Consider the following 57,240-nt stretch of genomic DNA (forward strand, 5'->3'; position numbering starts at 1 on the left):
TGGGTGCCCCCCTTTTAGGTATCGTTTTCGAATTTAAAAGCACCCTTACGAGCACCCTATTATATAAAAAAATCCGCAATATCCCATAAATAGGATAAATGCGGATTTTATAAGTGGTCCCACCTGGGCTCGAACCAGGGACCCCCTGATTATGAGTCAGGTGCTCTAACCAGCTGAGCTATAGGACCGGTTAAAATCAATATGTCAAATTCAATCTTACGATTATGAGTCAGTCCCGAGTTCTCTACTACTGAGCTACGTGTCCTGAAGTATCGTAGATAACTTCGGGATAGGACCAATTTCGCTATCGCGTATGTCAAATTCCAAAATTTTGGACTGCAATATTACTACTTATTTTACTATACTGCAACTTCTTTATAGGCAGAAAGTTGGCTAAATAGCACATAAAGCTTACTTCATGAAGATAACTCTTTTTTCTGTACTATATGTTTAATTAGCAAATCTCAAAATCAATCTTTCGATTATGAGTCAGGTGCTGCCTAATTGTTGAAGCCCAAGGTACGCAGGACGGACTGCCTCTTGGTAACCGGGACCCCCTTTAAACCGTCCTGGTCAATGAAATAGAAGGTTTTTGTCTATTTGACACTGAATAGTAAACCAAAAAAAAATTAAATTTATATAAGATGTCGTGAAGATGTCGTGTGAGAATTATACTCGACGTAATAATTTTGTCATGAGATTAGGAACAAAAATCAAAACATTAAGAATCAAAGAAGGCTTAACTCAAATTGAACTTTCTGAAAAGACCGGATTAACGGAAAGAACAATTCAAAGAATTGAAAATCATGAGGTAGAACCATCTAAACATTCTTTAAAGAAAATAGGTGATGTTCTCAATCAGAATTTAAACGAACAAAAAATAAGTATCATGACAAAAAAACAAAGACTACTCAATCTTTTTCTAATCAGTATTTCTATACTAATAGTTGTTGAGTTTCTAATTGGATGGTTGACATGGCAAGAGCATTGGTGGGTTTTAATTTGTTGGTTCTTTCCATTATTGGGAGGGGTTTCAATTCCTTATTACAAAAGAAGAAAAAAATGAACTAGTCCCTAAGCTAATTGAACCTGTTTTTGGAATTTGAATTTTGGAATTTACATGAGTCAGTCCACTCGGGTCAAAAAGTATTATTTAATCTCCTGGCACAACTCCACCAAAACCCCATTACTGCTTTTTGGGTGCAGAAAAGCCACCAGCTTATTGTCGGCCCCTTTTTTGGGCTGCTCGTTCAAGACAATAAAGCCTTCGCCCTTTAAACGCGCTATTTCCTTCTTAATATCATCTACCTCAAAAGCAATATGGTGTATGCCTTCCCCTTTTCGGTCTATATACTTGGCAATAGGGCTGTCTTCCTTAGTGGCTTCCAGCAATTCTATCTTATTGGGGCCCACCTGGAAGAACGAGGTTTTTACCCCTTCTGAGGCCACTTCCTCTACCTTGTACTGCTCCGTGCCAAAAAGTTTTTCAAACAGCTGTTTAGAGCCTTCCAGATCCTTTACAGCAATGCCTATATGTTCTATTTTATTCATGGTTTCCCTATTGTTAACCTTCGTTTTTTAATACCCTCTAAAGTACGTATTTTTGCCCTATGGAAACACAACGACAGAAAAAAATTGCAGGGGTTATTCAAAAAGACCTGGCCGATATCTTACAGCGCGCAGCAACAGACGGCGGGATGCAGGGAACCCTTATTTCTGTCTCTAAAGTGTACGTTACCACAGACCTCTCTATAGCCAAGGTATACGTAAGTATCTTCCCCAATAAAAAGGCCGAAGAATTGCTCGAAGGAATGAAGTCTAACCAGCCCCTTATTAAGCACGAGCTGGCCCAGCGTACCAAACACCAGCTGCGGCGTATCCCCGAACTCTCCTTTTTTATTGATGATTCCCTGGAGTATATAGACAACATAGACAAATCCTTAAAAGGGGATGAGGACCCTATTGAGAATCCGGAGCTGCTACCCAAAAGAAAAAAATCCTAGTGATTGTTTGGAGTTTTGTTGTTGGGGTTTTTATAGATTACTTTTGATGGATTACCAGGCAAAATTTTTAAGGATAGCAGGGCTATGGTTTAAAATTTTAACAACCTGGTACGCAAAAGGAATCACAAAAAAGCAATGCATTAAATTTCAAATAATCACTTAACTTGAATTTTCCCTTTTATATAGCAAAAAGATACGTACGCTCTAAAAGCAGCCAGAATGCCGTAAACATTATCAACTTTATCACCTTCCTGGTAATTGTCATTGGCTCTGCAGCACTTTTTATTGTATTATCGGGCTTTTCCGGACTTAAAACCTTTAGCATTTCCTTCTCGTCTACCTTCGACCCCGATCTAAAAGCTACCCCCATCAGCGGGAAATTCTTTAGCCTGGGACCCGAAAAAGAAAAACAATTGTTGGCCATTTCCGGGATTACCTCCTATTCCAAGGAGCTGGAAGAGCAGGTCTACCTTACCCATAAACAAAAGAGCTGTGTGGCCTACATAAAAGGCGTGGATACCGCTTATAGGGTGGCAACAAAGGTAGACAGTGCCATCTATTGGGGAAATTGGACCTTAAAAAACCAACAGGCGGTGGTAGGCCTGGGCATTGCCAATTTACTTAGCCTTACCATCAATGATTATCAGGATCCTTTGCGTATCCTGGCACCCAAACCGGGAAAAGGATCAGGGACCCAACAGCGTTTCGGAGAAAAACCCTATAACGATATGCCGGTAGTCATAAGTGGGGTGTATGCTATTGAAGAAAACCTGGATAAGAAATATGTCTTTACAGAACTTGCCCTGGCACAGGTGATCCTTGAAAAAGACAACACCCAGCTTTCCGGACTTAATTTTGGCATAGACCCCCTGGCCGATGCAGACGAGGTTCGAAAACAGCTTACCGCTGTCCTGGGTGATAATATAGAGCTGCGGAACCGGAGGCAACTCAACACAGCACTCTATAAAATGCTGAATACCGAAAACCTGGCTACCTATCTAATCTTTACCCTGGTGCTGATCATTGCCTTGTTTAATGTAGTAGGTGCCATTATCATGATGATCCTGGATAAGCAGCAGAATTCCAAAACCCTTTATAGCCTTGGGGCTACCATACGCGAATTGCGGCGTATCTATTTTGTGCAGGGCGTCCTGGTCACCAGCCTGGGTGGCCTGATTGGGCTGTTCCTGGCCTCCCTCCTTATCTGGTCTCAGCTGGCCTTTGGCTGGTTAAAAATTACCCCTTCCCTGGCCTATCCGGTAGAATATAAACTTATGAATGTCGTGGTGGTCCTGGTTACCATTGTAGTGCTGGGCATAATTGCATCGAAAATTGCCAGTAGCCGGGTTAGCAAAAAACTCCTGGCCTGATTCCCATTATACAAACTGGTAATCCCCAAACTTTTCCAGAACCTCATCAAAGGCGGCAAAGACATCTTTTGCATCATCGCTGGTCACCATTTTCATACGGTATTCCTTAAAGTTGGGAATGCCCTTAAAATAATTGGTGTAGTGCCTTCGGGTCTCAAAAACCCCCAGCTTCTCCCCTTTCCAGTCCATAGCCATTTGCAGATGCCTTCGGGCCGCTAGTACGCGTTCTTCCATGGTAGGGGGTTCTAAGTATGTTCCTGTCTTCAGGTAGTGTTTTACTTCTTTAAAAAACCAGGGATACCCAATACTGGCGCGGCCAATCATGGCGCCGTCCAGCCCGTAATCATCACGCATTATTCGGGCCGCTTCAGGGCTGTCTACATCCCCGTTTCCAAAAACCGGGATATGCATTCTTGAATTGTTTTTTACCTCGGCAATCGGCTTCCAGTCGGCCTGCCCTTTATACATCTGCGCCCTTGTCCTTCCGTGGATAGCAATGGCCTTACAGCCTACATCCTGCAGCCGTTCTGCCACTTCCACAATTTTAATGGAATCGTGGTCCCAGCCCAGCCTGGTTTTTACGGTTACAGGTAAATGGGTATGTTCTACCATGGCCCTGGTAAGGGAGACCATTAAATCAATATCTTTTAAAATCCCTGCGCCTGCGCCTTTGCTCACTACTTTCTTTACCGGACAGCCAAAATTGATATCAATAATATCCGGTTTGGATTGTTCCACAATCTCTACCGAACGCAGCATGGAGTCCAGGTTGGCGCCAAAGATCTGTATCCCTACCGGGCGTTCCTTTTCGTAGATATCGAGCTTCATAACACTTTTAGCCGCATCGCGGATAAGGCCTTCCGAAGAGATAAACTCGGTATATACCAGGTCTGCTCCCTGCTCCTTGCAGAGTGCGCGAAAGGGTGGGTCGCTTACGTCCTCCATAGGGGCGAGCAACAAGGGAAAAGTGGGTAAAACAATGTTACCTATTGTTGGCATCTTTTAAATCTTTGCGGTGCAAAATTAAAAATAATGCGGCAACTACCCCAATTTATTCGTTTTCAAGTCGTTGTAACTCGCTTTTCCGGAGGTTGCGGTTGATGTTGTTCAGACGGTAATTGCCAAATTTATAGGTAAAGCCCAGACGTACAAATCTGGTTTCCGGTCGCTCCCTAAGGGAGTTGTCCTGGTTGGCATAACGTGAGGTTAACCTGCCCCTGGCCATCCCAAGGAGGTCTTCACCCACAAGGGAAATTACCCCGCGGTTATTCCATAGGGTTTTGCGCAAACCCACATTAAGGATGGCAATTTCAGATACTTTATACGAACCAAATAGAAAGTTGCTTAAATAGGAAAAAGAGAGGTCTCCGGTAAAAGTACCGTCTTTAGATAAGCTAAAGGTATTATTCAGATAGCCGTAATACCCGGTCACCTTATTGGTATAGGTTTCAATAGTACTTTCCTCGGCCAGTAAGGTTTCATCTTCATAAAAAACGGAGTTGTAAAAATACAGGGACCAAAAGTCATTAATAGCTGTTGAAATCGTAAAATCCAGGCCATAGGAGGTACTTTTCTGCACATTTTGTTTGCTCTCCCTCAGCACCTGGTTCTCGTTGTCCTGAAAAGTTAAGGTACTGATGTACCTGCCATTATCCCGGTAATAAACATCAAAAAAATAGGTGTCTTTTATGGAGTAATTCAAATTGAAATTATGGCTGAAATTGGGAACGAGGTTGGGGTTCCCTTCCAGGTAATTATTTTCATTCAGAAAATAGCGAAACGGGTTCAGGTCTGAATATTTGGGCCGGTTAATCTTCCTGCTGTAATCAAAGGTAAGGCTATTCTCCTCGCCCAGCTTACGGCTCAGGTAGAAGGATGGAAAAAGTTCAAAGTAGTTTTGCTTATTGATTTGCAGCAGCGTTACCGAGAGCGCTTCCACATTGGTTTGTTCTGCCCTTAGCCCCAACTTCAGGGCCCACTTTTCCCAATCGTGAGAATAACTTCCGTAAAGGGCATACACCCCTTCCCGGTATTCAAAATTGTCTGACAGGGCAATGTCAAAAGGAGGCAGGTTGTTGTTCACATCAAAATAATCAATGCCACTATCCGTGTTTATCCATGATCCCCGAATCCCGGTTTCAAAACTCCCCGATTCTAAGGGCAGGTAGTAATCAACCCTTGCCGTAAAAATATTAATGTCCTGCATGGCATCTGTGGCAAAAGTAAAATTCCTTAAAAAGGTGTCTGAAGGATCAAAATAATCTGAGGAACCCCGTTGCAGGCGTGCCAGGTCATAATAGGTATAATGCACATTGGCCTTAAGGTTCTCTCCTTCTTTCTTTAGTTTCCGTTCGTAATTAAGATCAAAACTAAGGTTTACCAGGTCCTCATCAATAGGACTCAGGGTCTGCATGGTAGAATCGAGCACCCCGGCCCCGTTAAGCATTTCGGTACTTAACTCATTTACGATTTCCTTGTTTGGGGAAAAGCTGATGTTGGAGGTGAAATTTATAAGATCGCGCTCAGAAGGTTTATAATCGAACATTAAATTAAACTGCTGATCCTGGGATCGGATAGTCTCCCCAATGTCTGTATTCCAACTGGCAAATACCTCATTCTGATCATTTATAAAGTTAACCCGGCCGTCCCCGCTTTTAAATTCTTTTCTGGGGTTGATGGTATAGTTCAGGAAAATACCCACTTTGTCGTTCTTGAAATAATGACTGGTACCAAAGCTGTATTTTGGAAATACGCCCTGGGTATATTGTCCCCTGACGTTGCCCTTATAACCCGGAGTTACGTTTTCTTTGGTGCGGATATTTAGGATAGAGCCGTCCCCTGCTTCAAAACTGGCGGGGGGATTTGGAATGACCTCCACAGATGAGATCATATCCCCGGAGAGCCCTTTTAAAAATTCCTGTACTTCCCGGGCGGATAATTGCACTTTGCGATCGTTGAGATACACCGTGGCTGCTTGTCCCCTGATTTCGAGGTTATCCTGCATTACAATCACCCCGGGGGCATTTCGCAGAATATCCCAGGAGTTGCCTTCCCCCAAAACAGTATTTTCAACATTAAAAACGATGCGATCTGCCTTTCGCTCAACAATTGGTTTTGTCCCGGTCACCACCACCTCACTTAAATTCTGTTCAATGGGTTCTAAAACCAGGGCCCCAATTTGTAAGTTTGATTTTATTTCCAGCGGGACTAAAAGTGAAAGGTATCCGAAGTATTTTGCCTGTAAATAGTATACATTGGGCTCTATGCCCTTTAAGCTGAACTTACCGTTATCATCTGCAGAAATTCCTTTTACCTGGGTACTGTCCGGCACCTGAAGCAACATGACATTGGCATACGGAAGTGACTTCCCATCAGTGTCCCTAACAGACCCTGATACTTCAAAGGTCTGGCTGGTCATGGCTAAGGGTAACATTCCCAAAACGAATAGTAAGGAAAATCTCACATTTGGTAGGTTAGCCTGTAAAGCTATAAAATTATTTTATTTTAACCTTAAAAAAAGGACTCTCATTGTTTCCAGATCCTTGTTGTATTGTCCTGTTACGGTCCATATTTACTTACAAAATCAGTCGCATACAAGGCCGCTGCAAGTATTATAGCCGTGGATCAGAAAGTGATGGGTGCTTTCAGGGTTTCGCCCTTACGCAGTACCCGTACCGTAGTGGTATCTCCCGGTTCAAAAGCCGATAGTGCCCGCATATAGCTCATCATATCTACCACCGCACTGTCGCCAAGCTGCACCACTACATCGCCTTTTTGCAAGCCTGCTTTCTGCGCCGTTTTGCCCTCACTTATTCCATCAATGCGCATCCCTTTGCCATCATACAGATAATCCGGGACCACCCCTAAAACGACTTTAAATCTGGGTACTTCATCGCTTTCATTCTTTGTTTTTCGAAACACAAGTTGCCCGTCATCATCCAATTCCTCTACCAGACTGAATAAATACGCACTTATCTCCCGCATACCGTCATAATTAAGTTTCTCTGCATCATCCGTTGGTTTGTGGTAATCTTCATGCTGCCCCGTAAAAAAATGCAATACCGGGATATCCTGCAGGTAGAACGAGGTATGGTCTGATGGCCCTACGCCAGATTCATTCAATACCAATTTAAATCCGGGATTGGATGCATTTAATACCTGGGGCCAGATAGGGGAGGTTCCTGTCCCGCTAACGGACAAGGTCTTGTCTTCCCTGAGTCGGCCAACCATATCAAGGTTTAGCATATAGGATACTTTTTCCAGGTCTATGGTGGGGTTTTTGGTGAAAAAATTTGACCCCAGCAGGCCCATTTCCTCCCCTGAAAAAGTAATAAACAAATAGTTTTTAGTAAGCTCCGCTCCCTTTATCTTATTGGCCAGGTCCAGGAGTACCGCCACCCCACTGGCATTATCATCCGCACCGTTATGAACCGCCGGTTCACCTTTGTACAAGGAGCCTTCGCCCCCATAGCCCAGGTGGTCGTAATGGGCCCCTATCACTATCGTATTCCTGGCGTTGTTATCTATAAACCCAATAACATTAGTGCCTGTTATGGTACTGTCGCCACCTTCTTCAAAACGTATCTGCTGATGCGGGTCTTTCTTTGGTTTAAACGTAAAGGTCTGGTAATAAGTACCGGCATTCCCCTTGGGTTTAAGCCCTATTCCCAGCATAAGTTCCCGAATATAGGCTGCTGCTCTCAACTCTTCTTCAGTTCCGGTTTCCCTGCCCTTAAATTCGTCACTTGCCAGGATATGGATCTCCTGTTCCATCGAAGGCATTTTAGGTTCCTCACGTTTACATCCAAGGGCAAGAATAAAAAATATACCCAGAATTATTTTTTTCATCAGTTTTGCATCTAATTTTGAACAAAATTAATCATCCTATGAAAACTTTGGTGCCCTTCTTTCTATTATTCCTGATTTTTGGTTGTAAGACCGATTCCAAAAAAGCCCTTCCTGAAAAGGAAAGTACGGTTTCTGTAATGGCCGGATCAGACACCCTGATCTATAAAGAAGAAAAACATTTTAAATCCATTCGCCAGGTGACTTTTGGCGGGGACAATGCCGAAGCCTATTGGAGCTTTGACGACAGCAAGTTAATTTTTCAATCCAACAATCCCGCCTGGGGTATGCAATGCGACCAGATGTTTCTGATGAATTTTGAAGAGGATTTCAAAGAAGGTCAACCCCCCATGATAAGCACGGGAATGGGGCGTACCACCTGCGCCTATTTCCTCCCGGACAATAAGCATATTGTTTACGCCTCCACCCATTTAGACAGCGAAGAGTGCCCGGAGGTGCCCTTGCGTAAAAACGGGAAATACGTATGGCCCGTCTACGATTCCTTCGACATCTTTGTAGCCGATCTTAATGGAAATATCGTTACCCAACTTACCAGTGAACCGGGTTATGATGCGGAAGCCACGGTTTCTCCACAGGGAGATAAAATAGTGTTTACCTCTACCCGAAGCGGGGACCTGGAATTGTATACCATGAACCTTGATGGTACTGATGTGGTCCAAATAACAGATGAATTGGGTTATGACGGCGGTGCTTTTTTCTCTCCGGATGGCACCAAAATTATTTTCAGGGCTTCAAGACCTAGAACCGAAGAAGCCATAAGAGAATATAAAGCATTATTGGCCCAGGGATTGGTACAGCCCACAGAAATGGAGCTTTTTATTTGCAATGCAGATGGCAGTGAACTGAGGCAGCTAAGCTTTCTGGGCAATGCCAACTGGAGTCCGTTCTTTCACCCTTCGGGCACAAAGATCTTATTTTCAAGTAACTATGAGGCTGAAAAAGGATTTCCGTTTAACCTGTATCTTATAGATATAGATGGGAAGAACCTGGAACGGGTTACCCATGGAAAAACCTTTGATGCCTTTCCCGTATTTTCCAATAATGGCAAATTCCTGGCGTTTTCCAGTAACCGCAACAACGGAGGAACCCGGGATACCAATTTGTTTATTGCCGAGTGGCAGGATTAAGTAGCAGAAAACTGTATCTTTGCAGCCTATTTGAAATAGCCAGAAAAAGAAAATGAAGCATATTCGGAATTTCTGTATTATCGCCCATATAGATCATGGGAAAAGTACTTTAGCAGACAGGCTATTGGATTTTACCGGTTCGGTAACGGAAAGGGAAAAGAAAGAACAGCTTCTGGATAATATGGACCTGGAGCGAGAACGGGGGATTACCATTAAGAGTCACGCTATTCAGATGGAATACGAGCACGAAGGGGAGTCATATGTGCTTAATTTAATTGACACCCCCGGGCACGTAGATTTCTCCTACGAGGTTTCACGCTCTATAGCGGCTTGCGAAGGCGCCCTTTTGGTGGTTGATGCGGCACAAAGCATACAGGCCCAGACCATTTCCAATTTATACCTGGCCCTGGAAAATGACCTGGAAATTATTCCGGTATTGAACAAAGTTGATTTACCAAGCGCCAGTCCGGAAGAAGTAACCGATGATATTGTAGACCTTTTGGGGTGCAAGCCCGAAGAGGTGATCCCTGCAAGTGCTAAAACCGGAATTGGGATTAAAGATATTCTTACGGCCATTATTGACCGTATTCCGGCCCCAACCGGAAATATTGATGAGCCCTTACAGGCTTTGGTGTTCGATTCTGTTTACAATCCTTTCCGTGGCGTTGAAACCTATTTCAGGGTCATCAACGGCTCTATAAAAAAAGGACAAAAAATAAAATTTGTAGCCACCGGGAAGACCTATTTTGCTGATGAAGTAGGCACCCTGAAACTTAGCCAGGTCCCCCAGGCAAGTATTAAGGCAGGTGATGTTGGCTATCTTATTACCGGAATAAAAGACGCACGGGAAGTAAAAGTGGGTGATACCATTACCGATGCTGTTAACCCAACCATGAATCCAATTGCCGGTTTTGAAGATGTAAAACCCATGGTCTTTGCAGGTATCTACCCGGTAGATACAGAAGATTTTGAAGAACTGCGTTCCTCCATGGAAAAATTGCAGCTCAATGATGCTTCCCTGGTGTTTACCCCTGAAAGCAGTGCAGCCCTGGGCTTCGGTTTTCGATGCGGTTTTCTGGGCATGCTTCATATGGAAATCATCCAGGAGCGTTTGGAACGGGAGTTTGATATGACCGTGATCACCACGGTGCCCAACGTTAGTTATCACGCCTTTACCACCAAAGATCCCGATACCCCGGTTATCGTAAATAACCCCAGTGATCTCCCGGACCCCTCTACCCTGGCAAGGGTGGAAGAGCCTTATATAAAAGCTACCATAATTACAAAGTCGGATTTTGTTGGAAACGTAATGTCGCTTTGTATTGATAAACGGGGCCTGATTACCAATCAAACCTACCTTACTACCGAGCGGGTGGAACTCAATTTTGATATGCCGCTGGCTGAGATCGTTTTTGATTTTTACGACCGACTTAAAACCGTATCCAAGGGGTATGCCTCCTTTGATTATTCTCCTATTGGGATGCGGGTATCTAAACTGGTTCGAGTAGATATTTTACTCAATGCCCAACCGGTAGATGCGCTCTCTGCTCTTGTACATTTTGATAATGCCCACTACATAGGCAAAAGGATGTGCGAAAAGTTAAAGGAGCTCATCCCCAGGCAACAGTTTGATATTCCGATACAGGCTGCGATTGGAGCTAAAATTATTTCCAGGGAAACCATTAAAGCGCTGCGTAAAGATGTTACCGCCAAATGTTATGGGGGTGATATTTCCAGGAAACGAAAACTTCTGGAAAAACAAAAGAAGGGTAAAAAACGGATGCGGCAAGTGGGTAATGTAGAGATCCCCCAACAAGCATTTATGGCCGTACTTAAACTAAATGATTAATTTTTCTGCTTCCCTACATTTTTTGTACAAAAAATACAATAATATGGACTGCTCTTAGTTAATAGTAGAAGTTTAAAATTCCCCTATTTATGACTACATATATTGCCGAATTTCGTGCTTTACATAAGATTATTCAGATTAAACAGCATTCCGTATTTACCTGGCAACAGGAAGGTGGTGACATAGATCCCGATTTGCTTGAGGGAAAGATAAAAAGGGAGTCCTCTGTTCACTTCTACAATTTACTGGCAGGAGATCGCATAGACGTTGCTATGGATGATATTACGGTAGAAATTACCAGGACTGCAACTTTTAACGGTTGATTAATTTTGCCAAATAAGTTCAAAAGAATACGAGCTACAGCTTTTTAGTGTGCCCTGTCTAAATCAAACATTTTGCCCAGGTATACCAGTTTAGAGCCCTCTGAAATAGCATCTGAGTCTCCATTGAAGGTAGATATGATAGATACTTTTCCATCCGGGGATTTTAAAAATACCGGGATAATCTCATCATCTTCTTTGGTAATATCTATTAGCTTTTTGTAATGGTCGGCATTTTTAAGGTCTATTTCGTGAAGCGCAGGATATCGCCTGGTGACTTCCGTCATTTTAATAAAATCGTCGTTCTGTGAGAAGAGGCCTTCCCTGGGGTTTTTCTCAGGATCGTTCATCTCATCAGCACTAACCAGCCTGAAGGAACCATTTTCGCCCAACTGATCCCTGAACTTGTCTATGGCATATTGATTTATTTCAGGACTCCCGGTAAGCGCCATTAAATAGCCCATATCATTAAGCTCTATATCATCTGTAAGGGTATCTGAATACACATCGGCTACCTTAGCCTCCAAACCAAGTTTTTTTGCCTGGTCAATATTCGCCTGGTTAGCATCTATTAAGACCACATGCCTGTTGTTCTTCTTTAGGTAACTGGCCAACAGCCTGGACGCTTTGGATGCGCCTAAAATTAAAATTCCTTCCGAATGTTTTAAAAACACCCCAACCATTTTTGCAAAATACCGGGCGGTAGTTGCATTTAAAAGCACCGTCCCAAGTACAATCATAAAGACCAGCGGGGTTATATATTCTGCTCCTGGTTCCCCTTTTTGAATTAATTTGGATCCAAAAAGTGAGGCAATTCCGGCAGCCACAATACCTCTGGGTCCTACCCAGCTTATGAAGAGTTTTTCATTAAATTTTAAACTGGATCCTTTGGTGCTTAAAAAGACCCCAATAGGCCGAATGACAAGCACAACTATAAAAAATAATACCGCCGTTTTCCAATTGTAAATCAACATCATATCACTAATGTTGATGTTCGCGGCCAAAAGGATAAAAAGAATGGAGATCAGTAATACGCTAAGCGATTCCTTAAAATAGAGCAGCTCTTTAAGGTTGGGCAGGTCCATGTTCCCCATAACCATTCCCATCACCACCACGGCCAGAAGACCAGATTCATGGGCCAGAATATCAGATTCCACGAATACTAAAAGGACCACGGAAAGCGAGACCACATTGGATAAATAATGGGGCACGTATTTTTTCCTGATAATAAAGGCCAGGGCGTGGGCAAATGTGAAGCCGAAAGTAGTTCCAAAAAGTAAAATCTTACCAAAGTCAATCAATGCTGTTTCGGTATACGCCTGCCCTTCACCCACGCTAATAAATTCAAATACAAGTACGGCTACCAATGCCCCAATTGGATCAATCAATATCCCCTCCCATTTTAATACCGCGGAAATATCTTTTTTTAAAGGTAAATTTCTTAAGATTGGGGTAATAACCGTGGGGCCGGTGACAATAATCAGGGCCGCAAACAAAAAAGATATCTGCCAGCTAAGATCAAAGACAAAATGCGTTACTATTCCTGCTCCAAAGAAAGTAACCAGGGTGCCCACCGTAATTAGCTTGGTAATTACAGGGCCAACATTTCTGATCTCGGAACGTTTTAGGGTAAGGCCGCCTTCAAATAAGATAATACTAATGGCAAGGGAAAGAAAATAATATAAGCCATCTCCCGGGAAAAGTCCTTTTTCCCCATTCCAAACAGGTTCTATCAATTTAGAACCATCTTCGGTATACAAGGTGGCTATAGGTCCAACAAGAAGGCCAATCAAAATCAGGGGTAAAATAGCCGGCAGTTTTAAACGCCATGCGAACCACTGTGCAATGATCCCTAAAATAATTATTCCGGCAAGTTCTACCATCTCTTTCCTTTGGTGTTAAAAATAATGATTAAAATGAATATCCATTACGAATAGCACAAGAAATAGAATTTTAAATAATACCTGCCTATTGGTATTGAAGCTATCATCAACAGACGGCTATTAGGAATTTAACTTAACTCATTATAATAGGTATATATGTGGTATATTCAACCAAAATAAAAGTATTGGAAACGAATCCCCATCCTTTTAAGAGAATTCTATTCGGTTTTGCTTTTTCACCCACGCTGGAAATCAATCTTTTGGAAACCACGCGTCTTGCGCATTTTTTTAATGCCAAATTAACCTTACTTCATGTAGGGGAAAAAACCGGGGAAAAATTGGGTATTTTGAATGCACTGCTGAAGAAAATTGATTTTCCGGATGATGCCATAGAAATTCAGTGGGAAGAAGGAAAGCCGGTTTCTGTAATTTTAGAGGCATGTACGAAATACAATATTGATTTATTGGTACTGGGTGCGCTTCAACATGAAAATATGTATCAATTCTATGTGGGAAGTATCGCCAGAAATTTGACCCGAAAGGTTAATTGCTCTGTTTTGTTGCTGATAAAGCCCACGGCAGAACGCAGCCCTTGTAAGCATATTGTTGTAAATGGGCTGGATGCTCCGGAAACCCCTGTAGCTATTTTGGATGCGTTCTATGTGGCTAACGCCTTAGGAGCACAACAGATTACCATTGTAGAGGAGATTAGGGAGCAAGAAATCCATGTCACTGTTGAAGATGACCGGTCTTTAAAGAAAGCTAATATTGTAATGGAGCGACTCAAACTGAGGGAAGATTCCAGGGTACGCAAAATCCTGAATAGTATGCCGGAAAATTTCCTTAAAAATATTAAGGTAAAGACACAAAGTATTTTTGGTAAAAGGGGCTATTCCATAGGTCACTATGCAGAAGTAGTGCGCGCAGATTTGCTGGTCATGAATGCTCCTAAAAAATCAGGGTTGTTAGATCGTATTTTCCCTCATGACCTGGAGTATATTTTATCCGATTTGCCCACCGATTTATTGATTATTCGTAAAAAAGATTGAGCGCTAAAACCAACCATACCACCACTTTTATCAAGTCTTTGCCCAAAAACATCTTTGCGGGTTTTGTAGTGTCGCTTATCGCGTTGCCTCTGGGTCTGGGATTGGCTTTGGCAAGTGAGGCGCCTCCTATTTCAGGGATCATCGCCGCAGTAACAGGAGGGATAATTGTTGCGCTCTTAGGCGGTTCCAAGGTTACTATAGCCGGGCCGGGTAATGGCCTGGTCATTGTGTTGCTAGGGGCAATTACGGTCCTTGGTAAAGGTGATTTGTACCAGGGCTATTTATTCACCTTAGCGGCCGTAGTGTTCTCGGGCATCCTGATGCTCCTTTTGGGCTTCTTAAAAATGGGGCGTTTGGCAGATTTTTTTCCGGCTTCGGCTATACAAGGTATGCTCGCCGCTATTGGTGTCGGTATCCTGGCGAAGCAATTTCATATAATGGTGGGCCATAACGATTCAAAAGGAACAATTATAGAGTTATTGTATACCATCCCAAATGACTTACTGGATTTGCTATATGAAGCAGACATGGATATGTTGTTTGCGTCGGCAATAGGAATTGTCAGTCTGTTGATAATGGTCTTTTATTCGAAAATCAGGAATAAGTTCTTTCAGCTCATCCCTGCGCCAATGTGGATATTGATCCTGTCTGTCGGTTTAAGTTATTGCTATGCCCTTCTTGGCAAACCTTATCCGATTGGGATAGATTTCTTAGTATCCATTCCCGATAACGTGCTATCCAGTCTTGCATTCCCTGATTTTGCAAAGATATGGGACAAACAGTTTATCCTTGCCGTATTTGCCATTACCCTGATAGCGAGTATAGAATCCCTGCTGAGTATTAAGGCTGTGGACAAACTTGATCCGCTAAACAGGAGGTCCAATGTCAATAAAGATCTCAAAGCGCTTGGATTGGCCACAACCATTAGTGGCTTATTAGGCGGTCTTAATGTGGTAACCGTAATTGCCAGAAGTTCGGTTAACGTACATAACGGGGCTACCAACAGATCTTCCAATTTCTTCCATGCCCTGTTTTTGGTTGGCTTTGTCCTGGTTTTTCAGGAGCAGCTTAGCCGTATACCCCTGGCGGCGTTGGCAGCCATCCTGGTGTATACCGGATACAAATTGGCGGATCCGGAATCTTTCAGGAAAATTGCCCGTATTGGGAATGAACAAGTTGTTATTTTTCTAACCACATTAATTACCACATTATTTACAAACCTTATTACGGGAATTGGGGTCGGAATTTTGGTTACGATCATTATTCATATGATTTTAAATAAAAGTGTTTCCCTGTTCCTTAGTCATTTGTTTAAACCTAATATTCTTGTTTTCAAGGAAGAAGATGAAGGGGTTTTTTATGTGAGTGTAAAATACTTTTGTAGTTTCCTGAATTTCCATAAACTAAAGGATAAGCTCGATGCCGTACCAGAAAGTGAAGACGTGGTGCTCGATTTTTCTATGTGCAGTTTCGTTGATCACACGGTCCTGGAAGGTCTGGAAAATTATAATGCTTCCTTTGATAAAAAAGGGGGAAGTATTGAGGTCATAGGCTTGGATAAACATGATGCCGACTCCTTTCACCCCTTTGCCATCCGAAAAATATTACCTGTGGCAGCACTAAAACCGATTGAACGGTATTTTACCAAAAGACAAAAAGATCTGGAGGTAGCAGCTAAGGATTATGGCTGGGATTATATTGCAAAAAGGAACACCAATACTTCTTTTTTGGAAAATTTTGTATTCTTTCATACCCGCGAAATCGACTATTTCTACAACCTTTTAAAAGATGCTGAAAACGACTGTAGTGTCTTTGACCTCGAATGGACAGAAGGTGCTTTTATAGCAAAAGAAGTCGTTAAAACCACCATGATGCATATTAATCTGGATATGGATATCCCTGTATTTACGCTCGATAAAGAAGGTCTGTTGCAATTAATTTATTCCCTGGCGGGATTCAAAGATATAAGCATAGAAAACCATCCGGACTTCAACAGGCGCTTTAACCTTAGTGGAGAAGACGAAAATGCTATTCGTGAACTCTTTTCGGATGAGATGGTATTGTTCCTTGAAAGCCATCCTTATTATCATATCGAATCTAATGGTTCTTCTTTGCTAATCTTAAAAAATGAACGCCTGCTGAGTGTACAGGAAACCAAAAGAATGATCTATTTTGGACAGCAGCTGCATGATTTGGTCCAGCACAAAAAGATTACCCATTGATTGTTAAAAACTATTAATATTAGGGTTATTCATTAGCGGTTTTGTTAATTTGCAGCCGACTCAGAATACATGAATGATCTTATATCCCATTGAAACCGGAAATTTTAAATTGGATGGAGGCGCAATGTTTGGGGTAGTACCTAAATCATTGTGGCATAGAACCAATCCGGCAGATAGCAATAATATGATAGATATTGCTGCCAGAAGCCTTCTTATAGAAGATGGCAACCGGCTTATTCTTATTGATACCGGGATGGGGAATAAACAATCAGAAAAATTTTTTAGCTATTACTACAGATGGGGAAATCATAGCCTGGATGCTTCCCTTAAAAAAGAGGGCTTTGTACGGGATGATATTACCGATGTGTTTATGACCCATCTTCATTTTGATCACTGTGGCGGCAGTGTTCAATGGAATAAAGATCACACAGGCTATGAGCCTGCCTTTAAAAATGCGAATTACTGGACCAATGAAGACCACTGGAACTGGGCCACTAAACCCAATCCCAGGGAGAAAGCTTCTTTTCTAAAAGAAAATCTGCTGCCAATGGAAGAAAGTGGCCGGTTAAAATTTATAAATAGGGAAGAATATCCCTTTATGGATAGTTCAGAACTGGGATTTGGAATTTTGTTTGTGGACGGGCATACCGACAAACAAATGTTACCCCATATCCATTATAAAGGCAAGACCCTCGTTTTTATGGCAGATTTATTGCCAACCGTAGGGCATATCCCGGTACCATATATCATGGGCTACGACACAAGGCCCTTGCTAACACTCAGCGAAAAAGCGGCTTTCTTAAACACCGCCGCAGACGATAATTTTTATTTGTTCATGGAGCACGATGCCCATAATGAAGTATGCACTGTTGCACATACCGAAAAGGGAATCAGACTTAATAAAAGCCACACATTTGATGAAATTTTTAATTAAGTCCTTTCTGTTCCTGTTTTTTATATCTCCTCTTTGCAGCTGTAAAGAGAAGGAATTGCGAAGTGAAGATTTTACCGAAGAATTTGCTTTCACAGCAGGTATTGAAGGGCCGGCCGTAGATGAAAATGGAGACCTTTTTGCCGTCAATTTCAACAAAGAGGGTACCATCGGTAAGGTAAACAAGGCAGGGGAAGCTGAAATTTTTATCAGTTTACCGGAAGGCAGTATAGGCAATGGCATACGTTTTGATCTTAATGGAAATATGTTTATCGCAGACTATTTAGGCCATAAAGTTTACAGAATTAAAAAAGGCAGCAGAACCCCTGAAATATGGGTGCAGGATTCAACGATGAATCAACCCAACGATCTGGCTATTGGTCCGGCAGGCGTTATATACCTCAGTGACCCTAATTGGGCTGAAAGCACCGGAAACCTCTGGATGGTTACCCCCGAAAGAGAATTGCTATTGCTCGAAGAAGGTATGGGCACAACGAATGGGATAGAAGTTAGTCCTGATAATACAACCCTTTATGTGAACGAATCTGTACAAAGGGTTATTTGGCAATATGATATCGAAGAGAACGGAAGGTTAAGCAATAAAAAGGAATTTGTAAGCTTTACCGATTTTGGGCTGGACGGAATGCGGTGTGATAAACAGGGAAACCTTTATGTGACCCGCTATGACAAAGGCACTGTAGCCATTTTTTCGCCAGAGGGGAAGCTAATTAAGGAAGTAACCCTTAAGGGTAAGAAGCCTTCAAATATTACCTTTGGCGGGGAAAAAGGACTTAATTGTTATGTAACGATGGCTGACAGGGGTTGCCTGGAAACCTTTGTCGCACTAAACCCGGGAAGCTATTATTCAAAAATACATTACTAAATATAAATTTAATATGACTCTGAAACATTTAAAATTGGCTTTTTCTGCTGCGCTTACTATCTTTTTGGTGAGCTGTGGCAATACAAAATTGGTATTAACCCCACTGGAAAAAATTGATACGGTTCCGCTCAAAGTTTCTGATCTTACAGAGACAGAGAATGAAACATGGGGACATAAAGATCTCATTTCCGATACTATTCCGGGGATTAGCCTCAACAAGGCCTATGACGAAATTATAAAGAATAAAAAAGGGAAGAAGGTCATTGTAGCAGTACTCGATTCCGGAATTGATCTTGAACATGAAGACCTGGATGATGTCATCTGGACCAATAAAAAAGAACGTGCCGGTAACGGTATAGATGATGATAATAATGGTTACATAGATGACATCCATGGGTATAACTTTTTAGGGGAATCCTATAACGAACAATTGGAATATGTACGGATTATAAAACTAAAGATGGGGGATAATGCTATCCAGGAAAAGGCAAAAGCCGAACAACAGGCTGAATATTCCAAAGAATCGCAAAACAAAATGCGATATGAGCAAATTCTCAAAACCGTAAAAGACGCAGATGCCGCTATTAAGAAATATCTGGCTAAAGATGCCTATTCTAAAAAAGATGTTCTTGCTATAAAGACAGAAGATCAGGCCTTGTTGCAATATGTTGCTGTACTAAAGCAGATGTATGGTGTTGCAGACAGTATCCCGGATGTAATAAAAGAATTAAACGCAGGTTTAACTTATTTTACCGAACGTGTAAATTACCACCTTAATGTAGATTTTGATGGCAGGAAAATAGTAGGCGACGACCCTTATGACCTTATGGATTTAGGTTATGGAAATGGAAATCCCAACAACAGGGTAAAGGATGAGAGTCACGGAACACATGTCGCAGGCATAATTGCAGCTGAACGAAACAACGGATTAGGGATTAACGGGGTGGCCAATAATGTTGAAATAATGAGTATCAGGGCTGTACCAAACGGGGATGAATACGACAAAGATATCGCCTTAGGAATCCGGTATGCAGTAGATAACGGAGCTAAGATTATCAATGCAAGTTTTGGCAAGTCTTATTCATTGAATTCCGATTGGGTTTATGACGCCATAAAATATGCCGCGGATAATGACGTGCTTATAGTACATGCGGCCGGCAATGATGGACTTGATTTGGATGATCCGAATAATACAAACTATCCTAACGATCATGCCGATACCAAAGGGAACGAAATAACCGATAACTTAATCACTATAGGTGCCTTAAGAAATAAATATGGCTCTGAAATGGTAGCTTCTTTCTCCAATTATGGAAAAATGAATGTTGATGTTTTTGCACCTGGTTACAGTATTTATTCGACTATGCCGGAAAATGAATACGAATTTCAAAATGGTACTTCCATGGCTGCCCCAATGGTTTCAGGAATTGCAGCGCTTATCCGTTCTCACTATCCAAAACTTAAGGCTTCAGATGTAAAAAATATTCTTATCGCCTCAGGGCTGAGTTCCTCTGCTTCGGTAATTCTATCAGGAGATACTGCCAAGTCTAAACCATTTAATCAGGTCTCTAAATCGGGGAAAATGGTCAATGCCTATAATGCGTTGATTATGGCGAGTAATCTATCTAAGGCGAATAACATATCTAAAAATTTATAATGTTTTATAGCGATGTATCTACCTCATAAATTTTTCAAATTCCTTTTTGTTTTCCTCGTCGGCTTGTTATGCCTGCAAGCGCAAACTAATCATTCTTACTGGCAGCAGCATGTTGATTACAAGATGGACGTGTCAATGAATGTTGAAAATTTCCAATATACGGGTACGCAAACATTGGTGTATTCAAACAATTCCCCGGATCAGCTGAACCGTGTTTACTTTCATATGTATTTCAATGCATTTCAGCCCGGGAGCGAAATGGATATCAGGTTGCAAAATATTCAAGATCCCGATGGCAGGATGTTTGTAAACGGCCAGAGCAGGATTGCAAATCTCAAACCTGATGAGATAGGCTATCTCAGGGCTTCTTCGTTAACCCAGGATGGTGAAAATGTCTCTTTCAGCCTGGAGGGAACCGTTCTGGAGGTGGAACTGGCAAAACCAATTCCCCCTGGGGCTAAAAGTACGTTCAACATGAAATTTGAAGGGCAGGTGCCCATACAAATAAGACGCTCCGGGAGGGATAATGCTGAAGGAATTGCATTGTCTATGAGCCAGTGGTATCCCAAATTAGCGGAATATGATTTTGAGGGCTGGCATGCAGATCCCTATATCGGAAGGGAATTTCATGGTGTATGGGGAGATTTTGATGTTAAGATTACCCTGGATAAAAATTACATCATCGGGGCCAGTGGTTACTTACAAAATCCACAGGAAATTGGATATGGCTATGAAGCTCCGGGTAGTAAAATCAAAAAACAAAAAGGTAAAACCCTTACCTGGCATTTTAAGGCTCCAATGGTACATGATTTTATGTGGGCCGCCGACCCGGAATATATCCATGATTCACTAAAGATGGAAAATGGAACAACCTTGCATTTCTTTTACAAGGACAAGCCGGAACTACTTGAGAACTGGAAAAATTTACAGCCAAAAACTGTTGAAGCCATGGATTTTTTCAATGCAAATATCGGCCCTTATCCCTATAAGCAGTATTCCGTAATACAGGGAGGAGATGGCGGTATGGAATATGCGATGAGCACCCTTATTACGGGGGAGCGAAAGTTCCCGAGCCTGGTAGGTGTAACGATACATGAATTGGCCCATTCCTGGTTCCAGCACGTTTTGGCCACCAATGAATTAAAGCATGCGTGGATGGACGAGGGCTTTACCCAATTCATTTCGAGTTTATGTATGAATAAAGTAATGAATCAACAGAAAGACAATCCTTTTGAAAGAACATATAGCAGTTATTACGCTCTTGTGCAATCCGGTGACGAGCAACCTCAGTCAACCCATGCAGACCGTTATGCGCTGAACAGGTCCTATGGTACTTCGGCTTATAATAAAGGATCCATCTTTCTGTCTCAACTAGGGTATATAATAGGGCAGGATAAATTAATGGAAACGCTCAGGGCGTATTTCGATGCCTTTAAATTTAAGCATCCTATACCAAATGATATCAAAAGAACAGCTGAAAAGGTATCGGGAATAGAGTTAGACTGGTACCTTACAGATTGGACAGAAACTACCAATACTATTGACTATGCCTTGAAAAGTGTTGAAGCTGATGGAGCTAAAACCAAAATACAGCTGGAACGTATAGGCCTTATGCCAATGCCGCTGGATATTTTATTGGTTTATGAAGATGGAACCAGAGAAACCTTTTATATCCCCTTGCGAATGATGAGGGGTCAGAAAGCTAACCCCTATGCCAGCATTGAAAGAACAACTTTGCCGGACTGGCCCTGGGCTTTTCCCGCCTATGACTTTGTAATTGACAAGCCCCTTAACACCATCAAAGCCGTACTAATAGATCCTTCACAGCTCATGGCAGATATAAACTTTGGAAATAATATTTGGCAGGCTTCAGAATAAATACAGGCTTAGAAAGAGATCCAATACTAAAGCCTGAATGGCTTACTTTTTATACCAAAAGGCATCTTTGTACATGCCATTTTTAGAAGCCTGCTCCCTGTTAATCAATGTTAAATGCGTTTCATCAACCATTCTGTTGCGATACCCTAAAAGGTGAAAAAATGGTTTATTAAAAAACCTGGCTACTTTTAAATTTACCATAAGTTTCTCACGGCTATGATTCGACCAGGAAATACCTGGTAGCAACACCAAAAAGGAATCAAATTTAATTCTGCGCAAAAAGGCCGAAAAAGACAATATCCATGATGGTATTTTACGTATCAGAAAAAATCCTTCTTCGCCCTGAACCTGATAAAGGGGCATGAACACTATGGTATCTTTGAGGGCTTTGATTTCCTTTCCGTTATGGGTGGCCATGGCCGTGCCTTTTTGTAAATCATCAAAACTTCGAAATCCGGGATGCATTTGAAAATTATCAGCATTGGTAATACGGTGCCTGTGGATTACTTCATAGAAAATTCTGTTGCCATTTGCCGATGACCGAAGCTGATCCAGATGCTTTTTGTAATCGGGTACCATGTCTTTATCAAGAACACCACTATATATCATGGCCAACCAGATAAAAGAAATTGTATTGGTCACAGCTTCCTGGGTAAAATGTTGCCCCGATTCAAATCCAAGGGAAACATAGCCCTTTCCATTGATATAACTCAATAGAGGTCCTTCCAGATATTCCTCTATCCCCAAAATAACAGGAACCGGAAACAGGCTCGCAAATTCACGGTTTATCAAGGCATCATTAATGGTTATAAAGGGCAAGGTAGGGCTTGAAGTAGTATGAAAATCTATAAAATAATATGGTGGCGGGTGTTTTGCAAAGATGTCTGAAATTAATTGATGAAGAGCCGACAATTCGTTTTCTTCTACAGATCGTTCTGATTCGCTTTTATTTTTAATTTTGTCAATGCCGGGAAGTGTCCAGATTCGGTTGAGGTCGTGCTCCAAAAATCGTTTCTTTTTTAGGAGGGCCGGTATGTTCCCCTTAATTCCAACAATTGTCCCGGTTAATTCAGGTGTATCGGCCTTTAAATCAGAAAAAACCTTCTCAAGTGCCTCAACACCAGATGGTTCATTCCCGTGTATACCACCAAATAAAATCAATGTAGGGCCCGGTTCCTTTCCGGAAATATGCCCTATTATTCTTGTGGTTTCAGTGTCTTTAATTAGTTGGGTATGCTGCTCAGTCATCAATTAGAGGTCATTGCTGGTTATAATTCCAATTAATTTCTTTCCTTCTACAACCGGTAAACAATTTATTTTGTTTTTTTTCATAATCGCTGCTGCTTCTTTTAATGGCGTATCCCGAGAAGTGGTAATAAGGTCCTTTGTCATTATAGAGGCAATACTTTCTTTTAATTTCCCGGGGTCTTTTAGATAGTTTTCAACATCTGTCCATGTAAGCAGTCCGCTTAAATCAAGGTTATTATCCAAAATGGGTGCATGATGTATATTTTTCCAAAGCATCATTTTTAAAACCAATTCAGCACTATCATTTTCCTGGGCGGTAATTGTTTTTCTATTCATGCGATCTTTTACAGTAAGATCCTCATCAGGAATTTTGTATTCGTCTCCCCTTGGTAATTGCCATATATCAACAGAGTAATGTTTTTCCTGTCTTTGGTGCATAGTGGCTACCAAAATTTTAAGGGCGTCCGGGATCTTATAATTTTCCTGAAGTTTACGGAACGCTTTTATCATCCATCTGGAACCATTATTTGAATGAATCCTGTTTTCGATAACTGACAAATAGCGCTCAGCATCCCTTGGTGAAACCCCCATCCTGTAGAGTCCGCGGAAAGCCATTGGTAATAAATGATCGAGTAACAACTCATGACTGCTAATCAGTTGTCCGTCCCAGTAAAACTGAGCGGCCATACCATATCTGGCGGCATTAAAGAAGTTCCCTTTTATATCTTTAAAATTCATTTTAGTATGAATTTCATCAAATTCTTTTGGTTTGCCCATCATGACCCCTACCCATAACATCATATTGGCTATTTCATCGGTAGTGGTTGGCCCGGACGGCATATATCTGTTCTCAATTCTCAAATGTGGCACATTATCTGTAATCCCATAACAAACCCGGTTCCATTTATAGATGGTTCCATTATGAAGGGCTAAAGCCCTGAGTTTTGGCACTTTTCCATCCTTTAGCAGGGTCATGCTGTCGGTTTCAAAGTCCGTGGTCAAAAGACTCCTGAACCTGATCACAGCATCCTGATAAAAATCTACAACAGATCCTTGGATCCAGTCATTTCCAAATCCCACCCTGGACTCCTTTTCGTTGAGTATAAAGGTACTTGCCCTGGTATCAACGCTTTGAGTGAACAGGGCAATTCGCGTTTCTTCCCATAATTCCTGGCCTAATAATAAAGGTGAATTGGCGCAGACAGATAGTATCGGGCCGGAAATTGCCTGTGCCCAGTTATAGGTGTCTGCAAAATCATCAGGGTCTATCTGAAGGTGCGCTTGGAAACTGGTGTTACAACCCTCGTATAGTATAGTTTTATGATGAAGGTTCACTTCATCTACGCCTTTGATGTGTAATTCTATATCTTCTTTCCTAATGTCCTTAATAGCTTCATTTAAAACGTGATACCTTTTTAAAGGCGTCATATAGGAAGTGTCCAAAAAGTTTGTGTCAACTGTTGGTAAAATGCCCGTTAAAATAACTTTCGTCCCAAACTTATCTGCACTTGATACTGCTTTTCCGAGTAGTTCTCTCAATTGATTGTGCAGCTCAAAGAAACATCGATCATTTAATACAATGGGGTCCAGGTTTATCTCCAGGTTATACAAGGTTAATTCGGAAGTAAAATGAGGATCATTGATGTCTTCAAGGATCTTATCTGCTTTATTTGTGGGTTCCCATTTTTCATTCACAAGACAGAATTCCTGTTCTGCACCAATACGAATAGGCGTTTTCTTAAACATTTTGTTCTTCAACATATACTCCAGTGCTTCAATGTCTGTAAGCAGTTGGTCTATATATCCAACTTTATCCTCGTTTTTGGTAAGTTTCTTAACATTGAGTTCCCCCATATTGAGCGGTATTTAGGTGTATAATTTTGAAATATAATTCAATGCAAGATAAAATCCTAGTTCAGGGATAAATATGATAATTATCATACTCCCCGGGCATGGGTTTATTGCTTAATTTAGCGGCATTATGACCTCTAAATTTCCAAGAAAAGAAAAATTAAAAAGCGAAATCATAATTCGCAAGGTTTTTGAGGAGGGTAAAAATATTACCAGCTTCCCTTTAAAATTGATCTATCTGGACATGGAGGAAACTTCAGGTCCTAAAATTCAATGCGGTGTTACCGTGCCTAAAAGAAATTTTAAAAATGCTGTCCAAAGAAATCGAATTAAAAGGCTTATGCGCGAAAGCTACAGGCTAAACAAAGAAGAAATTTTTAACAACATAGAGGGAAGCTTTGCGTTTCTATTTTTATACCTTGGAAACGAAATACCTAGCTATATGGAGGTAGAAAAGCATATGAAGTTTATTCTAAAAAAATTTTTAATAAAAGTAACTAATGAAAGTGCGAATAAGTAAGAAAATACTGGTGCCTGTAGTAGCGGTTGTTATGCTGGTTGTTGGAAGTAGCTTTAAAAGCGATTTTTTTGAAATAGCCAAACAGATAGAAATTTTTACCACCCTGTTCAAGGAACTCAATATGAACTATGTGGATGAGACCAATCCTGCAGAGCTTATGGATACAGCCATAAAAAATATGCTCGATGATCTGGATCCATATACCAAATTCCTGAATGAACAGGATGTTGAGGCTTACAAAATAAGTAATGCCGGTAAATATTCGGGGATAGGATCTTTGGTTCGTTCCTATGACAACAAACTGGTGATTATTGAGCCATATAAAGGTTCTCCGGCAGATAAAGCCGGTTTAAAAGCGGGAGATGAAATTGTTAAAATCGGGGATATTTCTATTGCTGATTTTAAAGATGATGCCAGTGAATTATTAAAAGGGTCCAATAACACCAAGGTGGAAGTAACTTTTAAAAGGCAAGGCAAAACAAATACAGCGGTTATAGAAAGGGAAGCTATAGAAGTTGATGCCGTTCCTTTTTACAGTATGGTAAATGAAAAAACAGGTTATATTGTTTTATCCAAATTTAATGCTAAAGCCTCTTCACAAACCAAAGCTGCCCTCCGGGATTTAAAAGGGCAGGGTGCACAGCAAATTATTTTGGACCTCAGGGGAAATCCCGGAGGGCTGTTATCTGAAGCCATCAACGTAACAAATCTCTTTGTTCCAAAAGGAGAGTTGATTGTTACCACAAAATCCAAGGTGAAAAAGTTCAACAGGGAATACAAAACCAAAAATCAAGCTGTGGATGAAGATATCCCCCTGGTTGTATTGGTAAATGGAGGAAGCGCATCAGCCAGTGAAATTGTTTCAGGAAGTCTGCAGGATTTGGACCGCGCCGTAATTATGGGGGCAAGAAGTTTTGGAAAAGGCCTGGTACAACGTCCACTCCGGCTTACCTATGGGACACAGCTAAAAGTTACCATTTCCAGATACTATACCACCTCAGGACGTTGTATTCAATCCCTGGATTATTGGAACAGAGATGAAAATGGCAAGGCGGTGAGAACTACAAAATTCAATGAGTTTAAAACGAGGAATGGCAGAAAAGTAGAAGATGGAGGAGGCGTTATGCCCGATATCGAAATAGCTGCCCTAAAATCAAATTCCCTGACGAAAGCGCTGGTTAACAAAAGTGTAATTTTTGATTTTGCAACGAAGTATTACTATGAAAATACCGTAGCAGATATTGATGCCTTTACCTTTAATTCTTCGGACTATAATGATTTTAAAACCTATGTTTCAAATAGCAATTTCAGTTTTGAAACCAAAACAGAAAAAGCCTTAAAGGAAGCGATCTCAAGTGATGATAAAGCTATATATGGCGAAGAAATAGAAGCCGGTTATAAAAATCTATTGGCGGAGATAAACACAAGTAAACTCAATGCGCTCGATACCTATCAGGAGGAAATTCAACTAAATCTGAAGGATGAAATCGTTAAGCGCTATTTCTACAGGGAGGGTCTTTATCAGTATTATTTGAAAAATGATGAAGCTATATTATCGGCTACCGGTATTTTGGAAGATAACGCAAAATACCAGTCTATTTTAAGGTAATATATAATCACTTCATAAGTTTCTTATCCATTGAGATATTCATGCTCTTCTTAGAATTGAAATCTCAGGGAGGTTTTATCTTGTTTTTTAAAAATTTCCGCTTACCTTGTTCTGGTCTCATTTTTTCATAGTCCCGGAAAAATATTCAGTCGATGGCAAATCAAGGAATAAACTTATCATATTAAAATCCCATTATGAAACTAATACGTTTTGGAGAAAAAGGAAATGAAAAGCCCGGCGTTTTTTACCAGGGTAAACGATTAGACTGTTCAAAAGAATTCAAAGATTGGGATAGTGCTTTTTTTCAGAATAATGGCTTGGAAAAACTTAAGAAATACCTCGAAGCGAATGCTTCAGGTTTGCCGGTAATTGCCGACTCCATAAGACACGCTTCCTGCATTAGCAGGCCCGGCATGATTATGTGTATCGGCCTGAATTATTCTGAACATGCAGCCGAATCTAATATGGCGATCCCGGAAGAACCGATAATCTTTGGTAAAGCCACCAACACCTTAAGCGGACCTTATGATGATGTAGCCATTCCAAAAAATTCTACCAAAACAGATTATGAAGTTGAACTCGGTGTGGTGCTGAAAAGAAACGTACTCTATCTTAAAAATGAGGCCGAAGCTGCAGAGGCCATTGCCGGATATTGCATTATTAACGATTTGTCTGAGCGTACGTTTCAATTGGAAAAAGGAGGGCAGTGGATCAAAGGTAAATCATGCCCCGGATTCAGTCCGGTTGGTCCATATCTCGCAACCCCGGATGAATTAGGTGATCTCGAAAATTTAAAAATGACCTTGTCTGTAAATGGCGAGTTAAGGCAAAATGGCAATACGTCGTTTATGATCTTCAGGCCCGCTTTTATTATTTATTACCTGTCCCAATTTATGCTTCTTGAAGCTGGTGATTTAATATCAACCGGAACACCTGCAGGGGTTGGTATAGGTTTGGATCCGCCATCGTACCTTGCTAAAGGAGATTTGGTTGAATTAGGTATTGAAGGGCTGGGAACACAAAAACAAAAAATGATCTAAACTTAAATTGAGGGTGCAAAAAGCAAACCTGGTTTATGGTGCAAAGGCTAGCCTGGGAGAAGGTCCTTTTTGGGATCATGAATCCGGACAACTTTTTTGGGTCGATATTGAGGCTGGGGTTCTCCATAGGCACCACACAAATACCGCTAAGAATTCTGAATGGGAATTTGATGAAATGATAGGTGCCGTTATTCCTGTTGGTGATGGAAAATTAATCTTAGCAACAGAGACAGGTTTGACTTCCTTCAATTGCCAGACTAATGAACTCAAGCGCCTTGCTGTCCTGGAAAACTCCGATCCTGATTTAAGGTTTAATGATGGCAAATGTGATGCTAATGGGAATTTGTGGCTGGGAACCATGCATAAAAACCTTAAACCCGGCTATGGCAATCTGTTTAAGGTTGATAAAAACTTAAAGGTAAGTTTACAAATTAAAAATACATCAATATCAAATGGAATGTCCTGGTCTCCGGATGATCGTAAATTTTACTATATTGATTCGGCTGTTTATGAGGTTTGGGAATTTGATTTTGACAATACCACCAGTGAAATTTCCAACCGGCGAACTGTATTTAAAATTCCAAAATCCTATGGTGCAGCAGATGGAATGACCATAGATCGGGAAGGGATGTTATGGATAGCCCATTGGGGGGGTTCATGTGTGAGACGGTGGAACCCTGCTACAGGGAAAGTATTGCAGAAAGTTGCTGTAGATGCACCGCAGGTCACATCCTGCACCTTTGGCGGGAAAGACCTGAAAACTCTCTATATCACTACTGCCCGTGGCGGTATGTCGGAAAAAGATCTTAAGGCTTTTCCTAAAAGCGGGGGCCTGTTTAGTTATAAAACAGAAATTGGGGGATTTAAAGTAAATTGTTTTAAAGGCATTGTATGATTTACAATGGAATAAAGGATAAAGTAGCAATAATAACCGGGGCTGGCATGGGTATAGGTTATGCTATAGCTGAGTTATTGCTGAAAAACGGTGCAAGAGTAGTTGTAAACGACCTTGATAAAAAGGCAGTGAAAAGCTCATTTGCGGGCCTTGAAAAAAAATTTCCGGATCGTTGTTCCTTATTTGTTGGTGATGCGGGTGATATGGAGGTAATTGATAAGCTTGTTCAATTTACAATAGAGAAATATGGCCAGATAGATTTTGTTATTCCCAATGCCGGGATTACACTCTTCGGTGATTTTTTTAAGTTTACCCCCTCAGAATTTGACGAAGTGATAAGCCTTAACATGAAAGGCGCTTTTTTCCTGGTACAAAAAACAGGGGAAATCATGAAAAAACAAGGCAATGGAGGGCGTATAGTCCTTATGTCTTCCATTACGGGTATTAAAGGATACCCTGATTTAACGGCCTATTCTATGACTAAAGCTGCCCTGCAAATGATGGCTAAAAGCCTGGTACTTGCACTTGCACCTCATCAAATCACTGTCAATGCTGTTGCCCCGGGTGCAACCCTTACAGAACGCACAAAAGAGGAAGAACCAGACTATGCCGGAACCTGGGGTAAACTTATCCCAACGGGTATCGTTGGTAAGCCGAAGGACATGGCTGAAACTTGTCTTTTTCTCCTTTCGGAAGGGGCTGCTCATATAAATGGACAAACTCTTGTTGTTGACGGAGGATGGACTGTTATTGGCCGTTATCCTGAAGACCTCGAATAGTAGATATTTTAATATTAAAAAAAAGATTCTTTCTCTCGCAATTCATTACTAATATTTTAAATTAGTGGCTTCTTAAAAAACACCCATTTATGTCTAGTAAATACAATACATGGTATCATCCTTATAAAATTGATACAAAATATAAAAAAAGAGCTGCTTATTTTAGCATGGAATTTGCAATTCATCAGGCGCTTAAAATCTATTCAGGAGGCCTGGGTTTCCTTGCCGGATCTCATATGATTTCAGCAATGGAATTGAAGCAGAATATGATTGGAATAGGTATGTTGTGGAAATATGGGTATTATGATCAAGGGAGAAACACCGACCAGACCCTGCGAACTAATTTTATTGAAAAACACTACAATTTTTTGGAAGATTCAGGAATAGAAGTAGAGGTAAAAATTCACGACAACCCCTCTGTTAAAGTTCGCGCATATGTCCTAAAACCGGAAATATTTGGTTCTGTACCAATCTATCTGCTTTCCACGGATGTCCCCGGTAATGATCATTTGTCTAAAACCATAACAGATCATTTATATGACAATAATACCTTAACCCGTATCTCACAAAATATCGTGCTCGGGGTTGGAGGTGCCAAGGTTGTTCAGCAATTGGGAGGGGCAGACATATATCATTTGAACGAAGGACATGCTTTACCCGCTTTTTATCACCTCCGTGACAATGGAGTTTCAAAAAACCAACTATTTTTTACAACCCATACGCCCGAAAAAGCCGGGAATATGGAGCGAAATGGGCAAATGCTGAATAATTGTGGTTTCTTTGGTAGAACGCTTACAGAAGAAGAGTTACAGAAAGAAGTGGTGAATGACGATATGTTGAACTATACGGTAGCTGCCCTGAGAATGTCAAAAAGGGTTAACGCCGTTTCCAAACTCCACGCGGTTGTAGCAAATAATATGTGGAATAGTTTTGAAGGAACAAGTAAAATTATTCCAATAACCAATTCCCAAAACCAGCGTTTTTGGCAGGACAGTACCCTGGCCAAGGCATGGAAAAACCTTAATGATAAAGCCTTTCGAAAGCGAAAACTGGAATTAAAATCTCAGCTTTTTGATGTGGTATTAGATCAGACAGGGAAACTTTTTGACCCCAATGTCCTAACGATAGTCTGGGCGAGAAGGTTTGCTCAATATAAAAGGGCAGACCTGTTGTTACATGATCTCGAACGCTTTGAAAAACTTGCCTCCTCCACGGATCAGCCGGTTCAGATTATTTGGGCGGGGAAACCATATCCTACCGATTACTATTCTATAGACATGTTTAATCACCTGGTAAATTATACAAAATACAAGCCAAATATGGCGGTCCTTATTGGATATGAAATGGAGCTTTCACGCAAACTTAAAACAGGTTCCGATGTCTGGTTGAATACCCCTAGAATTACACGTGAAGCTTCCGGTACCAGTGGAATGACCGCTGCCATGAATGGTTCAATAAACTTAACTATAAACGATGGATGGATTCCGGAATTTGCTAAAAATGGGAAAAATGCATTTGTTCTTCCCGAAGCAGATTTTAGAACTCCCGCCTGGGAACAGGATAAATTTGATAGTGCTAACCTCTATGAAGCACTGGAAAAAAAGGTGCTTCCTACCTATTATGACAAGCCTGAAAAATGGCAGGAAATGGTTTTTAAAGGTATTGACGGGGTTATTCCGGCTTTTACCAGCCGCCGTATGGCCGATGAATATTATAATAAACTCTATAAATAGAAGAGCATAACTGAGGGCTCTTTAATCAAAGAAAATGAAACCGGAGGTTAAGGATTCTATTGGTTTACTGCTTGGTACTAAAATCAATAAATGTGTGCCCGTATCGGGTGGTGATATTTCCAGGGCTTTTGTATTATATACGACTGCTGATCGTGTTTTTTGTAAAATAAATAGTTCCGCTGCTGCCAGGTCCATGTTTGAGGCCGAAGCTGATGGTTTGGACGCGATTTCCAAAACCAAAACCTTAAAAACCCCCAATGTTTATGCTGTTGGAGAATTAGAAGAAGGAGCTTGTTTGTTAATGGAGTATGTGCCTTCTAAAAGCCCTGATCCCGAGGATTTGGAAGTTTTTGGAGCTCAACTCGCAGCTATGCATCAAACCGCCTCTCCTTATTTTGGATGGGAAAATTCAAATTTTATCGGGAGTTTACCTCAATCTAACCAAAAGCATGATAACTGGGTTTCATTTTATATAAATGAACGATTAATTCCACAGTTTCAGCTTGCCATACATCAAAAACTCTTAGCCAAAAATGAAATTCCCGGAAGTATAAAGCTCCAAACCGTAATCAGCTCATATTGTTCAGATGTTAACCCATCCTTATTACATGGCGATTTATGGGGTGGAAATTATTTAATTGCCGAAAACGGAGCCCCCTATCTTATAGATCCCGCTATCTATTTTGGACATAGTGAAATAGATTTATCTATGTCGCGACTCTTTGGCGGATTTGGTTCTGCTTTTTATAAGGCATATTATGAAATTAACCCTTGCCAACCAGGTGAGTCTAACCGCATGGCGGTCTATCAATTATACTATTTGCTGGTACATTTAAATTTATTTGGAAGGTCTTATTATCAATCGGTTAAAAATATCGTGAACACACATTTTAATTAAAGTCTGCTTGTTCTTATTGCTAAGTTGCTTTAATAAAAAGCTTGTTTTGCCATCAAATACATAAAAGTGTGTTATTTTTAAGCTTATTGAACTCTTGCTTTTTTGCCTCTAAACGAGATAATATCTTAATATGGATAAAATTAAAATCCTTGTTGTGGGTTGCGGGAATATGGGTACCAGCCACGCACGTGCTTACCATAAATTACCGGGTTTCGAAATAGTCGGACTGGTAAGCAGAGGAAAGGAAAGTCGGGAACGATTATCCGAGGAGTTAGGAGGCTTACCTAAATTTGGAGATTTTAAACGAGCCCTGGCCGCTACAAAGCCCGATGCTGTAGCAATAAGCACCTATCCGGACACCCACGCGGCCTATGTGAGAGAAAGCCTGGAGGCAGGAGCACATGTGTTTGTCGAAAAACCTATAGCCTTAACGGTCGGGGAGGCCCTGGAACTGGTTGATTTGGCTAAGGAAAAGCGTAAAAAATTAGTTGTTGGTTATATCTTAAGAGTACATCCTGCCTGGACCAAATTTGTAGAAGCAGCCCAAACCCTTGGAAAGCCCCTGGTAATGCGAATGAACCTTAATCAACAGAGCTCTGAAGGTCAGTGGTATACACACAAACAATTAATGCGGTCTATGTCCCCAATTGTTGACTGTGGGGTTCATTATGTGGATATTATGTGTTTAATGACAGGAGCACAACCTTTGAGTGTTAGTGCTATAGGGGCAAGATTAACAGAAGAGATAAGTACAGACATGTACAATTACGGACAGTTACAGGTGCGTTTTAATGATGGCTCGGTTGGTTGGTATGAAGCGGGTTGGGGGCCTATGATCAGTGAGACGGCTTTTTTTGTTAAGGATGTTATAGGGCCCAAAGGCTGTGTTTCAATTACTGATGAAAAAAAGGGTGGTTCTGATGATGTGGAAGGGCACACCAAAACCGGCGGCTTGATTTTACATTCCGGTGAGCTGGATTCAAATGGAAAATTTATTAAAAAAGACGTATTGATCAATACTGAAGATGAGCCGGATCATGACGGGCTCTGTTTGTTGGAGCAGGAACATTTCCTCAATTCCATTCAAAATGATCTGGATTTGAGCAATCATTTATCAGATGCAGTAAACAGTTTAAAAATTGTCCTTGCTGCGGATGAATCGTTTAGAACAGCTAAGACAGTACATCTCTAGGGATTTTATGGAATAAATTCTTCGCAAGTACAATAACTAATTCAAAATATAACAATGTTGGAGCTATTTGAAAAAGCAAAATTGTATAAAAATAGGGCCGCAATTGTCTCTGATAATACCACTTACTCTTATGATGATTTGATAACAAAATCATCTGTTGTTGCTGCCAATCTATTAAATAATACAGCAGATTTAAAGGAAGCCAGAATAGCTTTTTTAGTTCCGCCATCCTTTGAATATGTTGCTGTACAATGGGGTATATGGGCTGCCGGTGGAATTGCAGTTCCCTTATGTGTCCAACATCCCTTACCCTCAATGGAATATGTCATACAAGATTCCGGGGCTATGGTTATTATTGTTCATGAAGATTTTCATGAGCTTCTTAAACCGCTTGAAGCTAATTCTAATATAGAAATCAGGACGCTTAAAGAAATCTTTAAAAATCATTCTTCTGTCCTTCCGGATTTAGTTCCGGACAGAAGGGCTATGATGTTGTACACCAGTGGTACTACAAATAAACCAAAGGGCGTAGTTACCACCCATGCTATAATTCAATCGCAAATTACCACCCTGGTGGACGCTTGGGAATGGACAAAAGAAGATTATATCTTGAATATTCTCCCCTTGCACCACGTCCATGGAATTATCAATGTTCTCAGTTGTGCCTTATGGAGCGGGGCTTGTTGTGAATTTCATGCCAAATTCTCAGCTAAGGAAGTATGGAGTGCAATTTTATCGGGCAAGATGAGTCTTTTCATGGCTGTGCCTACTATTTACTACAAATTAATTGCGTTTTGGGAAGGAGAAGATAAAGAGAATCAACTGCAAATGTCTGAAGCGGCATCCGGGTTGCGGCTTATGGTTTCGGGATCTGCTGCTCTTCCGGTCCCTGTTCTGGAAAAATGGAAGTCGATTACCGGACAAACGCTATTGGAACGTTACGGGATGACCGAAATTGGCATGGGCCTTTCAAATTCATATCGTGGTGAAAGACGGCCGGGTTATGTAGGGCTGCCATTACCCGGTGTAGAAATGCGTTTGGTTGATAAGGATAGAAATATTCTTGATAAAGATATGCCGGGAGAAATTGAAATTAAAGGCCCGTGTGTATTTAAAGAGTATTGGAGAAAAGAAGAGGCAACAAAAAAAGCCTTTACAAAAGACGGTTGGTTTATGACCGGAGACATTGCTATGCTTCACGACGGGATGTATAAAATTCTCGGGCGCGATAGTGTTGATATTATAAAGTCGGGGGGTTATAAGATCTCTGCTCTCGAAATTGAAGATGTTCTGAGGGGACATCATGATATTGATGACTGTGCGGTAGTAGGAGTGGAAGATGAAGAATGGGGAGAAGTAGTTGCCGCCTGTTTGTTGACGAGTAATAAAGCCTTAGATTTAAATGAACTTTCCGATTGGGCCAAAACAAAATTGCCGGGCTATAAAATCCCACGTAAATATATTATTCAAAATAAACTCCCCAGGAATGTTTTGGGTAAAGTCACAAAGAATAAACTTAAAACCCTTTTTTAATATGGATTTTTTAACCTGGTTTCCTTATGCAGGCATCGTCATCTTGGTTGTTATTAATACCATCCTGGTGTTGAACAGAGATATTAAAGTTGACCGCGATACTGACGATAACCTACCTAAATAATGGAATATATTAAAGAGCACTACGTAACGCTGTTACTTACTTCTATTTATGTTTATGGATGCTTGTATATTGGTTGGTACTTTAAGAAGAAAGCAAGACGGGGTGTGGAGGGTTATTATGTGGCCAAAAGAGAAATTCCCGGATGGGTAATATCCCTTGCGTTTTTTTCCACATCAGCGAGCACAAACACTTATATTGGACAGGCGGGTATTTCTTTTCAATATGGACTGTCCTGGGCATGGATGGGTTTAATATGGACCTTTTTCTGTGTAATTTCCTGGCAGCTTTTAGGGCCCAGAATGCGGTATCAAACGGCTCGCCTGAAATCCTTTACAATTCCCGATTATTTTCATTTGCGTTATAAAAGTACCCTGGCAAAAAGCATTCGCGTTTTATCGGCTTTCATAATTCTTTTTGCAACTATATGGTATATGGTGGGGATAGCCAAAGGTTGTGCGCACGTCCTGACTTCCGTACTGGACATTCCTTATGAGTACGGTGCGTTTGCCATTATTTTCATTACCTGCGTCTACACCATTTGGGGGGGAATGTACAGTGTCTTATGGACAGATGCCATTCAGGGGATTATTATGTTTGGTGTTGCTATATTGATGTTAATGGTGCCTTTTATTTATTTAGGTGGGTTTGATAATGTAATGGACAGCATATCGATGACAGAACACCTTACAAAGTCGGGTGAACCTATTGGTAATGGTCTTGTGGTCTTTGGTCAATTAGTGTCTTTTCTGTATATCCTTGGTATTGGCTTATCTATTGGAATGAAACAGATTTCCGAGCCTAAAAACCTTATCCGTTTCTATTCCATCAATAACGCGAAAAGCATGCGTTTCGCAATGATCTGGACGCCCATTTTTCTTGGTATATCCCTGATATGTGTAATGGGATTGGGCGCGCTGGTACATGGGATGACAACTTTTGAAGAGGCAAACTACCTGATTCATAATACCGATGAGGTCATTGGTTTTATGTTAAACAAATTTGATAACAAGCTCGTTAGCGGTATTTGCGTCGCAGGATTGTTCGCTGCAGGGATGTCTTCTTTGGCATCTGTAATAATTATTATTGGAACTGCTTTTGTAAATGATATCTGGCATGTGCTTAAACCAATGCAGGTAACTAAAATTATTCCCAGGACGAAGTGGTTTATGGGGATTTATTGCCTTATGGTTTATGTGCTTACATTGTACCCCTTAGCTGGCATAGTAGAACTAACTGCATTTGCAGGGGCTGTTTTCGCGGCAAGTTTTTTCCCTGCTATTTTTGGTGGCCTCTATTTCAAATGGGGTACAGACCTCGGTGCGCTGTCATCCATGATAGTGGGTATTTTAGTAAATATTATCTGGCGTTTTGGATTTCGATTTAATTATCCCGGTCTTCAGGATATACACGAAATTATCCCGGCATTTTTATTTGCGTTGATAGCGTATATAGTAGTTAGTATATTTAGTAAAAAAAGGAGGCCGGACAAACAACATCTTGCCAATGTTTTTGACTGAAATTAGTCTTCTCGTTCTGAGTTACTTTTTAATCATGAGGATATGCGGGATATCATCTTCCAGATAAACTTCTCCCACCGGGTTGAAACCTAATTCTTTATAAAATTTCTGTAAATACGTCTGTGCAGAAATTTGAATTGTAGTTGTGTTGTAGTGGTCTCTAACTGCTTGTATTGAGGCCTCCATTATTACTTTACCATACCCCTCTTTCCTTGCTGATTTTTTGACGACAACCCGGCCTATACAGGCTTGGTCCATATAATCTCCGGGGCCGAAAATTCTGGTGTAGGCCATAATTTCATTGTTCCCGGTTCCGATAATATGAAGGGCTTTAAAGTCTTTTCCATCCATATCCTGATATACACAATCCTGTTCCACTACAAAAACTTCAGATCGCAATTGAAGTATCTGGTAGAGTTCCCGGGTGGTCAGCTCCTGAAAAGATTTTGTTTGGATATCCATCTGTTAATCCTGCACTATAACTTTTTTACTATCACATTTACCAAATTCGGGTTGTATATTCAAATGGTTTATACCAAACTTATGATATACTTCTTCTTCGATTATTTCCAGGATCTTATCAAATTCTGATAGGTTAATATCCCGATCAAAATCAATATGCGCTTCAAGGTGTACCTCATCTTCGTTTAGCTGCCAGATATGTACATGGTGTACATTTTTTACGGTTTTTATTTGCGTAATAGTTGATACTATTTGCTGAACCTCCAGGGTGTTCGGCGTAAAGAGCATTAAAACCCTTGTAGAAGATTTTAAAAGGTCATACCCCATGTAAATTAAATAAAGGGCAATCAGGATGGTTAACGCAGGATCTACCCAATAAAGTGCATAAAACTTCATCAATAGGCCACCTACAAGGACAGCTACCGAGGCCATCATATCCGTAAACAAATGAAGGTATGCAGATTTCATATTCATGTTTACATCAGCATCTTTCTTAATTAAAAGAACGCTAAATCCATTGGCAGCAATCCCTAATAGTGCCAGCCATATAACCAAATTTGATTCAATTTCAACGGGGTTTATAAATCTTTCAATGGCTTCTTTCACCAATATTATTGCAACGATGATTAAGGTTGAAGAATTGACAAAAGCTGCAATTATTTCGGCTCGTTTATATCCGAAAGTCTTGTTTACAGAAGCTTTCTTTTTCGACAATACGGTGGCTACATAACTAATTATCAGGGAAAGGACATCGCTAAAATTATGGAGCGCGTCTGATAGCAAAGAGAGACTTCCTGAAATTATCCCACCAATAACCTGGGCTAAAGTTATTAGTATATTGAGAAATATGGTTATAAAAAGATTTCTCCCCTTTAAATCCCTGTGGTTGTGTGAATGAGAGTGATTATGAGAATGTGAATGACCCATGTATATTCTTTAGGAACAAGGTATTTTATCAACTCTTCTTTCGTGTCTTCCACCTTCAAATTCTGTATTAAGAAAAGTTTTAACCATATCTAAAGCCTGGCTAAGAGAAATAAAACGCGCAGGAAGACTAAGTATATTGGCATTATTATGTTCCCTTGCTAATTTAACAATTTCCCTGTTCCAGCATAGGGCTGCTCTTATACCCCTGTGTTTATTGGCTGTCATACTTGCACCATTACCGCTACCGCAGATAATAATTCCCGAATCGGCATTCTTGTTTTCAACATCAACTGCAACAGGATGTATAAAATCCGGATAATCCACACTATCCGAACCATCAGTCCCGTGATTTATTACTTCTATTTGCATGGACTTAAGCAGGCCTACGATTGCCAGTTTATATTCCGTACCGGCATGATCATTTCCAATAGATATTTTCATACTATAAGGGTATTTACAATTAATACAAAGTTACAAATACGTTTGGTATGGCTTCCTTTAAATGTTGTTAACATCAAATTTTATAAAAACGTATAAGTATTTGACTGATAAGATATTGTAAGATTATAAGATTTGTTAATAAACCAAGGATAACAACTGAGTACTATTTTTTATAATATGACTAAAAAAATGTTGTACAAAACCTCCGGATATTTTAAAAATCTTATTCTTAAAAATTAGCAGAAAGATATCAAAAGAAAAAGTATTGAAGTTAACAGCTATCAGAAAATTAGTTATAAATAATACTATGTTGAAATAGGTTATTAAGAATAGTTCATAAATAGCCTAAACAACTGATTAATAGAAGATCCATTATTTTTTAAACTGTGAATAAACTTAATTACTTGTTCAAAACAATAAATCCTGTAAACTTTTATCAGTACTATTAACAAACAATCATAAACATCATTTTATATAGAAATTAATAAAAGAAAATAATAATAATTTAATATATGTTGATATGTTATTTAAGTGTTAATCGCACTTAATTGATATTGGGATAATTAATTGCTATGGATTATAATTCGTACTTTTCGGCTCAAATAAAGAATTGATGTCGAAGAAGAAGAAAAGGGCTAAAAGCCATAAGAAAAATGAGATTACCAAAGGAATACTTACAGTCCTGGAGAGAGAACCGTCTAAGAGTTTTAATTATAAACAAGTTGCGTCAAAACTGGAAATTAGGGATACTGAAAGTAGGAATTTGTTAATTAGGAGATTAGGTGAATTAAAAAAGGAAAAACGAATTCAGGAAAATTCAAGAGGAAAGTACCAGGCTATAACGAATGGTAAATACTACCAGGGAAAAGTTGATATTACAACAAGGGGAAATGCCTATGTAGTTGTGGATGAATTAGAGAAAGACGTCTTTGTACCTTTTAACAGGATCAACAGAGCTTTTCATGGTGATATTGTTGAGGTTGATATCTTCAAAAGAAAGAATGCTAAAAAACCGGAAGGAGAAATAAAAAAGGTTCTGGAACGTAAAAAGGTAAGGTTTGTTGGTATAGTAGATTTACAAAAGACCTTTGCTTTTATAAGACCTACCGATATAAGAATGTATACTGATATATTTATACGTCCCGAGGATATTGGTAAGGCTAAAAACGGGGAAAAAGTATTGGTTGAAATTATAGATTGGCCGGATAAGGCCGATTCTCCTATTGGTAAAATAATTGAAATACTGGGAATACCGGGAGAACACCATACAGAAATCCATGCTATTCTGGCAGAGTATGGACTACCTTCTGAATTTCCTCATGAAGTGGAACATTATGCCAATACCCTGGATACTTCAATTAAGCAGGAAGAAATTGATAAAAGAAAGGATTTAAGGGAAACCCTTACGTTTACAATAGATCCAAAAGATGCAAAGGATTTTGATGATGCACTGTCGTTTGAAGTCCTGGAGAATGGTAATTTCTCAATTGGTATTCATATTGCAGACGTGTCACATTATTTAAAACCGGACACCATATTGGAAGAAGAAGCCTATGAAAGGGCTACTTCAGTATACCTGGTAGACAGGGTTGTGCCTATGCTACCGGAAATATTATCTAATAATGCATGTTCCCTGAGACCGCATGAGGACAAATATACTTTCTCGGCAATTTTTGAAATGGATAAAAACTGTAGTATAAAGAATCAATGGTTTGGACGTACTGTAATTAATTCAAATGAACGATTTGCTTATGAAGAAGCCCAGTATATTATAGAATCCGGTGAGGGATCCATTCCTGAAGCTGTTTCTATTAGGAATAAGGCGTACACGGTAAATAAAGACACCGTTCAGGCTATTACTACCTTAGATCAACTCGCAAAAAAGATGCGTCAAAGAAGGATGGATTCGGGAGCTATTTCATTTGATAAGGTAGAAGTGAAATTTAATCTTGACGCTGAAAACCAACCTCAGAGTGTTTATTTTAAAGAAGCCAAGGATGCAAATAAGTTAATTGAGGAGTTTATGTTGTTGGCGAATAGAAAAGTCGCTGAATTTATAGGTAAACAAAAACCAACAAAGACATTTGTTTACAGAATTCATGATCAACCGGATGAAGAGAAATTAATGGCACTAAACAGCATTATTTATCGTTTTGGACATAGACTTAACCTTAAAGATAAAAATAGCGTTAACGCGTCTTTAAACAAGCTCTTAGAGGATGTTAAGGGTAAGAAAGAACAAAATCTTGTAGATACTTTGGCTATTCGCAGTATGAGTAAGGCTGTTTACAGCACGGATAATATTGGGCATTATGGTTTGGCATTTGATTATTATTCTCATTTTACCTCACCAATAAGGCGTTATCCTGATGTTTTAGTGCATAGATTATTACAACATTATTTAGATGGTGGCAAACCTCCGAATAATGAACACTATGAAGAATTATGTAAACATTCTTCGAATATGGAGAATTTAGCGGCTAGTGCAGAGCGCGATTCTGTAAAATATATGCAGATAAAATTTATGCAGGATCATAAAGATCAGGTGTTTGCCGGGGTTATTTCAGGAGTAACGGAATGGGGAATTTATGTAGAAATAATCGAAAATAAGTGCGAAGGTATGGTCCGAATTCGGGATATAAAAGATGATTATTATACCTTTGATGAAAGTGAGTTTGCGATAATTGGCGAACGTACACATAGAAAATACCAGCTGGGCGACACAGTAAATGTCATGGTAAAAAGTTCGGATTTAATTAAACGACATTTAGATTTCTCGCTTGTTGATCAACAAGAATAACAGCTAATTTTGGAATAGAATTTGTTTATTTAATAAAAACAGACACTAACACCAATATAATGAGACTAGCAGTACTATTTTTTTTCTTGCTGTTTCTTGTACCGATGGTAAAGGCTCAGGACGGAGAAATCAGTATAAATTTGGATAAGTTTACTGAGGTAAAAGCATTTGATGGTATATCTGTAAACCTGATAAAATCAAATGAAAACAAAGCCGTTATAACCGGAGCCAATAAAGACAAGGTTAAGTTTGTAAACGATGATGGTATTTTAAAAATCCGCATGGAAATAAATAAGATTTTTAGCGGATACCGAACTTTTGTTAACCTCTATTATTCCCAAAAATTAGTTGTCATTGATGTGAATGAAGACGCAAGGATAAGCTCAGACGAAATGATCAGTCAGGACGTCATAGAATTAAAGGCTCAGGAGGGAGGCGAAGTTAGGATAATGGCAGAGGTAGAGCAGATGTTAATCAGGTCTGTTTCAGGAGGTGTTATTACTGCAACAGGAGCTTCAGACGTTCAGGACGTTGCTATAAATACCGGTGGTTCATACAACGGTAAGGAATTTAAAACGAAATTTACTACGGTTAACGTTAATGCAGGATCCAGTGCAGAGATTTTTGCATCAGACTATGTGAAAGCTACGGTAAAAGCAGGAGGAGAAGTATTGGTTTATGGAGATCCTGCAAAAATGGATGAGAAAACTGTGTTCGGCGGCAAAGTAACAAGAATGTAAAGGAATTCAATTAGTAGATGTTAGAGGATATTCAGGCAGCGATACCATTAGGTTTTTTATTAGCCTTTATGATTGGACCTGTATTTTTTGTGCTACTGGAAACTAGTGCAACCAAGGGGTTCAGGGCAGGTTTATTTTTTGACCTGGGAGTGATTCTGGCAGATATAATTTTTCTTACAATAGCTTATTTCAGTAGTTTTCAGTTGCTTGAAAATTTAAGCAATCAGCCGGGCCTCTATGTGTTCGGAGGTGTTATTTTACTTGTTTACGGCATTACCACTTTTTTTAATAGAGATTACAATAGGGGAAGGCCGGATATCAAGCCCAGGAAAGGCGGTTATTTAAGCCTTTTTATAAAAGGTTTCCTGTTAAACTTTATAAATATAGGAGTGCTTGTTTTTTGGTTGGGTGTTATCATAATCGTGGGTCCGAGCCTGGATAATGAACCAAATAGGATTATAGTATTCTTTTCTACCATGCTTGCAGCTTATTTAATAACAGACGTCTTTAAAATATTACTTGCAAAGCAACTTCGGCGTAAACTTACCATCGAAAGAATTCGTTGGGTTAAAAAGGTACTGGGAATTGTATTGGCTATTTGCGGGCTTGTGCTGATTATTAAAGGGTTTCTTCCTAAAGATAAATTGAATATTGAGAAAGGGATAGAGTACATAAGTGAATGAAATCTACTTAATACTGGAAAGCGCGAGAAACCTCAGGTCATTTTAATAAAAAAACCCCTCATATTGAGGGGTTTTTTGAGGCATCGAGCGGATTCGAACCGCTGTACAAGCTTTTGCAGAGCTGTGCCTAGCCACTCGGCCACGATGCCGTTTAAAGGCGCAAAGGTACTATTTTTTCCTACTTAGAAAAAGAAACTTAAGGTCTCTTTTCTTTAAGTGTTACTGTAACCATTTCAACATCACCCCTTATTGGCGGATTTATTTTAGAAACAGCAACCACAGTCTTCTCAGCGGCTTTAACTTCATTAAAAACACGGTTGATTATTCTTTTGGCCACGTGTTCTAAAAGATTTGAACTGATCTTCATTTCTTGCTTGACTATGCTGTTGATAAGCACATAGTCAATGGTGTCATTTAAATTGTCTGAGGCGGATGCTTTTTCCAGGTTTGAAAAAACTTCTACAGTAACAAGATAGTCACTTCCTATAAGACGTTCTTCATTTAAACATCCATGATAGGCATAAACCCTAATATTGCGTACTGTAATTTTACCCACGAGTTATTAAGTTTTTGCAAACTTAACTTAAACTGCTGAGATTTTAATAAGTACAACGGCAATTACTGATCCCCTGGAAGAGATCAACCCCAATTGTGATTACATGGGTACCTGTACTGAACCCCAGGATTTCATTTAATATGATCTGATAGGAATATCCAAAGTAGAAATTACTCTTCTTAAGACCAACTAAGGGCGCAATGTATAATGGGTTTCCAACTTGGTCGTTCAGGAAACGATAGGTAACCCCCGCGTAGTAATAATCTTCAAAATCATACCACCTGAATTTAGCATTCAAATCGGTAACGGAACGTCCGTCACTTTCAAACCATTGGAAGAATACAGAAGGCTCTATCTCAAAATTACTTTTTTTCTTACTGAACCGGTATCCTGTATAGAGATAGTAATTTCTTAATTCGTTGGGCTCAGAAATAGGGTTAAATTTAGTAAGGTCCTTATTCAACAAGTTGGAGGCGTTTGCACTAAAGTAGAACTTATCCTTTCTATATAAAACACCCACATCGAAGTTGTGGTTTGTCGTAGAACGATCATCTGTAACACTGGGGTCCGGGTTATCAAAATTTTCAATGTCTATACGAAACTGATTAAAATTATAGGATAAACCAAATGATAGAAATTCATCTTCATATCTATCTAGCGTTAAATGATGTGCAAAGGATATCCTTGCCCCTCTTTGTTTTGTTTCGCCGTTACTGTCATTATAAAGAATCAGACCCACCCCTGAACGGTTACCAATACGTCCGTCAGCCGCTAAAGACTGCGTATCAGGGGCATCTTTTATCCCAACCCACTGTGTAAGACCATTGATTCTTACTTTGATATAATCACCAATACCGGCATAGGTAGGAGATATCACAAAGGGGTTATCTGCTAAATACTGTGATAGCTGGGGAAGCGTAAGCTCTTGAGCACTCGTAGTGAATGCACAAAACAACAGTAGTAAAGACAGCAATCTCTTGCTCATAATTCTTTTAGGTTAAGTTCTCTATCTATAAAGGGTAAAATGCCCTACAAACTCTCTTTCGTCGCGTTCGCCATTCAACTTAATAACATACCAATAATCTCCGGTAGGAAGCTCATTACCTTGGTATAAGCCATCCCATCCATTGGGAACTATCGTTTCTTCAGCGACTACTCTACCATAACGATCATATATTTTTATTAGTATTTCTGGATACCCTTCAATGTTATCAGGAATCCAATAATCATTCATACCATCGCCATCAGGAGTAAAGAAATTGGGGATTTCTATATCTATAAACTCCATGAATATCTGTGCAGACAATTCACACCCATTTTCGTCGATTACCGTAACAGTATATGTACCAGTTTCCGTAATATAATAGGTGTTATCCGTACCATTATTATAGTCGTTGAAATAGAAGGTATAATCTTCCAGACCTCCCGTAGCTATAGCGGTTATTTCATTCAGATTTTGCTGCTCCAGAACCAATGTCAATGGTTCAAATGACATAATTTCAAAATCAACCGTTTGTACACAACCATTAGCATGGGAAATAGCAATAAAATGAGTCCCCGGGCTGGTATTTCTAAAATCGGGATTCAATTGCATATCTGCAGGGTCTGTTGAATCTAAGGCATACATGACAGAACCCAGTACTGATGGATCTTCCATGGTTATATTCACATAATTCTCAGGCAGGATATCTGTACATTCATAAACTGGTTCTACAATAGCATTAAGGTTTACACCCGGATCAACTTCAACAATTACGTTGGTTTCACAATCCTGGGCATCCCGCACAAAAATCACATAAGTGCCCGGAGCAAGATCCATAAATGAAGTCTGGTCTAACACATAATCTGCAGCATTATTAGAATTAAGGGCCGTACTGTAAGGCGCTGTACCCCCTGAAATACTTAAATTAATTGAACCATCTTCACTACCCAGGCAAACCTCTGGTAATGCTGTATAGGTTACATCCAGCGGAGCGGGCTCTACGATAGTGAATTGGAAAGGAATAAAACAACCGTTTTCATCCTGCGCAATTACATCATAAACACCTGGCTCTAGATCAACAAATGTATTTTCAGTATCAAATTGGTTCAGGTTTGGTGTTATTGCATAAAGTATTTCACCAGTTCCTCCTGATACTTCAACTGTAATTGTTCCATCATTCTGTCCGGCGCAGGTAACATCTGTGAATTCCTCTCTGTCTATTTGAAGAGGCACGGGTTCTGTTATAATTATTTCATTAGATACCTCAACACAATCCATGCTGATAACCCTTACATAATAACTACCAACACCCAACATGGAGAAGTTACCATTTGCCTGCGGTCCTGCTATTAAATTGGTTAATGCAGCATCGCCGAATAATTCATAGGTATAACTACCTAAGCCTCCAAAAGCCTGGGCCATTATTGTGGCTGTCATCTCTCCGGTACAATTTATGATCGCAGCACTCTCATCAATGACTATAGACAATGGAATTATTGGATCTATAGACACCTGGTTGGAAATAGTTGCCTCACATCCAAAAGAATCACGTACATAGTACTGATATACGCCGGCAGGAACAGTAAATACATGGGTGTCACCTCCAGACATTGGAGAATAAGCTACACCGTCTGTGCTGAATTCATAAGGAGCAGTTCCTCCTGTAGCTGTCAGTTCAATTTCAGCAAGGTTAGTACAAGTAAGTTGCGTCAGCTGAATTAGTGAACTGCTAACATCTGTAGGCTCAGTAATGGTTACCTGAACGGTCTCTACGTCACAATTCCATCCATCGGAAACGGTAATACTATATATTCCCGCACCATTATCATTAAATATAGGGCTTGTCTGTGCACCACTACTGAAATCTATTACTGTTCCGGTTGGATCGTAATAATTCAATTGATATTGATAAGTTCCCTGGCCACCTACGACATTTATAGCCGTAATTGTTGCATTGGTATCACCATAACAAACCAAAGTTGTTGGGGTAGCGGTAATATCTGCTGTAATCGGAACCGGCTGAACCAAAATTTCGGTATCATTTAGCACACAACCACCATCATCTGTAATTGCAATGGTATAATTGCCGGCGGATAAGCCTGTAAACAAGTAACTATTTACATCGTTAACGGTATAAACCGCAGCAGTTGTTGTATTAGTTAAAACAATATCATAAGGCGCGTAGCCTCCTTCGGGATCTACAATAATTTCACCCTGGTCGTTGGCACAAGTTACGTTTGCCATCTCGCTAACCGTTGCTGTAAGCGGCATATCTGGTGACACAATAGTAATTATATTAGAATCCTCTGTACATAAAGGTGCAGCAGTTTCAGTTATTCGCACAAAATAGTTTCCACCTGGAACACCTGTAATAGTTAAAGGATTAGTCGCGGTGTCTCCTGCACCACTTATTCCGGTACTAACGCCTGCTGCGGTAAACACCTCATAACCATAGGCACCGGTATAGCCTGTAACATCTACTTCGAGGGCCCCATTTGTATCTCCGAAACACACCACAGGTAATGTCGCTGTTGCTACCACATCAATAAGATCATAAGGAGCAATACTATAGGGCGAATCTACATAACATCCGGTCGCCGTATCGGTTACTCTGAAGGTATAACTTCCCACAGCAGTTAAATCGAACTCTGCAGTTGTATTTGTCGGGGTCGAAGTCAATACACCATTAGGATTGCCCAACGGGAGTAATTCGTACGTATACGTATTACCGGGATTGCCGTCATCCGTAACAGTTATCGTGATTTCTTCCGGTACCGCACAAGATATGGCGACATCTTGCGAAATAGCTACGGTGAATACATTTAACGGATCTATAACTACCGCATCTGTTGCTGTACAACCATTAGCATCCCGGGCATAGACCGTAATATTTTGCACGAGGCTTGTATCTACAACGTCAAATGTATTAGAAGTCTGGAAATTAATATTATCTATACTGTATAAATATGGGCTAGTTCCTGTTCCTGCTCCAACGGTCGCTGTAATGGTTGCAGTATTAACCGTATTATTTGGGTTACAGCTAAATGCAGTTGTCACTGCAGTTACTGTTAATACAGTTGGCTCATTTACAACAACAACTTCTCGTAACGAACATCCTCTTTCTGAGATAGCTTCCACCTCATAGGATCCTGCAGCTAAACCATTAAAAATTGGACTTGTTTGAGGCCCGCTAATAAGCACCGAGAAGGAATCGTATAAATTATACGTATAGATTGGATTATCATTTACCCCGGGCGCAACAGGCGCTAGGTTTATGGTAATACTACCATCGCTAAGACCGTTACAAGAGACGTCTACCACGGTATGTGGGTCAAATGTAACAGGGGTTGGAGCGTCTAATTCCTGTGTGATGTTTTTCGTACAAACCGGATTTGTGGTATTCAAATCGGTTACTACAAAAGAATAGGTGCCAGCCTGATTTAAGCCTGTGAAAACTCCGGTATTATTGATTATCGATGTAACCAGATCCGGGAATGTCACCGTATAATTAAGATTGGCAGAACCTCCGGTAACCGTAATCGTAATCTCTCCATCCGGAGTAGCGGTACAATCAATTGGTTTAACCACCGTACTTATCAAGGACATTTCCTCATAGAGCACTTCAGGTCCTATAGTTGTGGTACATGACCATTGATCCGTAATCTGAACCTCATAGGAACCAGCTCCAAGACCGGAAAATACAGTTGAAGTTTGTGGCGCACCAAAAGGAGCCGCATCTTTTATTAATTGATAGGTGTAATTACTACCTTGACCGCCTGCTGTTCCAACTACTTCAATTTCTCCCTGAAGATTGGTACAGTTTTCCTGATTGATTTGCAAAGTAGCCGTAATTGGAAGAGGATCTACAAGAACAATATTATTCTGGATCATCTCCTCACAACCGCTTGAATCTATTACCCAGGCTTCATAAGTGCCTGCGACAAGGTTTTCAAACCTTGGACTGGCCACATAATCACCAGGACCAGTTGGTGGTACGGTTCCTACATAATAGGTGTAGCCACCCCAGCCTCCGAGAACATCAATGATTTCAATAATTCCGTCATTACCAAGACAGGTAATTTGTGATACATTGGTATTGGCAGTTATAGCTGCCGGTGGACCTGCGATGTTGAACAATTGCGTATTTGTACAATTTGGATGGTTGTTTTGAATAACCTCAACAAGATAATCACCTGCAAATAAAGTGATTACAGGAGTTGGTCCGTTTGTTGGACTTGTTCCATTTTTTACCAGTACATCATCAGCCGTATTTGCCGGAGTACCATTGGTATCATAGATATTCCAGTCGAAAGGCCCAACATACGTAGCGTCGGTTAATTCTATGGTAACTTCACCTGTTTCAGTACCGAAACAGATTACATCCTGTAATTTAGTAAGTACTATATTAAAAGTATTAGGATCTAAATTGTAAACACCAAAATCTAATCCACTAAATACGTTTGAGGCCTGGTATGTGGCACCATTGTCTATACTGAATTCAAATTTAGCAGGATCGTTTGCGGTTGATGTTACCGTTATGGTAATTTCACCATCCATCCCCGGATTACATGTAATTGGATTGGTAATTGCCGCACTGGCTGTCAATAATTCATCATATGGTAAAATTATTGCTGTTGTAGATCCGAGACATCCATTGCTGTCATAGACATTAATCGTATAACTTCCACCATTAACATCAGTTTCTATATAAGTTGTATTTGCACCTGTTTGAACGACTACATCGTCTCCCGGGGCCGGAGTACCCTGGTCATTTATGAATTCATAAATAGCATAAACTCCGCTTCCACCGGTAATAGAGGTATCATCAATGGTTATTGTTGCATTTTCAGGATTATTACCTGAAGTACATCCAAATTCAACAACGATAGGTGCCGGAACACTCATAATAGCCGGCTCCATAATGGTTATTGAAAAGATATCTGTAAAACAATCGTTAACGCCCGTTCCTCGAACATCGTAGGTTCCTGCAGGAACGTTTTCGAAGGTTTTGTCATTTAAAACTACACCAACGGGCATTGGAGTTAAGGTATAAGTCAATGGATTATTACCATTGTCTATTTCGATTAAAGTTATTGAACCGTCAGCACCTCCGTTACAGGTAACATCAGTGTGTATTTCTGTAAATTCAGGTAATACAGCAGCAGGAACATCAACTGTAATGGCCTGGGTACAAAGAGGAGTAGCGGTATCCATATCATAGACACTCACCAAATATGGCCCTGCGCCACTTGCACCTGTCCATACAAAAGGATTTCCAGGTAAAACTTGTCGGGCCAGGTCAATTGCACCCGGGCCATCAATTTCAATTTCATAATTACCGGAACCTGATGTAACATCAATGGTAATTTCTGCATTAGCGGCCATTCCCGGTTCGCAGTCCAATAATGCGGTTTGCGTAACTGTGAATTCCAGAGGAGGTATGATAGTGACCGTATCGGTGTCTGTACAACCGTTACTGTCTATAATTGCAATATTGTATATGCCGGGAAATAAATTGTTAAATACACCACCATTATCTACATAGGTTACCCCACCATCAATTGAATATAATATTTGAGGCGCAGTACTTGTTGCATTAATAGTCAATGTAGTAGGAGACACACAGGTATCTACTACCAGTGAATCAATGGTTGGGTCCGGAGAAAGGTCCAGGTTTATTGGACCAAGGTTTGTTGTACACCCATATTGATCTGTTATTGTAACATTGTAATTACCTGAAGGAGAATTTGCAGGTATTTCAATAGGATTATCAGAAGTTCCAATAATTGCTACAAAAGGAGCGGGGCCTGTAACATCAAAAGTATAGGTTCCGCCTCCTCCAACAATGTTTTCGATGGCTATTAAGCCCGGACTGTTACAAGAAATATCCGCTAACTTGTTTAATGTTGCTGTTATAGGATCTAACTCTTCAATTAATATATTTTCACTGGCCGATACACAAACATCTGCAAGGCCGGCATCCACTTCTGTTACTACGATGTAATACTCAGCAGGAGCCAATCCATTTACTGCAATTGTGGCTGAGTAAGGCACGATTCCGCCGCTGGATTGAACTAAGGCACCGGTGACAGCATCATAAAACTCCCAACGCATATTCGGATATGAGAAAGCATCGGTGTCCGTAAGCGTATAGGTAATTTCAGCATCATTGGCACCAGCACAAGAAGGCTCATAAACTGCAGAGATCTCTATCGGATTAGTCGTAATATCGTTAACGTTTACGCTACTTTGTCTTATACACCCTGTTGAATCTCTAACGTAGAAAACGTAGGTTCTTCCGGGGATAAGTCCTACCCAAACATGTGCTCCCGGGGTTGGTGCTGTCCACGCAGCGGTAGCAGGGTTGAACGTAGTAGGATCAGTGGTGTACGCATATTCGTAATTTGGCACACCAGCTGTACCTTGTACCGTAACTTGTAATTCATTACAGCCTACAACCACAGTAGAAATAGTTATATCTAAATCATCGAGTGGGTAAGGTATTATATATCTTGGAAGGTCAGTCTGACAAATTGTGACACCGCCCACTACCGTTCTCATAGAAGGGTATACAGAAGTTCCGGAAATATATCCCATTAATACATCTGTTGTTCCGGGAATACTGTTATCGCCAGTCCAGGTTGCACCGCCATCTGCACTGAATTCAATAGTTCCCAAAGTATTTGGGTACCCAACGAATTGGAAACCATAATCATTTGGGTCCACACTGTTACATGCAGCAGGTAGAATTGGAATAACGCTACCAGTTAATTCATCCGGGTTGCCTATATTAACGGGAGTATCTGTGACAACACAACCATTGGCATCCGTTACATTTATGGTATAATTCCCGGGGGATAAGTTGTAAAAGTTGGTTATAGCCGATACTACATTTGTATAAGTTTGATCTGACGCCCCTCCATTATCTAAGTCTATTATCTCTATTGTATAAGGATTGTCTCCTGAGGCTACATTTACTTCTATAGACCCTACGCCATCATGACATTCAGGATCTGTGGGTGTTGATGTGAAAGTTAGTGGTGTGGCCGGGTTAACTGTAACCGTTTCCATGAATTCACAATAAGGTACAACAGCAGAGTTGTCTCTTACATAAACATCATACGTACCGTCATTTCCTGTAGTAACTACATATGTATTGCTGGCTCCAAATAAACCGGCAGGGCTTGTTGTTGTTGGCACAAAAGCATATTCGTATGCCCCGTCACCACCTGTAGCAGTGACAGTGATTGAGCCGTCAGCACAAGGTGAAAGGTGCACAACATCAGCAACGGCCAACAAGCTTGGGTTAATGGTTACATTTTGTTGAACACCAGCACATCCGTAAGCATCTTTAACATCTATAGTATAACTTCCTGATGCAAGGTTGCTAAAAGTATAACTTGTTGCTGTAGACGGAACTGGTGTCAACCATGGACCACCGTTTATGCTGAATTGAAATCCTCCGTTTCCTGGAAGCGAAGTTACATCTACAAGTATAGTTGCGTCATTAAGACCACTGTAACAAGCAGTTGGTGTTGTTGTAAATGTTGGATTCATTGGAGCAACTACGGTGATAGGCGCGTCAATAGGATCCTCGCAGTTATTCGTATCTCGTGCTCTTACAATATAATCTCCTGCAGGAACAGCAACGAAATCAACACCGGCCTGATAGGGGGTAATGATACCACCTATAGTATCTTCTAACTGATATTCATAACCTGGTGTACCTCCAGTGGCACTTGCGGTTATTGTAGCACCCGTATTATTACAAGTGAATTCTACCGTAATGCCCGCAGAAGCAACTACGGGTGTGGGTTCCGTTAAGGTTTCTGAAAGCATAACGGAGCAGGAATTATCTAATACATCCCTTACCTCAATTGAATTTATTCCGGCACTTAGGCCATTAACCGTTACCGGAGAAACCGTTTGTGGCGCCGAAAATGCGCCCCCGTTTACTGCATATTCAAAACCATTTACTACATCAAAGTTTTCTACTTCAAAGGTAATTGTACCATCAGCCAGACCATTACAACTTATATTGGTGAAGTTGGTAATATTTGCATCAAAAGCATTTCCGGCTACAACATCCGTAGCAGTGTCCACAGTACATCCGCTTCCATAATCTACGGTAATAGGATGATTTCCAATGGCTACATTAGTAAAGATATTAGAAGCCTGTAGCGGACCTCCGTCTATACTGTACTGATACGAAGGATCATTGGGTGATACTGTAATATTTCCTGTGCCATCACAATTATAGGTAACACTGGTGCTTAAAACCGGCTCTACGGGTAATGGTGCTATTATAACATCTGGTAACGTAATAAAACAAGATACTGCATTCGCATCTCGAACTCTTATTGAATAAGTACCATCAATAAGACCAGTAAAGGCAATTCCGCCGGGTGTAGATGCCGTCCAGGAACCTCCGTTAAGACTATATTGATAATCTCCTGATCCTCCGGATGTTGGGGTTACACTACCTACTGTTATTTCTCCTAATTGAAGACAGGTATAAGGCTGCGTTTGAACAGCCTCAGCGATTAGTTGAGCGGGCTCAAGGACATCAATTGAAGCGGTTTCTTCACAATTGTTAGCATCCCTTACCCGGATTGGATAGGTACCGGCAGGAAGGTTTACAAAATTTCCTGTTGCCTGGTAAGTTGTTCCGTTGTCTATACTGTATTCATAAGGTCCCATTCCATCAGCGGCAACAATCGTTATGCTACCATTGCTGTCTCCAAAACATATTGCAGGAGTTGATGTGGGGGTAATAGTAATAGGTGCATCCTGTACAATAGTGATATCGTACATAGCTTCACAAAATGTTACATTTCCATTATTATCCCTGACGTATACATCATAGTCCCCGGCACCGGTAACTGTAATTGGATTTACTGCACCGAAATCTCCGGGAACCGGAGCTGCACCGTCAGCTACAATTGCATAAACATAATTTCCATCACCACCTGCTGCAGTTACCGTTACATCTGTTGTTGTTGCACAGGCCGTTATATTGGCTGCTGCAGCTGTGACCGTCAATTCCGGATTTATTGTAATAGTGTCTGTACCGGTACAATTATTTCCATCAATCACGTCAATGGTATAAGTACCTGGTCCTAAGCCGGCAAAAATGTTATTTGTGTCATAAAGCCCGCCGTTAATTCTATATTCAAAGTTTCCATCTCCGCCGGATGTAACATTTGCCGTTAACGTTAACCCTACCAGATCATCATAACAAACATCATTTGCCACTATGGCCAGGACAGGAGGCAAAGCAGCATTCAGGACAAAGGTTGTAGTGGCAATACAACCATTAGCATCTGTAACAGAGGCAATATATGTTCCCAGTTGTGCAAGACCATTAAAGGCACCGGTACCATTCGTTACTATAGTAACTGTATCGGGATAGGTTAAAGAATAATTGTAACCTCCCCAACCGTCAGTTGCGGTAAGCACTACGCTGCCCGGATCTGTACATGTAGGTTGTGTTTCATTTGCTGTTAAAGCAAGGGCTGCCGCAGGGGCATTTACCGTAACACTTGCTGTGTCAGTACAGTTTGTATCATTATCCGTTACTGTAATATCATAAGTTCCTGCTGGTAAACCGGTTAAAGGAATTGTTGCGCTAGTTTCTCCGGATCCGCTGAACGCAGATGGACCGGTCACGGTATAGTCGTAGGAAGTGTTAAACCCGGAAACGGTATACAAAACTTCTCCGTCCGCATCACCAAGACAGCTAATATTACTTATCAACTGGCCTACAACATCAATAGGAATCACTGGTGTTATGGTATAACTTTCTTCGTAAGTACACCCTTTATCATCTGTAACCCTGAACGTATAGGTGTCAGGTGTAAGACCATCAAAATTGGCAGAACCACCAGAAGTAGAGGTGGCCGGAATTGCCGCAGGGGCAATTATTTCAAATACGAAAGGTGTATTCCCATTAACAACGGTTACAGTAACATCTGAGGTTAGGGCCGGACAAATAGGTGCTGAAGAAACAAAGTCCAGATCAGTTGGTGGATTTAGGGGGTCTATGGTTATGGGGTTTGTTACAAAAAGACAGCCATTAGCATCCCGGATACTTATAGCATAAGAGCCATTAGTAAGACCAGTAAAAGTCTCAGCTCCTGCTCCTGAAACAAAGTTTATTCCATCTATTGAGTATTCATAAGGCGCTGTTCCTCCGGTAATATTTTGGGCCTCAATAGTACCTGTTTGAAGACATGTATAGTCTTGAATCAAAGCAGCACCACCTGAAAGACCATTAGCCGGTCCTGAAACAGTATAATATTCAAAAAAGTCGCACGAGGCACTTCCTTTTCTTTGATTAAGCCTCACAGTATAATCGCCTTGAGGCAGGCCTGTAAAAATGCCCGAGGTATTACTGTCAATTTCGATACCATTTTCATCAATAAGGAAAAAGGTAAGTTGGTAACCGTTGGTGTCAATGATATCAAAAGATATAGAACCCGTAGAATCACCAAAACACTGTTCATTAATCACAGTTGTTGGACCATATTCCACCGAAGGAACAAATTCAATTTCAACAGGATTAGAGATATCAAAACAATTGTTTCGGTCTACTACAACAAACTGGTAAGTTCCGGGATCCCAGATATCAAAGATTTGACTTGTCTGGAATTCCGATGGGGGAATAGATGGCGGATCAGGATATGAGATTTGGGTAACCCCCAATGTATCTACATAAGACCAGATGGCATAAGTATGTGGTGTTTTACCACCAGTTGATTCCATTAAGATATTCCCTTCCCTACAGGTGATATTTTGAGAAACCCTTGCTGAAAGCTCAAGGTCTGAACTGTCAATAATGGTGACCTGCTCATTATGCAGACAACCATCATCTGTAGTTACTTCAACGTCATAAACCCCAGGGTTGAGATTTGCGAATGTGTAATTGTTATCAAGACTTGGGCCATAGGTGTCTACAACCGTTCCTCCCTGGGAGATTTCATAGTAATATTGTGGTTCCACATCCAGCACAGAGATACTCATTGAACCCAGGCCATTACAATCAGCGTCCTGAGTGGTAATATCAACCTGGAAGTTTCTGGTAAGCACTCCAATATCTTCTAATCTGAAAATACAACCATCTACTACACCTTGTTGGCGCATTTCTACTGTATAGGCACCGTTTGAGTTAATTGTAAAGCTAGGGCCATTCAATGCGCTAAAAGGAACCAAAACTGCCCCTGTAGTTGCGTCTAACAGCTGGTATTCATAATCAACCGGCATGTTTGTTACAGTAATATTTCCGGGTGATAAACAAATCAAATCGGTAACATTGTATTGTGGATCCAGCGGGTTTTTGAAAATATTGAAATAAAACCGGCTAAAACATCCATTTTGATAGTTGATACGGCATCGGGGATGTTAATTTGAATAAGTTCGGTGTCATTTAATCCACAAAGGAATACTTTAGGTAATAAATCTCCGTCATTGGGGCATGTAACTACCTCCCCTTCTACAGTATTCGTAGGATCATTGATTAAGGTTACAATAGGGTTTATTTGGGTAGTTCCAAATAATTCTACCGTAATAATTTCCTGAAAGCCTTTACAAGGGTCAGCAACTATTTTATCTACAATATATATCCCTACTTCATCTATTAAAAGAGTACTTGGATCGCCATCAGGGTCACCATCATTTAATACTGTATCGCCCGGGTCAATTAAGCCATCCAGATTTTCATCTTTATACCAGACATAAGCATCAAAATTGTCTCCGGCATCAAGAAGTAAATCATCACCACAAAGCTGAACAGTTCTGCTGTAATCGCAACTTTCAAGATCATCCAGCAAAAAATTTGTAGCGCCAGGGGTCACAAAACCACAATTATCAAAATCAGACACACTGGGGTCGTCCGTTATCTGTGCATTATTTATCACTCCTTCGTAAGTAGAGTAAGCCTGATTCGCAATTAAATCTGTACAGGCATCTACAAAATCAAAACAATTTTCCGCAACTCGCACCCTGAGCCTTATTTCAGAAAGGGGATCTCCCTCTTCTATAAGGTTATCCGGAATGTTAAAGGATATTTCATTGGCTATCGGGTCATATACATAGGTTACTCCGGGAGGCAAGACTAAATCCGACTCTATTACGGTTACATTGATGGGTAAAACATCCCGCAAAACATAATTAGTAGCATCGTCATTGCCAATATTTTGAAAACCAAGCACATAATCCAGTAACTGTCCTAAGTTTACACCCAATCCTGTAATGTCATTACCTGCAATATCCTCAACAGTTTTTTCTACAACAATGTTAGGCTCAATTATCTCAACATTAAAGGAATTAAAGAAGGGATAGTATTGATCTCCATTAGAAGTAAATCTAAATGTGGCATCTGTTTCGGCATTAGGGATAACCGAGTTTAAAGGATTATTCAACAAAAATATATCGGTATCGTAACCTAAGGTGTTGACGCTATTTGGCGTTCTATTATTTGTAATAGCACCATCAAGCGTAATATTACTGTTAAAGAAGTTATTAGCTGGGTTAACCGCGTTACTAATAGTAGTAAATCCGGGGTTACTGGCAGCTCTGATTTGCATTTGGTCTCCGGTAATTCTATTGTCACCTTCCAGCGCCGCGGCACCTAACTTGGCTCTTACCGGCCCAACAGGAATAGTATTAAACCCA

At 40.4% G+C, this 57,240-nt stretch carries 38 protein-coding genes, 2 tRNA genes and 1 pseudogene; 25 read left to right on the forward strand and 16 right to left on the reverse strand.

Annotated elements, in window-relative coordinates; genetic code table 11:
* Window positions 1–114: 114 nt before the first annotated feature.
* Window positions 115–188: transfer RNA gene (locus Q0X77_RS07260), tRNA-Ile, on the reverse strand.
* A 506-nt stretch (window positions 189–694) separates the two neighbouring features.
* Here Q0X77_RS07260 and Q0X77_RS07265 point away from each other — a divergent pair.
* On the forward strand, window positions 695–1,066 hold the full coding sequence (locus Q0X77_RS07265; RefSeq protein WP_297795239.1) for a helix-turn-helix transcriptional regulator: 372 nt from the start codon (window positions 695–697) through the stop codon (window positions 1,064–1,066).
* Window positions 1,067–1,149: 83 nt separating this feature from the next.
* Here the strand turns inward: Q0X77_RS07265 and mce are convergent, their stop codons facing one another.
* Window positions 1,150–1,551, reverse strand: coding sequence for a methylmalonyl-CoA epimerase (gene mce, locus Q0X77_RS07270; protein ID WP_297795242.1), 402 nt, complete (start codon window positions 1,549–1,551; stop codon window positions 1,150–1,152).
* Window positions 1,552–1,610: 59 nt separating this feature from the next.
* Between mce and rbfA the strand changes: the two genes are divergently transcribed.
* A complete protein-coding gene (gene rbfA, locus Q0X77_RS07275) occupies window positions 1,611–2,003 on the forward strand; it encodes a 30S ribosome-binding factor RbfA (RefSeq protein WP_297795245.1) in 393 nt (130 codons plus the stop codon).
* 164 nt (window positions 2,004–2,167) lie between these two features.
* Window positions 2,168–3,373, forward strand: a complete 1,206-nt coding sequence (locus tag Q0X77_RS07280; RefSeq protein WP_297795248.1) for an FtsX-like permease family protein — start codon at window positions 2,168–2,170, stop codon at window positions 3,371–3,373.
* Window positions 3,374–3,379: 6 nt separating this feature from the next.
* Here the strand turns inward: Q0X77_RS07280 and dusB are convergent, their stop codons facing one another.
* The 3 genes from dusB to Q0X77_RS07295 all read right to left on the reverse strand — a co-directional run bounded on the left by dusB (window position 3,380) and on the right by Q0X77_RS07295 (window position 8,221).
* Complete coding sequence (gene dusB, locus Q0X77_RS07285) at window positions 3,380–4,372, reverse strand: tRNA dihydrouridine synthase DusB (RefSeq protein WP_297795251.1); 993 nt, start codon at window positions 4,370–4,372, stop codon at window positions 3,380–3,382.
* Between the two features lie 52 nt (window positions 4,373–4,424).
* Window positions 4,425–6,836 carry an outer membrane beta-barrel family protein gene (locus Q0X77_RS07290; protein WP_297795254.1) on the reverse strand — a complete coding sequence of 804 codons (2,412 nt, stop codon included), beginning with the start codon at window positions 6,834–6,836 and terminating at the stop codon, window positions 4,425–4,427.
* 161 nt (window positions 6,837–6,997) lie between these two features.
* The gene (locus tag Q0X77_RS07295) at window positions 6,998–8,221 is read right to left on the reverse strand and encodes a M28 family peptidase (RefSeq protein ID WP_297795257.1); all 1,224 of its coding nucleotides are present in this window, start codon (window positions 8,219–8,221) and stop codon (window positions 6,998–7,000) included.
* Between the two features lie 38 nt (window positions 8,222–8,259).
* On the opposite strand from Q0X77_RS07295, the gene Q0X77_RS07300 reads away from it, so the two are divergent.
* From Q0X77_RS07300 to Q0X77_RS07310, 3 genes are all read left to right on the forward strand, one after another.
* Window positions 8,260–9,366, forward strand: coding sequence for a hypothetical protein (locus Q0X77_RS07300; RefSeq protein ID WP_297795260.1), 1,107 nt, complete (start codon window positions 8,260–8,262; stop codon window positions 9,364–9,366).
* A gap of 52 nt (window positions 9,367–9,418) precedes the next feature.
* Window positions 9,419–11,215, forward strand: a complete 1,797-nt coding sequence (gene lepA / locus Q0X77_RS07305; protein ID WP_297795264.1) for a translation elongation factor 4 — start codon at window positions 9,419–9,421, stop codon at window positions 11,213–11,215.
* 89 nt (window positions 11,216–11,304) lie between these two features.
* Entirely contained in the window at window positions 11,305–11,538 is a 234-nt protein-coding gene (locus Q0X77_RS07310) for a GTP-binding protein LepA (RefSeq protein WP_297795267.1), read from the forward strand.
* Window positions 11,539–11,582: 44 nt separating this feature from the next.
* Here the strand turns inward: Q0X77_RS07310 and Q0X77_RS07315 are convergent, their stop codons facing one another.
* Window positions 11,583–13,418, reverse strand: coding sequence for a sodium:proton antiporter (locus tag Q0X77_RS07315; protein ID WP_297795270.1), 1,836 nt, complete (start codon window positions 13,416–13,418; stop codon window positions 11,583–11,585).
* Window positions 13,419–13,603: 185 nt separating this feature from the next.
* On the opposite strand from Q0X77_RS07315, the gene Q0X77_RS07320 reads away from it, so the two are divergent.
* The 6 genes from Q0X77_RS07320 to Q0X77_RS07345 all read left to right on the forward strand — a co-directional run bounded on the left by Q0X77_RS07320 (window position 13,604) and on the right by Q0X77_RS07345 (window position 22,038).
* On the forward strand, window positions 13,604–14,467 hold the full coding sequence (locus Q0X77_RS07320) for a universal stress protein (RefSeq protein WP_297795272.1): 864 nt from the start codon (window positions 13,604–13,606) through the stop codon (window positions 14,465–14,467).
* Entirely contained in the window at window positions 14,464–16,689 is a 2,226-nt protein-coding gene (locus Q0X77_RS07325) for a SulP family inorganic anion transporter (RefSeq protein WP_297795275.1), read from the forward strand. The genes Q0X77_RS07320 and Q0X77_RS07325 overlap by 4 nt, the downstream gene beginning before the upstream one ends.
* Before the next feature lie 73 nt (window positions 16,690–16,762).
* Window positions 16,763–17,623 (forward strand): MBL fold metallo-hydrolase, encoded by an 861-nt coding sequence (locus Q0X77_RS07330; RefSeq protein ID WP_297795279.1) that lies wholly within the window; start codon window positions 16,763–16,765, stop codon window positions 17,621–17,623.
* Window positions 17,607–18,503, forward strand: a complete 897-nt coding sequence (locus Q0X77_RS07335; RefSeq protein WP_297795283.1) for an SMP-30/gluconolactonase/LRE family protein — start codon at window positions 17,607–17,609, stop codon at window positions 18,501–18,503. Before Q0X77_RS07330 ends, Q0X77_RS07335 begins: the two co-directional genes overlap by 17 nt.
* A 13-nt stretch (window positions 18,504–18,516) precedes the next feature.
* Window positions 18,517–20,160: a S8 family peptidase gene (locus Q0X77_RS07340; protein WP_297795286.1), complete on the forward strand. Its 1,644-nt coding sequence runs from the start codon at window positions 18,517–18,519 to the stop codon at window positions 20,158–20,160.
* Between the two features lie 135 nt (window positions 20,161–20,295).
* The gene (locus Q0X77_RS07345; RefSeq protein WP_297795289.1) at window positions 20,296–22,038 is read left to right on the forward strand and encodes a M1 family metallopeptidase; all 1,743 of its coding nucleotides are present in this window, start codon (window positions 20,296–20,298) and stop codon (window positions 22,036–22,038) included.
* A gap of 42 nt (window positions 22,039–22,080) precedes the next feature.
* Here the strand turns inward: Q0X77_RS07345 and Q0X77_RS07350 are convergent, their stop codons facing one another.
* Both Q0X77_RS07350 and Q0X77_RS07355 read right to left on the reverse strand, forming a co-directional pair.
* Window positions 22,081–23,286, reverse strand: a complete 1,206-nt coding sequence (locus tag Q0X77_RS07350; protein ID WP_297795292.1) for a succinylglutamate desuccinylase/aspartoacylase family protein — start codon at window positions 23,284–23,286, stop codon at window positions 22,081–22,083.
* A gap of 3 nt (window positions 23,287–23,289) precedes the next feature.
* Window positions 23,290–25,140, reverse strand: coding sequence for a CBS domain-containing protein (locus Q0X77_RS07355; RefSeq protein WP_297795295.1), 1,851 nt, complete (start codon window positions 25,138–25,140; stop codon window positions 23,290–23,292).
* Window positions 25,141–25,267: 127 nt separating this feature from the next.
* Here Q0X77_RS07355 and rnpA point away from each other — a divergent pair, with 127 nt between their 5' ends.
* From rnpA to Q0X77_RS07405, 10 genes are all read left to right on the forward strand, one after another.
* Window positions 25,268–25,657 (forward strand): ribonuclease P protein component, encoded by a 390-nt coding sequence (gene rnpA / locus Q0X77_RS07360; protein WP_297795298.1) that lies wholly within the window; start codon window positions 25,268–25,270, stop codon window positions 25,655–25,657.
* Window positions 25,638–27,266, forward strand: coding sequence for a S41 family peptidase (locus Q0X77_RS07365; RefSeq protein ID WP_297795300.1), 1,629 nt, complete (start codon window positions 25,638–25,640; stop codon window positions 27,264–27,266). The genes rnpA and Q0X77_RS07365 overlap by 20 nt, the downstream gene beginning before the upstream one ends.
* A gap of 194 nt (window positions 27,267–27,460) precedes the next feature.
* On the forward strand, window positions 27,461–28,306 hold the full coding sequence (locus tag Q0X77_RS07370) for a fumarylacetoacetate hydrolase family protein (RefSeq protein ID WP_297795303.1): 846 nt from the start codon (window positions 27,461–27,463) through the stop codon (window positions 28,304–28,306).
* Window positions 28,307–28,319: 13 nt separating this feature from the next.
* Window positions 28,320–29,201 (forward strand): SMP-30/gluconolactonase/LRE family protein, encoded by an 882-nt coding sequence (locus Q0X77_RS07375; protein ID WP_297795306.1) that lies wholly within the window; start codon window positions 28,320–28,322, stop codon window positions 29,199–29,201.
* Window positions 29,198–29,980, forward strand: coding sequence for an SDR family oxidoreductase (locus Q0X77_RS07380; protein WP_297795309.1), 783 nt, complete (start codon window positions 29,198–29,200; stop codon window positions 29,978–29,980). Before Q0X77_RS07375 ends, Q0X77_RS07380 begins: the two co-directional genes overlap by 4 nt.
* Before the next feature lie 89 nt (window positions 29,981–30,069).
* Window positions 30,070–31,713 carry an alpha-glucan family phosphorylase gene (gene glgP, locus Q0X77_RS07385; protein WP_297795311.1) on the forward strand — a complete coding sequence of 548 codons (1,644 nt, stop codon included), beginning with the start codon at window positions 30,070–30,072 and terminating at the stop codon, window positions 31,711–31,713.
* Window positions 31,714–31,747: 34 nt separating this feature from the next.
* Window positions 31,748–32,611, forward strand: coding sequence for a fructosamine kinase family protein (locus Q0X77_RS07390; protein WP_297795314.1), 864 nt, complete (start codon window positions 31,748–31,750; stop codon window positions 32,609–32,611).
* 130 nt (window positions 32,612–32,741) lie between these two features.
* On the forward strand, window positions 32,742–33,803 hold the full coding sequence (locus tag Q0X77_RS07395; protein WP_297795316.1) for a Gfo/Idh/MocA family oxidoreductase: 1,062 nt from the start codon (window positions 32,742–32,744) through the stop codon (window positions 33,801–33,803).
* A 54-nt stretch (window positions 33,804–33,857) separates the two neighbouring features.
* Window positions 33,858–35,336, forward strand: coding sequence for an acyl-CoA synthetase (locus Q0X77_RS07400; protein WP_297795319.1), 1,479 nt, complete (start codon window positions 33,858–33,860; stop codon window positions 35,334–35,336).
* A gap of 123 nt (window positions 35,337–35,459) precedes the next feature.
* Window positions 35,460–36,977: a hypothetical protein gene (locus Q0X77_RS07405; RefSeq protein WP_297795321.1), complete on the forward strand. Its 1,518-nt coding sequence runs from the start codon at window positions 35,460–35,462 to the stop codon at window positions 36,975–36,977.
* A 21-nt stretch (window positions 36,978–36,998) separates the two neighbouring features.
* On the opposite strand, the gene Q0X77_RS07410 is transcribed toward Q0X77_RS07405, so the two are convergent.
* From Q0X77_RS07410 to rpiB, 3 genes are read right to left on the reverse strand one after another with little or no spacing between them, the layout of a single operon-like run.
* A complete protein-coding gene (locus Q0X77_RS07410; protein WP_297795324.1) occupies window positions 36,999–37,439 on the reverse strand; it encodes a GNAT family N-acetyltransferase in 441 nt (146 codons plus the stop codon).
* Window positions 37,440–37,442: 3 nt separating this feature from the next.
* Window positions 37,443–38,366 (reverse strand): cation diffusion facilitator family transporter, encoded by a 924-nt coding sequence (locus Q0X77_RS07415; protein ID WP_297795327.1) that lies wholly within the window; start codon window positions 38,364–38,366, stop codon window positions 37,443–37,445.
* Window positions 38,367–38,375: 9 nt separating this feature from the next.
* Entirely contained in the window at window positions 38,376–38,807 is a 432-nt protein-coding gene (gene rpiB / locus Q0X77_RS07420; RefSeq protein WP_297795330.1) for a ribose 5-phosphate isomerase B, read from the reverse strand.
* A gap of 613 nt (window positions 38,808–39,420) precedes the next feature.
* On the opposite strand from rpiB, the gene rnr reads away from it, so the two are divergent.
* From rnr to Q0X77_RS07435, 3 genes are read left to right on the forward strand one after another with little or no spacing between them, the layout of a single operon-like run.
* Window positions 39,421–41,607: a ribonuclease R gene (rnr, locus tag Q0X77_RS07425; RefSeq protein ID WP_297795333.1), complete on the forward strand. Its 2,187-nt coding sequence runs from the start codon at window positions 39,421–39,423 to the stop codon at window positions 41,605–41,607.
* 59 nt (window positions 41,608–41,666) lie between these two features.
* On the forward strand, window positions 41,667–42,347 hold the full coding sequence (locus Q0X77_RS07430) for a head GIN domain-containing protein (RefSeq protein ID WP_297795336.1): 681 nt from the start codon (window positions 41,667–41,669) through the stop codon (window positions 42,345–42,347).
* Window positions 42,348–42,364: 17 nt separating this feature from the next.
* Window positions 42,365–43,030 (forward strand): LysE family translocator, encoded by a 666-nt coding sequence (locus Q0X77_RS07435; protein WP_297795339.1) that lies wholly within the window; start codon window positions 42,365–42,367, stop codon window positions 43,028–43,030.
* Window positions 43,031–43,108: 78 nt separating this feature from the next.
* Here the strand turns inward: Q0X77_RS07435 and Q0X77_RS07440 are convergent.
* The 5 genes and pseudogenes from Q0X77_RS07440 to Q0X77_RS07460 form a co-directional block, all read right to left on the reverse strand.
* Window positions 43,109–43,179, reverse strand: a tRNA-Cys gene (locus tag Q0X77_RS07440).
* A gap of 47 nt (window positions 43,180–43,226) precedes the next feature.
* Window positions 43,227–43,586, reverse strand: coding sequence for a dihydroneopterin aldolase (folB, locus tag Q0X77_RS07445; RefSeq protein ID WP_297795341.1), 360 nt, complete (start codon window positions 43,584–43,586; stop codon window positions 43,227–43,229).
* Between the two features lie 43 nt (window positions 43,587–43,629).
* Window positions 43,630–44,571 (reverse strand): type IX secretion system membrane protein PorP/SprF, encoded by a 942-nt coding sequence (locus Q0X77_RS07450; RefSeq protein ID WP_297795344.1) that lies wholly within the window; start codon window positions 44,569–44,571, stop codon window positions 43,630–43,632.
* Window positions 44,572–44,592: 21 nt separating this feature from the next.
* Window positions 44,593–55,869: a T9SS type B sorting domain-containing protein gene (locus Q0X77_RS07455; RefSeq protein WP_297795346.1), complete on the reverse strand. Its 11,277-nt coding sequence runs from the start codon at window positions 55,867–55,869 to the stop codon at window positions 44,593–44,595.
* Window positions 55,866–57,240, reverse strand: a pseudogene (locus Q0X77_RS07460) (hypothetical protein); the annotation flags it as partial. The gene Q0X77_RS07455 and the pseudogene Q0X77_RS07460, both read right to left, overlap by 4 nt.

It is taken from the genome of uncultured Eudoraea sp., assembly GCF_947258925.1.
Classification (GTDB): Bacteria; Bacteroidota; Bacteroidia; order Flavobacteriales; family Flavobacteriaceae; genus Eudoraea.

What these genes read in the sequence shown, in the direction of transcription:
- Q0X77_RS07265 (WP_297795239.1), top strand. Translation starts at nt 695, where the DNA reads ATGAGATTAGGAACAAAAATCAAAACATTAAGAATCAAAGAAGGCTTA.
- mce (WP_297795242.1), bottom strand. Translation starts at nt 1,551, where the DNA reads ATGAATAAAATAGAACATATAGGCATTGCTGTAAAGGATCTGGAAGGC.
- rbfA (WP_297795245.1), top strand. Translation starts at nt 1,611, where the DNA reads ATGGAAACACAACGACAGAAAAAAATTGCAGGGGTTATTCAAAAAGAC.
- dusB (WP_297795251.1), bottom strand. Translation starts at nt 4,372, where the DNA reads ATGCCAACAATAGGTAACATTGTTTTACCCACTTTTCCCTTGTTGCTC.
- Q0X77_RS07295 (WP_297795257.1), bottom strand. Translation starts at nt 8,221, where the DNA reads ATGAAAAAAATAATTCTGGGTATATTTTTTATTCTTGCCCTTGGATGT.
- Q0X77_RS07300 (WP_297795260.1), top strand. Translation starts at nt 8,260, where the DNA reads ATGAAAACTTTGGTGCCCTTCTTTCTATTATTCCTGATTTTTGGTTGT.
- lepA (WP_297795264.1), top strand. Translation starts at nt 9,419, where the DNA reads ATGAAGCATATTCGGAATTTCTGTATTATCGCCCATATAGATCATGGG.
- Q0X77_RS07310 (WP_297795267.1), top strand. Translation starts at nt 11,305, where the DNA reads ATGACTACATATATTGCCGAATTTCGTGCTTTACATAAGATTATTCAG.
- Q0X77_RS07315 (WP_297795270.1), bottom strand. Translation starts at nt 13,418, where the DNA reads ATGGTAGAACTTGCCGGAATAATTATTTTAGGGATCATTGCACAGTGG.
- Q0X77_RS07330 (WP_297795279.1), top strand. Translation starts at nt 16,763, where the DNA reads ATGATCTTATATCCCATTGAAACCGGAAATTTTAAATTGGATGGAGGC.
- Q0X77_RS07335 (WP_297795283.1), top strand. Translation starts at nt 17,607, where the DNA reads ATGAAATTTTTAATTAAGTCCTTTCTGTTCCTGTTTTTTATATCTCCT.
- Q0X77_RS07340 (WP_297795286.1), top strand. Translation starts at nt 18,517, where the DNA reads ATGACTCTGAAACATTTAAAATTGGCTTTTTCTGCTGCGCTTACTATC.
- Q0X77_RS07345 (WP_297795289.1), top strand. Translation starts at nt 20,296, where the DNA reads ATGAATGTTGAAAATTTCCAATATACGGGTACGCAAACATTGGTGTAT.
- Q0X77_RS07350 (WP_297795292.1), bottom strand. Translation starts at nt 23,286, where the DNA reads ATGACTGAGCAGCATACCCAACTAATTAAAGACACTGAAACCACAAGA.
- Q0X77_RS07355 (WP_297795295.1), bottom strand. Translation starts at nt 25,140, where the DNA reads ATGGGGGAACTCAATGTTAAGAAACTTACCAAAAACGAGGATAAAGTT.
- rnpA (WP_297795298.1), top strand. Translation starts at nt 25,268, where the DNA reads ATGACCTCTAAATTTCCAAGAAAAGAAAAATTAAAAAGCGAAATCATA.
- Q0X77_RS07365 (WP_297795300.1), top strand. Translation starts at nt 25,638, where the DNA reads ATGAAAGTGCGAATAAGTAAGAAAATACTGGTGCCTGTAGTAGCGGTT.
- Q0X77_RS07370 (WP_297795303.1), top strand. Translation starts at nt 27,461, where the DNA reads ATGAAACTAATACGTTTTGGAGAAAAAGGAAATGAAAAGCCCGGCGTT.
- Q0X77_RS07380 (WP_297795309.1), top strand. Translation starts at nt 29,198, where the DNA reads ATGATTTACAATGGAATAAAGGATAAAGTAGCAATAATAACCGGGGCT.
- glgP (WP_297795311.1), top strand. Translation starts at nt 30,070, where the DNA reads ATGTCTAGTAAATACAATACATGGTATCATCCTTATAAAATTGATACA.
- Q0X77_RS07390 (WP_297795314.1), top strand. Translation starts at nt 31,748, where the DNA reads ATGAAACCGGAGGTTAAGGATTCTATTGGTTTACTGCTTGGTACTAAA.
- Q0X77_RS07395 (WP_297795316.1), top strand. Translation starts at nt 32,742, where the DNA reads ATGGATAAAATTAAAATCCTTGTTGTGGGTTGCGGGAATATGGGTACC.
- Q0X77_RS07400 (WP_297795319.1), top strand. Translation starts at nt 33,858, where the DNA reads ATGTTGGAGCTATTTGAAAAAGCAAAATTGTATAAAAATAGGGCCGCA.
- Q0X77_RS07405 (WP_297795321.1), top strand. Translation starts at nt 35,460, where the DNA reads ATGGAATATATTAAAGAGCACTACGTAACGCTGTTACTTACTTCTATT.
- Q0X77_RS07410 (WP_297795324.1), bottom strand. Translation starts at nt 37,439, where the DNA reads ATGGATATCCAAACAAAATCTTTTCAGGAGCTGACCACCCGGGAACTC.
- Q0X77_RS07415 (WP_297795327.1), bottom strand. Translation starts at nt 38,366, where the DNA reads ATGGGTCATTCACATTCTCATAATCACTCTCATTCACACAACCACAGG.
- rpiB (WP_297795330.1), bottom strand. Translation starts at nt 38,807, where the DNA reads ATGAAAATATCTATTGGAAATGATCATGCCGGTACGGAATATAAACTG.
- rnr (WP_297795333.1), top strand. Translation starts at nt 39,421, where the DNA reads ATGTCGAAGAAGAAGAAAAGGGCTAAAAGCCATAAGAAAAATGAGATT.
- Q0X77_RS07430 (WP_297795336.1), top strand. Translation starts at nt 41,667, where the DNA reads ATGAGACTAGCAGTACTATTTTTTTTCTTGCTGTTTCTTGTACCGATG.
- Q0X77_RS07435 (WP_297795339.1), top strand. Translation starts at nt 42,365, where the DNA reads ATGTTAGAGGATATTCAGGCAGCGATACCATTAGGTTTTTTATTAGCC.
- Q0X77_RS07450 (WP_297795344.1), bottom strand. Translation starts at nt 44,571, where the DNA reads ATGAGCAAGAGATTGCTGTCTTTACTACTGTTGTTTTGTGCATTCACT.